This window comes from Bradyrhizobium monzae (genome assembly GCF_021458635.1).
Classification (GTDB): domain Bacteria; phylum Pseudomonadota; class Alphaproteobacteria; order Rhizobiales; family Xanthobacteraceae; genus Bradyrhizobium.
The window spans coordinates 1-56,363 of the sequence record NZ_JAIRDQ010000003.1 but is presented as its reverse complement, the minus strand read 5'-3'; the positions used below and the strand labels follow the sequence as shown (position 1 = coordinate 56,363).

At 64.1% G+C, this 56,363-nt stretch carries 54 protein-coding genes (1 of these 54 running past the window's edge); 30 read left to right on the top strand and 24 right to left on the bottom strand.

Going from position 1 to position 56,363, the window contains the following annotated elements; translation table 11 throughout:
* The 4 genes in view from K3F49_RS13800 to cnbZ are tightly spaced (at most 9 nt apart) and all read left to right on the top strand, a layout consistent with a single transcriptional unit that may run on beyond the window.
* Positions 1-2,211, top strand: the 3' portion of a protein-coding gene (locus K3F49_RS13800) for an ATP-binding protein (protein ID WP_234681496.1). The gene continues 381 nt to the left of window position 1, outside the view; the window shows 2,211 of its 2,592 coding nt (coding positions 382-2,592); the start codon falls outside the window, past its left edge; it ends in the stop codon at positions 2,209-2,211.
* Positions 2,208-2,597: a response regulator gene (locus K3F49_RS13795; RefSeq protein WP_234681495.1), complete on the top strand. Its 390-nt coding sequence runs from the start codon at positions 2,208-2,210 to the stop codon at positions 2,595-2,597. Before K3F49_RS13800 ends, K3F49_RS13795 begins: the two co-directional genes overlap by 4 nt.
* Positions 2,594-3,844 carry an adenylate/guanylate cyclase domain-containing protein gene (locus K3F49_RS13790; RefSeq protein WP_234681494.1) on the top strand — a complete coding sequence of 417 codons (1,251 nt, stop codon included), beginning with the start codon at positions 2,594-2,596 and terminating at the stop codon, positions 3,842-3,844. The genes K3F49_RS13795 and K3F49_RS13790 overlap by 4 nt, the downstream gene beginning before the upstream one ends.
* 9 nt (positions 3,845-3,853) lie before the next feature.
* Positions 3,854-4,600: a 2-amino-5-chloromuconate deaminase CnbZ gene (gene cnbZ, locus K3F49_RS13785; RefSeq protein ID WP_234681493.1), complete on the top strand. Its 747-nt coding sequence runs from the start codon at positions 3,854-3,856 to the stop codon at positions 4,598-4,600.
* 113 nt (positions 4,601-4,713) lie between these two features.
* On the opposite strand, the gene K3F49_RS13780 is transcribed toward cnbZ, so the two are convergent.
* The 12 genes from K3F49_RS13780 to K3F49_RS13725 all read right to left on the bottom strand — a co-directional run bounded on the left by K3F49_RS13780 (position 4,714) and on the right by K3F49_RS13725 (position 18,428).
* Positions 4,714-5,598, bottom strand: a complete 885-nt coding sequence (locus tag K3F49_RS13780) for an ABC transporter permease (RefSeq protein WP_234681492.1) — start codon at positions 5,596-5,598, stop codon at positions 4,714-4,716.
* 3 nt (positions 5,599-5,601) lie between these two features.
* Positions 5,602-6,543, bottom strand: a complete 942-nt coding sequence (locus K3F49_RS13775; protein ID WP_234681491.1) for an ABC transporter permease — start codon at positions 6,541-6,543, stop codon at positions 5,602-5,604.
* Between the two features lie 10 nt (positions 6,544-6,553).
* The gene (locus tag K3F49_RS13770) at positions 6,554-8,062 is read right to left on the bottom strand and encodes an ABC transporter substrate-binding protein (protein WP_234681490.1); all 1,509 of its coding nucleotides are present in this window, start codon (positions 8,060-8,062) and stop codon (positions 6,554-6,556) included.
* Between the two features lie 22 nt (positions 8,063-8,084).
* Entirely contained in the window at positions 8,085-9,191 is a 1,107-nt protein-coding gene (locus K3F49_RS13765) for an ABC transporter ATP-binding protein (RefSeq protein WP_234681489.1), read from the bottom strand.
* On the bottom strand, positions 9,191-10,180 hold the full coding sequence (locus tag K3F49_RS13760; RefSeq protein ID WP_234681488.1) for an ABC transporter ATP-binding protein: 990 nt from the start codon (positions 10,178-10,180) through the stop codon (positions 9,191-9,193). The genes K3F49_RS13765 and K3F49_RS13760 overlap by 1 nt, the downstream gene beginning before the upstream one ends.
* Positions 10,177-10,887 carry a DUF1028 domain-containing protein gene (locus K3F49_RS13755; RefSeq protein ID WP_234681487.1) on the bottom strand — a complete coding sequence of 237 codons (711 nt, stop codon included), beginning with the start codon at positions 10,885-10,887 and terminating at the stop codon, positions 10,177-10,179. Before K3F49_RS13755 ends, K3F49_RS13760 begins: the two co-directional genes overlap by 4 nt.
* Before the next feature lie 9 nt (positions 10,888-10,896).
* The gene (locus K3F49_RS13750) at positions 10,897-12,702 is read right to left on the bottom strand and encodes a gamma-glutamyltransferase family protein (protein WP_234681486.1); all 1,806 of its coding nucleotides are present in this window, start codon (positions 12,700-12,702) and stop codon (positions 10,897-10,899) included.
* An 81-nt stretch (positions 12,703-12,783) separates the two neighbouring features.
* Entirely contained in the window at positions 12,784-13,773 is a 990-nt protein-coding gene (locus K3F49_RS13745; protein ID WP_234681485.1) for an ABC transporter ATP-binding protein, read from the bottom strand.
* Positions 13,770-14,756 (bottom strand): ABC transporter ATP-binding protein, encoded by a 987-nt coding sequence (locus K3F49_RS13740; protein WP_234681484.1) that lies wholly within the window; start codon positions 14,754-14,756, stop codon positions 13,770-13,772. The genes K3F49_RS13745 and K3F49_RS13740 overlap by 4 nt, the downstream gene beginning before the upstream one ends.
* Positions 14,757-14,769: 13 nt before the next feature.
* Positions 14,770-15,732 (bottom strand): ABC transporter permease, encoded by a 963-nt coding sequence (locus K3F49_RS13735; protein ID WP_234681483.1) that lies wholly within the window; start codon positions 15,730-15,732, stop codon positions 14,770-14,772.
* Between the two features lies 1 nt (position 15,733).
* A complete protein-coding gene (locus K3F49_RS13730) occupies positions 15,734-16,714 on the bottom strand; it encodes an ABC transporter permease (RefSeq protein WP_234681482.1) in 981 nt (326 codons plus the stop codon).
* 115 nt (positions 16,715-16,829) lie between these two features.
* Positions 16,830-18,428, bottom strand: a complete 1,599-nt coding sequence (locus K3F49_RS13725) for an ABC transporter substrate-binding protein (RefSeq protein ID WP_234681481.1) — start codon at positions 18,426-18,428, stop codon at positions 16,830-16,832.
* A 375-nt stretch (positions 18,429-18,803) separates the two neighbouring features.
* On the opposite strand from K3F49_RS13725, the gene K3F49_RS13720 reads away from it, so the two are divergent.
* Genes K3F49_RS13720 through K3F49_RS13695 form a run of 6 tightly spaced genes read left to right on the top strand, consistent with a single transcriptional unit; the run spans position 18,804 to position 26,451 of the window.
* Positions 18,804-19,061: a DUF6489 family protein gene (locus tag K3F49_RS13720; protein WP_234681480.1), complete on the top strand. Its 258-nt coding sequence runs from the start codon at positions 18,804-18,806 to the stop codon at positions 19,059-19,061.
* Positions 19,062-19,862: an esterase/lipase family protein gene (locus K3F49_RS13715; protein WP_234681479.1), complete on the top strand. Its 801-nt coding sequence runs from the start codon at positions 19,062-19,064 to the stop codon at positions 19,860-19,862.
* 47 nt (positions 19,863-19,909) lie between these two features.
* On the top strand, positions 19,910-21,460 hold the full coding sequence (locus K3F49_RS13710) for a WS/DGAT/MGAT family O-acyltransferase (protein WP_234681478.1): 1,551 nt from the start codon (positions 19,910-19,912) through the stop codon (positions 21,458-21,460).
* A gap of 22 nt (positions 21,461-21,482) precedes the next feature.
* Positions 21,483-22,478 (top strand): alpha/beta fold hydrolase, encoded by a 996-nt coding sequence (locus tag K3F49_RS13705; RefSeq protein ID WP_234681477.1) that lies wholly within the window; start codon positions 21,483-21,485, stop codon positions 22,476-22,478.
* A gap of 31 nt (positions 22,479-22,509) precedes the next feature.
* Positions 22,510-25,746, top strand: coding sequence for a bifunctional cytochrome P450/NADPH--P450 reductase (locus K3F49_RS13700; protein WP_234681476.1), 3,237 nt, complete (start codon positions 22,510-22,512; stop codon positions 25,744-25,746).
* Between the two features lie 30 nt (positions 25,747-25,776).
* Entirely contained in the window at positions 25,777-26,451 is a 675-nt protein-coding gene (locus tag K3F49_RS13695; protein ID WP_234681475.1) for a spermidine synthase, read from the top strand.
* Here the strand turns inward: K3F49_RS13695 and K3F49_RS13690 are convergent.
* The gene (locus K3F49_RS13690) at positions 26,448-26,912 is read right to left on the bottom strand and encodes a nuclear transport factor 2 family protein (protein ID WP_234681474.1); all 465 of its coding nucleotides are present in this window, start codon (positions 26,910-26,912) and stop codon (positions 26,448-26,450) included. The genes K3F49_RS13695 and K3F49_RS13690 overlap by 4 nt on opposite strands.
* A gap of 128 nt (positions 26,913-27,040) precedes the next feature.
* A complete protein-coding gene (locus K3F49_RS13685; RefSeq protein WP_234681473.1) occupies positions 27,041-27,955 on the bottom strand; it encodes an alpha/beta fold hydrolase in 915 nt (304 codons plus the stop codon).
* 163 nt (positions 27,956-28,118) lie between these two features.
* Here K3F49_RS13685 and K3F49_RS13680 point away from each other — a divergent pair, with 163 nt between their 5' ends.
* The 16 genes from K3F49_RS13680 (at position 28,119) to K3F49_RS13605 (ending at position 41,933) form a co-directional block, all read left to right on the top strand.
* Positions 28,119-28,499 carry a hypothetical protein gene (locus K3F49_RS13680; protein ID WP_234681472.1) on the top strand — a complete coding sequence of 127 codons (381 nt, stop codon included), beginning with the start codon at positions 28,119-28,121 and terminating at the stop codon, positions 28,497-28,499.
* A complete protein-coding gene (locus K3F49_RS13675; RefSeq protein ID WP_234681471.1) occupies positions 28,496-29,578 on the top strand; it encodes an alpha/beta fold hydrolase in 1,083 nt (360 codons plus the stop codon). The genes K3F49_RS13680 and K3F49_RS13675 overlap by 4 nt, the downstream gene beginning before the upstream one ends.
* Positions 29,575-30,195 (top strand): GNAT family N-acetyltransferase, encoded by a 621-nt coding sequence (locus tag K3F49_RS13670; protein WP_234681470.1) that lies wholly within the window; start codon positions 29,575-29,577, stop codon positions 30,193-30,195. Before K3F49_RS13675 ends, K3F49_RS13670 begins: the two co-directional genes overlap by 4 nt.
* Positions 30,196-30,359: 164 nt before the next feature.
* On the top strand, positions 30,360-30,815 hold the full coding sequence (locus tag K3F49_RS13665) for a phasin (protein ID WP_234681469.1): 456 nt from the start codon (positions 30,360-30,362) through the stop codon (positions 30,813-30,815).
* Positions 30,816-30,976: 161 nt separating this feature from the next.
* Positions 30,977-32,263: a DUF445 domain-containing protein gene (locus tag K3F49_RS13660; RefSeq protein ID WP_234681468.1), complete on the top strand. Its 1,287-nt coding sequence runs from the start codon at positions 30,977-30,979 to the stop codon at positions 32,261-32,263.
* A 202-nt stretch (positions 32,264-32,465) separates the two neighbouring features.
* Entirely contained in the window at positions 32,466-33,236 is a 771-nt protein-coding gene (locus K3F49_RS13655) for an esterase/lipase family protein (protein ID WP_234681467.1), read from the top strand.
* Between the two features lie 93 nt (positions 33,237-33,329).
* Positions 33,330-34,196, top strand: coding sequence for a phenylacetic acid degradation operon negative regulatory protein PaaX (gene paaX, locus K3F49_RS13650; protein ID WP_234681979.1), 867 nt, complete (start codon positions 33,330-33,332; stop codon positions 34,194-34,196).
* 76 nt (positions 34,197-34,272) lie between these two features.
* The gene (gene paaA, locus K3F49_RS13645; protein WP_234681466.1) at positions 34,273-35,265 is read left to right on the top strand and encodes a 1,2-phenylacetyl-CoA epoxidase subunit PaaA; all 993 of its coding nucleotides are present in this window, start codon (positions 34,273-34,275) and stop codon (positions 35,263-35,265) included.
* An 11-nt stretch (positions 35,266-35,276) separates the two neighbouring features.
* Positions 35,277-35,564, top strand: a complete 288-nt coding sequence (gene paaB, locus K3F49_RS13640; protein WP_008136594.1) for a 1,2-phenylacetyl-CoA epoxidase subunit PaaB — start codon at positions 35,277-35,279, stop codon at positions 35,562-35,564.
* Complete coding sequence (gene paaC, locus K3F49_RS13635; protein WP_234681465.1) at positions 35,564-36,340, top strand: 1,2-phenylacetyl-CoA epoxidase subunit PaaC; 777 nt, start codon at positions 35,564-35,566, stop codon at positions 36,338-36,340. The genes paaB and paaC overlap by 1 nt, the downstream gene beginning before the upstream one ends.
* Complete coding sequence (paaD, locus tag K3F49_RS13630) at positions 36,334-36,837, top strand: 1,2-phenylacetyl-CoA epoxidase subunit PaaD (RefSeq protein WP_234681464.1); 504 nt, start codon at positions 36,334-36,336, stop codon at positions 36,835-36,837. The genes paaC and paaD overlap by 7 nt, the downstream gene beginning before the upstream one ends.
* A gap of 2 nt (positions 36,838-36,839) precedes the next feature.
* Positions 36,840-37,922, top strand: a complete 1,083-nt coding sequence (gene paaE / locus K3F49_RS13625) for a 1,2-phenylacetyl-CoA epoxidase subunit PaaE (protein WP_234681463.1) — start codon at positions 36,840-36,842, stop codon at positions 37,920-37,922.
* Positions 37,923-37,977: 55 nt separating this feature from the next.
* Positions 37,978-38,427, top strand: a complete 450-nt coding sequence (paaI, locus tag K3F49_RS13620) for a hydroxyphenylacetyl-CoA thioesterase PaaI (RefSeq protein ID WP_234681462.1) — start codon at positions 37,978-37,980, stop codon at positions 38,425-38,427.
* Positions 38,428-38,470: 43 nt separating this feature from the next.
* Entirely contained in the window at positions 38,471-39,802 is a 1,332-nt protein-coding gene (gene paaK / locus K3F49_RS13615; protein ID WP_234681461.1) for a phenylacetate--CoA ligase PaaK, read from the top strand.
* A gap of 65 nt (positions 39,803-39,867) precedes the next feature.
* A complete protein-coding gene (locus K3F49_RS13610; protein WP_234681460.1) occupies positions 39,868-40,872 on the top strand; it encodes a quinone oxidoreductase family protein in 1,005 nt (334 codons plus the stop codon).
* A 2-nt stretch (positions 40,873-40,874) separates the two neighbouring features.
* Positions 40,875-41,933, top strand: a complete 1,059-nt coding sequence (locus K3F49_RS13605) for a YeeE/YedE family protein (RefSeq protein WP_234681459.1) — start codon at positions 40,875-40,877, stop codon at positions 41,931-41,933.
* Here K3F49_RS13605 and K3F49_RS13600 read toward each other — a convergent pair.
* Positions 41,912-42,829: a DMT family transporter gene (locus K3F49_RS13600; RefSeq protein WP_234681458.1), complete on the bottom strand. Its 918-nt coding sequence runs from the start codon at positions 42,827-42,829 to the stop codon at positions 41,912-41,914. The two genes, K3F49_RS13605 and K3F49_RS13600, sit on opposite strands and share 22 nt — an antisense overlap.
* 100 nt (positions 42,830-42,929) lie before the next feature.
* Here K3F49_RS13600 and pdxR point away from each other — a divergent pair, with 100 nt between their 5' ends.
* Complete coding sequence (pdxR, locus tag K3F49_RS13595; protein ID WP_234681978.1) at positions 42,930-44,357, top strand: MocR-like pyridoxine biosynthesis transcription factor PdxR; 1,428 nt, start codon at positions 42,930-42,932, stop codon at positions 44,355-44,357.
* 61 nt (positions 44,358-44,418) lie between these two features.
* Here the strand turns inward: pdxR and K3F49_RS13590 are convergent, their stop codons facing one another.
* The 5 genes from K3F49_RS13590 to K3F49_RS13570 all read right to left on the bottom strand — a co-directional run bounded on the left by K3F49_RS13590 (position 44,419) and on the right by K3F49_RS13570 (position 49,193).
* Positions 44,419-45,642, bottom strand: coding sequence for a bifunctional alpha/beta hydrolase/OsmC family protein (locus tag K3F49_RS13590; protein ID WP_234681457.1), 1,224 nt, complete (start codon positions 45,640-45,642; stop codon positions 44,419-44,421).
* Between the two features lie 25 nt (positions 45,643-45,667).
* Entirely contained in the window at positions 45,668-46,327 is a 660-nt protein-coding gene (locus K3F49_RS13585) for a sulfite oxidase-like oxidoreductase (protein WP_234681456.1), read from the bottom strand.
* An 18-nt stretch (positions 46,328-46,345) separates the two neighbouring features.
* Positions 46,346-47,668, bottom strand: coding sequence for an MFS transporter (locus K3F49_RS13580; protein ID WP_234681455.1), 1,323 nt, complete (start codon positions 47,666-47,668; stop codon positions 46,346-46,348).
* Between the two features lie 33 nt (positions 47,669-47,701).
* A complete protein-coding gene (locus tag K3F49_RS13575) occupies positions 47,702-48,922 on the bottom strand; it encodes a cytochrome P450 (RefSeq protein WP_234681454.1) in 1,221 nt (406 codons plus the stop codon).
* A gap of 61 nt (positions 48,923-48,983) precedes the next feature.
* Positions 48,984-49,193 (bottom strand): ferredoxin, encoded by a 210-nt coding sequence (locus K3F49_RS13570; protein ID WP_234681453.1) that lies wholly within the window; start codon positions 49,191-49,193, stop codon positions 48,984-48,986.
* A gap of 155 nt (positions 49,194-49,348) precedes the next feature.
* Between K3F49_RS13570 and K3F49_RS13565 the strand changes: the two genes are divergently transcribed.
* Positions 49,349-49,996, top strand: a complete 648-nt coding sequence (locus K3F49_RS13565) for a TetR/AcrR family transcriptional regulator (RefSeq protein WP_234681452.1) — start codon at positions 49,349-49,351, stop codon at positions 49,994-49,996.
* On the opposite strand, the gene K3F49_RS13560 is transcribed toward K3F49_RS13565, so the two are convergent.
* The 4 genes from K3F49_RS13560 to K3F49_RS13545 all read right to left on the bottom strand — a co-directional run bounded on the left by K3F49_RS13560 (position 49,993) and on the right by K3F49_RS13545 (position 53,974).
* Complete coding sequence (locus K3F49_RS13560; protein WP_234681451.1) at positions 49,993-50,643, bottom strand: aspartate/glutamate racemase family protein; 651 nt, start codon at positions 50,641-50,643, stop codon at positions 49,993-49,995. The two genes, K3F49_RS13565 and K3F49_RS13560, sit on opposite strands and share 4 nt — an antisense overlap.
* Before the next feature lie 79 nt (positions 50,644-50,722).
* Positions 50,723-51,736: an amino acid ABC transporter substrate-binding protein gene (locus K3F49_RS13555; RefSeq protein WP_234681450.1), complete on the bottom strand. Its 1,014-nt coding sequence runs from the start codon at positions 51,734-51,736 to the stop codon at positions 50,723-50,725.
* A gap of 12 nt (positions 51,737-51,748) precedes the next feature.
* Positions 51,749-53,098: an aspartate aminotransferase family protein gene (locus K3F49_RS13550; RefSeq protein ID WP_234681449.1), complete on the bottom strand. Its 1,350-nt coding sequence runs from the start codon at positions 53,096-53,098 to the stop codon at positions 51,749-51,751.
* Positions 53,099-53,101: 3 nt separating this feature from the next.
* Complete coding sequence (locus K3F49_RS13545) at positions 53,102-53,974, bottom strand: MurR/RpiR family transcriptional regulator (protein ID WP_234681448.1); 873 nt, start codon at positions 53,972-53,974, stop codon at positions 53,102-53,104.
* A gap of 86 nt (positions 53,975-54,060) precedes the next feature.
* Between K3F49_RS13545 and K3F49_RS13540 the strand changes: the two genes are divergently transcribed.
* Positions 54,061-55,248 carry an amino acid ABC transporter permease gene (locus K3F49_RS13540; RefSeq protein WP_234681447.1) on the top strand — a complete coding sequence of 396 codons (1,188 nt, stop codon included), beginning with the start codon at positions 54,061-54,063 and terminating at the stop codon, positions 55,246-55,248.
* 2 nt (positions 55,249-55,250) lie between these two features.
* On the top strand, positions 55,251-56,357 hold the full coding sequence (locus K3F49_RS13535) for an amino acid ABC transporter permease (protein WP_234681446.1): 1,107 nt from the start codon (positions 55,251-55,253) through the stop codon (positions 56,355-56,357).
* Positions 56,358-56,363 lie beyond the last annotated feature (6 nt).

The following is a 56,363-nucleotide window of genomic DNA, read 5'->3' as shown; positions in this document are numbered from 1 at the left end:
ACCGAACTCGCCCAGGTGGATTCGACCGGCAAGGAGCGCCTGCGCGTCTCTCGACTGGCGATGGACGCGATCGACAGCGGCATCGACCTGTCGAGCGACCCGAAGTTCACCGAAGCCGTCGCGCACAAGGTCTATTACGGGCTGGTGTATTTCCGCCGGGAGTCGGAGCCCTATATGACGCTGGCGCAGGCCGGTGCCCGCAAGGATGCGGGCGTCAGCATTGCCGAGGTCAATCTCAAGCTGATCTGGGATGTCGTGTCCCAGATCAAGGTCGGCGAGCACGGACACGCCTATGTGGTCGGCCCGGAGGGGCGGCTGATCGCGCATCCCGATATCAGCCTGGTTTTGCGCAACACCGATCTGTCGGGACTGGCGCAGGTGCGCGCTGCGCTCGCCGGTGGCGTCATGCCGGACGCCTTGCAGGAAGCGACCAACATCCAGGGGCAGAAGGTTTTGACGGCGTCAGCGCCGATCGCCCCGCTCGGCTGGACCATGTTCGTCGAGCTGCCGGTCGAGGAGGCCTATGCGGCGCTCTATGCCTCGTTGCAGAGGCTTGCGATTGTGCTGCTCGCGGCATCGATCTTTGCGGTGCTCGCCGGGATTTTCCTTGCGCGCCGCATGGTCGGCCCGATCCAGGCATTGCGCAGCGGCGCCGAGCGGATCGGCGGCGGCGATTTCTCTCAGCGCATCTCGATCAAGACCGGCGACGAGCTCGAAGGCCTTGCCGATCAGTTCAACGATATGGGCGCGCGATTGCAGGAATCCTATGCCGATTTGGAAAGGAAGGTCGAGGTACGAACGGCTGAACTGAGCGAATCGTTGGAGCAGCAGACCGCGACTTCGGAGGTGCTGCAGGTCATCAGTTCGTCTCCGGGCGAGCTCACGCCGGTGTTCCACAAATTGCTTGAGAATGCCACGCGCGTCTGCGGCGCGAGTTTCGGGATCATGAACCTGTGGGACGGTGAGGGCTTCACCATCGCGGCGGACTACAACGTGCCGCCGGCCTTCGCCGCTTCGCGGCGGGATGTGGCGATCCGTCCTCATCCAGAGAGTGCGCTCGCCGCCGTTGTGAAGACACATCAGGTCGTTCACGTTCACGATGTGCAAAACACGCCTGCCTATATTTCTGGAGGATCAAGCATTCGCGGAATCTCCGATGTCGCCGGCGCCCGCACGATCGTCGTCGTGCCGATGCTGAAGGAGAACGAGTTGATCGGCACGATCGCAGTCTATCGCAAGGAAGTCCGTCCGTTCACCGACAAGCAGATTTCTGTCGTCGAGAATTTCACGAAGCAAGCCGTCATCGCCATCGAGAATGCGCGGCTACTGAATGAGTTGCGCAAGCGCACCATGGAGCTCTCGCAGTCCCTTGATGAGTTGCGCGCGGCTCAGGGTCGCCTGATCCAGACCGAGAAGCTTGCGTCGCTTGGCCAGCTCACGGCTGGCATAGCCCACGAGATCAAGAACCCGCTCAATTTCGTCAATAATTTCTCGTCGATCTCGACCGAGCTGATCGATGAGCTCAATGAGATCCTGCAAACAGCATTGCTCGATGGCAAGACGAAGGATGAGGTGGACGAGCTGACCGGCATGCTGCGGGGGAATCTCGAAAAAGTGGTGCAGCACGGCAAGCGCGCCGATTCCATCGTCAGGAATATGCTGCTGCACTCGCGCGAGGGTTCCGGCGAGCATCGCCCCGCCGACATCAATGCGATCGTGGAGGAGAGCCTCAATCTGGCCTATCACGGCGCACGCGCCGAGCGGCCGTCGTTCAACGTGACACTCGATCGCGACCTCGATCCGACCGCGGGGATGGCCGACGTCTATCCGCAGGAAATCACCCGCGTCTTCCTCAATTTGATCTCGAACGGCTTCTATGCTGCGACCAAACGCAAGGAAGGCGCCGCTGATGGCTTCGAGCCGACCCTGAGCGCGGCGACGAAGAATCTCGGCGGCAAGGTCGAGATCCGCATTCGCGACAACGGCACTGGTATTCCGCAGGACGTGAAGGAGAAGATGTTCAATCCCTTCTTCACCACCAAGCCGGCCGGCGAGGGCACCGGGCTTGGTCTTTCCATGAGCCATGACATCGTCGTGAAACAGCACGGCGGCACGATCGACGTGAACACCGAGCCCGGTGTATTCACCGAATTCATCATCACCCTGCCGCGCGTCATGCCGGCAGGCGATACTTCCGGAGGCAAGACGTGAACGTTTACATCCTGGTCGTCGATGACGAGCCCGATGTCGAGGCGCTGTTCCGGCAGCAATTCCGGCGCGACCTGCGCGCCGGCCGCTTCCAGATGGAGTTCGCACCCTCGGCGCCCGATGCGCTGAAGCTCGCGGCCGAGGTTCGCGACCCCTCGTTGATCCTGATCCTGTCCGATATCAACATGCCCGGCATGAGCGGGCTCGACATGCTGCCCATGGTGCGCGCCGAGCATCCGCATGTTCCGGTCATCATGATCACGGCGTACGGCGATGCCGAGACTCGTCGCAAGGCGATTGAGCGGGGCGCCATCGGGCTCCTCACTAAACCGATCGATTTTGCCCTGCTGCGCCAGCAGATCGACACGAGGCTTGAGCAGGCGGCATGACTCCGACCATTCTCTTCGTCGACGACGAGCCCGACCTCGAGGCGCTGATCCTGCAGAAATTCCGCAGGAAGATTCGCGACGGGCTGGTCGCCATCATGTTCGCGCGTGACGGCTTGGAGGCGCTGGAATCGCTCGAGCAGAACCCGCAAGTCGACATGGTGGTTTCCGACATCAACATGCCCAGGATGGACGGGCTGTCGCTGCTGCAGAAGCTGCAGGAAGCCGAGGAGAAGAAATCGACCATCATCGTCTCGGCCTATGGCGATATGAGCAACATCCGCACCGCCATGAACCGCGGCGCGTTCGACTTCCTGACCAAGCCGATCGACTTCGCCGACCTCGAAACCACGATCGACAAGACCCTTCGCCACATCGAGATGTTGCGCGAGGTGAGGCGCCGTCAGGCGGAGGCCGAGCGGGCTCATGCGGCCTTGTCACGCCACTTCTCGCCGGAGCTTGCCAAGCGTCTGGCAGCGGGCGGCGAGGGCGAGGGGATCGAGGTGCAGTGGCGCGATATCGCGACCATTTTCACCGATATCACCGGCTTCACCTCGCTGGTCGAGACCGCGCCGCCCGAGACGCTGGGCGCGCTCCTCAACGAATATGTCGGCGGGATGACCGAAGTCGTCTTTGCGCATGACGGGACCGTCGCAAAAATCATCGGCGACGCGATCCAGGTGCTGTTCAATGCGCCCGGCGATCAGCCTGACTATGCGACGCGTGCGGTCGCCTGTGCCCACGATCTCGATGCCTGGGCGCAGGATTTTTGCGTGCGACAGGGCGTAAAGGGTGTGAACTTCGGCACCACTCGCATCGGCATTCACGCAGGCTCCGCGCTGGTCGGCAATTTCGGCGGCAATCGCTTCTTCGATTACACCGCGTATGGAGACACGATCAATATCGCTGCGCGGCTGGAAGCGGCGAACAAGCAGCTTGGCACCCGCATCTGTGTCAGCTCCAGTGTCGCCGAGGCAGCCGAGAATTTTCAGGGGCGTCCCGTCGGCGATCTGATGTTGCGCGGACGCAGCGAGCCGCTGCGCGCGTTCGAGCCACTGCCGCGTGAGAGGTTCGAGGCGCCCGCGACGGCGCGCTATTCCGAGGCCTTTGCCAAGATGGAAGCCGGTGACGCCGCCGCCATGCCGGCCTTTGCCGCGCTGGTCGGCGCGCACGCGAATGATCCTCTCGCCGGATTTCACCTGAGGCGTCTGCTCAACGGCGGCAAGGGCATCCGCATCCAACTGGATTAGGAGTTCGTCATGATTCGAGAATTCTCCGCCGGCAACTACCGGTTCATTCCCTCCGTGTTCCAGTATTCGGCCGGAGCGGCCGCCGATGAAGGGCATGAGGTCGAGCGCGTCCGGTTCGATCGCCTGGTGCCTCTGGCCGAGGGGTTTGCGCTTGCGGCAAAGTTCATCCAGGAGGCAGGGCGTCCGTTGACGGCCTTCTGTGCCTGCGAGTTGCGCTCCCCGGCCGCCTTCAGCGAGGAGGGGTTTCGCGCGTTCAACCTGCATTACGTCAAGACGTTGACCGAGTGGGGCATCTTCGACGGCACCACCAATCCGGTGGCGCGCAGCAATGTCTGCCCGGAGATCGATCCGCCGTCGGAGCCGTCGTTCTACGCGTTCTCCTTTACGCGCCCGACCAACTCCAAAGCGCCGTCCTTCGTCATTGCCGGCGGCGCCGAGGCACGCGAGGGCACCGGTACTTATGTCGAACGCACGGTGCGCTATCGTGATCTCAGCCTGGAGGGTTTGCGCGAGAAGGTGCGATTCACCACGACGTCCCAGATGGAGAACCGGATGGCGGCGTTCGGATTCGGCTGGAAGGACACCACCGGCGTACAGGCCTATTCCGTGCACGACTTCCATCACGCGCTGGTCGACGAACTCGTCCGCCGCGGCGCGCTGCGCTCGGGCCTCACCTGGCATTTCGCGCGGCCGCCGGTGGTCGACCTCGAATACGAGATGGATTGCCGCCGCGTGCTGCGCGAGAGCATCATTTGAGGTCCTCATCCTGAGGAGCGGCCGTCAGGCCGCGTCTCGAAGGATGGCCGCGGGAGCGGAGCATATGGTTTGAGGCGCGCGCGAAAGAGTGCGCTCCTCACCATGAGGGACACCTAGCGTTGGCGCGGGTCGAGGGCGTCCCGCAGGCCGTCGCCGAGCAGGTTCAACGATAGCACCACGAGGAAGATTGCAAGCCCCGGCCAGATCGCCATCCAGGGTGCCTGGGTCAGGAAGCGTTGCGCCGCATTGAGCATACTGCCCCAGGATGGCGCCGGCGGCTGCTGGCCGAGGCCGAGAAACGATAGCGCCGCCTCGGCGATAATTGCCGCAGCGATCGAGAGCGTGGCCTGAACCAGTAGTGCGGGGAGGATGTTCGGCAGGATGTGCGAGACGGCAATGCGCCAGGGCGGATTGCCGAGTGCGCGCGCCGCTTCGACATAGTCTTCGGCCTTGACACTCAGCACCTGGCCGCGGGTCAGGCGGATGAAAATGGGCGTTGCCGAGATGCCGATTGCGATCATGGCGTTGCCGAGGCTCGGACCGAGGAAGGCCGCCAGCGCGATCGCCAGGATCAGGAACGGGCAGGCCAGCATCGCATCGGTGATCCGGCTGATCAGCGCGTCGACGAACCCGCCGCGATAGCCGGCGACGAGGCCGAGCGGCACGCCGATCCCGAGCGCGATCGCGACCGAGATCAGGCCGGCCAGCAGCGAGGCCCGTGCGCCGTAGACGACCCGGCTCAGGATATCCCGGCCAAGCTCGTCAGTGCCGAACCAGTGCGCCATTGTGGGTGGCTTGCGCACCAGGCTCCAGCCCGTCGCGATGGGATCGTAGGGCACGATCAGAGGCGCCAGCAACGCGAGCAGGATGAAGATGATGAGGATGACGAGGCCCGCAACCGCGGCCTTTCGCTTGAACAGGCGGCGCCGCGCGCGGCGCGCCGGGCTGTCCAGCTCGTCGGCTTGCACAAGGGGACCGGACAGGGCGGCGTCGGTCATGGCCTAGCCCCTCAGCCGCGGATTGACGAGGATGTAGGCGACGTCGGCAACAAGGTTGAGCGTGATGTAGACCGTAGCGGTCACCAGCACCACGCCCTGCACGACGGCATAATCGCGGTTGAACACGGCATCCACAATCAGCTTGCCGAAGCCGGGAATGGAAAAGATCTGTTCGGTCAGCACGGCCCCGGACAGCAGCGTGCCGAGCTCGAGCGCGCCGAGCGTGATGATCGGCGTCAGTGCGTTGCGCATGGCATGTTTCAGGATCACTGAACGCTCGGAAAGGCCCTTGGCGCGCGCGGTGCGAACGTAGTCGCTCTCCAGCACTTGGAGCATGGCGCTGCGGGTATGCCGCATCAGGACCGCGGCAATCGCGTTGCCGAGCACGAATGCGGGCATGATGGTGGCAGCCAGGCTCGCACGCCAGTTCTCGGTGAGCGGCACATAGCCCGAGGCCGGCAGCCAGCCGAGCTCGATCGAGAACAGGAAGATCAGCATGATGCCGAGCCAGAAGTTCGGCGTCGAGATGCCCCACAGCGCGAAGAAGTTGGCGCCGTAGTCCCAGGCCGTTCCCTTCTTCACGGCGGCGACGATCCCGGCGGGAATGCCGATCAGGAAGGCGATGATGATCGCCATCGAACCGAGCTGCAGCGTCACCGGCAGCTTTTGCGCAATCAGCTCGCGCACCGGCATCTTGTTGCGCAGGGACTCCCCGAAATCGCCCGATAGCACGCCCTTCACCCAGTAGGCGTACTGCACGGGGACCGGCTGATCGAGCCGGTATTGGTGGCGGATCTGCTCGATCACGGCCGGATCGCGCTCTTCGCCCGCCATCACCAGTGCGGGATCGCCCGGCAGCAACTGCTGCAGCGAGAAGATCAGCACCGACACGAAGAACAGTGTCGGTACGATCTGCACAAGCCGGCGGGCGAGAAAGTTCAGCATCGCTGCCGCGTCACTTCAGCTTGAGGCCGACGACGCGCACGAGGCCGTCGGGCATCTGCTTGTAGCCCTCGAGCTTGGTCGTGTGCGCGATGATGATACGGCGGTGATAGAGATAAAGCAGCGGCTCCTCATCCTGGACCAGTTTTGCCAGAACTTCGTAGCTGGCCTTACGCTTGGCGAGTTCGGTCACGAGCCGTGCGTCTTCCAGCGCCTTGTCGGCCTGCGGATTGTTCCAATCGCCGTAATTTTGAGGCGCGCCGCTGTGCAGGAAGACGAAGGTGTTGCCATCAGGATCGACACGGCCGCTCCAGGCGAGCATGAAGGCTTGGTAGTCGCCGGATTCGGCCTGCTTGAGCCCGGTTGCGAATTCGGTGACACGAATCTTCATGTCGAAACCGGCTTCCGCGGCCATCGACTGGATCACCTGCGCCGGTGTCTCCGTCTCCGCGCCCTTCGGCACCAGGAAGTCGACGCTGACTGGTGGCGTCACTCCGGCTTCCTTCAGCAGCGCCTTGGCCTTCTCCACATTGCTGGGGCGAACCGGCAAGCTCTTTTGGTAGTAGGGATGATCAGGATTGACCCATTGATTGCCGACCTGGAACTCGCCGTTGAACACGACCTGGTTGATCGCGTCGCGGTCGATGGCAAGGTCGAGCGCCTGCCGCACCTTGGCGGATTGGCTCAGCGGTCCCTTGGCCTTGTCCTTGCCGATGTTGAGCGTGATGCCCTGATAGCCGAGCTCGATGGCGGTTGCGACCTTCAGCCGTGAATCGGCGCGCACCTCCTTGAGATCGGTGGCGAGCACGCGCTCGATCAGATCGAGGCCGCCGGATTTCAGGTTCGCCAGCCGCACGGTGGCGTCGACGATGGGCTGGAACACGATGCGATCGATGAAGACGTTGTCCTTGTTCCAGTAGTCCGCGAACTTCTCGAACACGATGCGGTCCTGCTGCACGCGCTCGACGAATTTGTAGGGGCCGGCGCAGACCGGGTGCAGACCGAACTTGTCGCCGGCAGCCTTCGCCGCTTTCGGCGACATCATCATGCCGGCGCGATCTGTGAGCTGGGCGAGCAGCGGCGAGAACGGTGATTTCAGCACCAGCTTGACGGTGAGAGGATCGACGACATCGATATGGTCGACCGAGGCTAGCTCCGGCTTGCGGAACGAGCCGGGCAGCGTCAGATGGCGCTCCAGCGAGAATTTGGCGGCCTCCGCGTCGAACGGCTCGCCATCGTGGAATTTCACGCCGGGCCGCAGCTTGATGACGAGCGCCTTGCCGTCGTCGGCGGTCTCGCTCGACAGCGCGAGCTGCGGCACGATGTTGAGCTTCTCGTCGATGTCGAACAGCTTGTCACAGAAGGCGGCGAAGACGATGCGGCCGACATAGGTGCGCGCCATCGAGGGATCGAGGATATCGGGGTCCTCGGCAAGGCCGATGCGCAGCGTGGTCTGCGCCTGGGCGGCCCCAAGCAACAGCAGGAACGCGGCCGCGGTCGCGGCGAGGCGAAACATCTTCATCGGACAGTCCCCATTGCTCCGGCTACGTATTTGTAGGCCTTGCACTCTGTATACCAACCCCGGCCGGGCTCGCGCCTTCCGTCTTTCGGCTGAAGGCTGCGACTAATTTTGCCAGTTCCGGCGTGAATCCGCCCGCAGTGGGCAGGATGCCGTCGGCCGGAGGCAACTCGCTGATGCGATGGCAGGCGGTGGCGTGGCCTGCCTCGTCTGCCACCAACGCGGGCGCCTCGGTGCGACAGCGATCGATCACGAAGGGGCAGCGGGTATGAAAGCGACAGCCGGCCGGCGGATTGAGTGCGCTCGGGATCTCGCCCTGCAGCACGACCTTCGCCCGCCGGGCGTGAGGCTGCGGCAGCGGGATCGCGGACAAGAGGGCGCGGCTGTACGGATGGCGTGGCTCGGCGAACAGCGCATCCGCATCTGCTTCTTCGACGATGCCGCCGAGATTCATCACCGCGACGCGGTCAGCGATGTGCTTGACCACCGCGAGATCATGCGAAACGAAGATATAGGCCAGACCAAGCCGGTCCTGCAGCTCGCGCAGCAGGTTCAATATCTGCGAGCGGATCGAGACGTCGAGCGCCGAGACCGGCTCGTCGCAAATGATGAGCTTCGGCTCGACCGCAAGCGCGCGGGCAATGGCGATGCGCTGGCGCTGGCCGCCGGAGAACTCGTGCGGATAGCGCCGCGCCAGCCGCGGCTCGAGCCCGACCAGCCGCAAGATTTCCGCGACGCGCTCGCGCCGTTGCGCCGGCGGCGCGAGATCGTGCAGCGCCAGCGGCTCGGTCAGGATCTGGCCGACCGTCATGCGTGGATTGAGCGAGGCGTAGGGGTCCTGAAAAATGATCTGCGCCTCGCGGCGGAATTTGCGGAGCGCATCCGCATCGAGCGAAAGCAGATCGCGGCCGTCGAAGCGCACCGCGCCCGCATCGGGCTCGATTAACCTCAGGACCAGGCGGCTGACAGTGGACTTGCCGCAACCGGATTCGCCGACCAACGCGAGCGTCTTGCCGGCCTCGAGCGAGAAGGACACCCCATCGACGGCTTTGACATGCGCGCGCGCCCGGCCGAACAGCGAGCGTTCGGCGACGAAATGCTTGACCAGGCCTTTGACCTCAAGCAGCGCCATCACGACACCAGACGTTCGAGCGGCGCGCGGATGCAGCGCGAGAGGTGGCCGGGACTGACCTCCACCAGCGGCGGCGGCGCCCTGGTGCAGGCCTCTAGCACGAACGGGCAGCGCGCTGCGAAGCGGCAGCCGGCGGGTGGCTGCGCCATGTTCGGCACCATGCCCTCGATCGTCGCCAACTGGTCCGCGCGATGGTCCAGACGCGGGATAGAGCCGAGCAGTCCGACCGTGTAGGGGTGCTGCGGCGCGGAGAACAATTCGTCAACCGGGGCGCGTTCGACGATCTCGCCGGCATACATCACCGCGACCTCGTCGCAGACTTCGGCGACGACGCCGAGATCGTGGGTGATCAAGATGATCGCGGCGCCGCTGGCGGCCTTTAGCTCGCGCATCAGCTCCAGGATCTGGGCCTGCAGGGTGACGTCGAGTGCAGTGGTCGGCTCGTCGGCGATCAAGAGCTGTGGATCGCAGGCGAGCGCCATCGCGATCATGACGCGCTGGCGCATGCCGCCGGAGAGCTTATGCGGATATTCGTCGATCCGACGCTCCGGCGAAGGGATGTGGACGCGGCGTAACAGCTCGATCGCACGATCCCGCGCGCCGCGGCGCGAACCGCCGCGATGGCGCAAAATGGTCTCGATGATCTGGTCGCCGATGGTGAAGCTCGGGTTGAGCGAGGTCATCGGCTCCTGGAAAATCATCGCGAGCCGGTTGCCGCGCAGGTCGCGCAGCGTCTGGTCCGAGGTCTTCAGCAGGTCAAAGCCGTCGAAGCGGATTGCGCCTGATATCTCCGTCGTCTGCTTCGGCAGCAGGCCCATGATCGCCAGCGAGGTCACGCTCTTGCCACAGCCGGATTCGCCGACGAGGCCGAGCGTCGCGCCATTGGCGACGCTGAGATCGACGCTGTCGACCGCGTGGGTGACGCGGCCGTCGTCGCCGTGAAAGCGAATGCGCAGATCCCTGATCTCGATGAGAGGGCTTGCGATCATGCTTGTCTTGCTCGCGCCGCGGCGATGCTGGCGTCGATGACGCTGCGATCGGTGTTGCCGGCCGGGTTTTGCCGGGTCGGCATGGACGGGCGGAAGTGGACCCAGAGTTCGTGGCTGACCCGTTCGAGCCGCTCGAGCTCGCCGAGCGGATCGGGATGATCGTCGGCGCGAATGTCCAGCGCCGGCCATTCCTCCTCGCCGTGGATCAGCAGTGCGGCGGACTGCTTGCCGCGCTTGTCGCCGCCGGCGGCTTCGCCTGCGCGCATCGCCGCAAGCAGCCGGCGCGGGAAGGGCAGGCTGTCATTGGCGATGTAGGTCTTGGCCGTCTCCGCGAGGACGTCGGCACCGGCGAGCATGTTGCCTGCAATCGAAAAGCCGCTACCGGCGATGTGTCCGCACCAGTCGACGCAATCGCGTCCCGTATGTGCGGCAATCGCGCCGCTCGCATCCATGATGTGGATCTGACGGCTCTCGCGGCCGTCGTCGGTCGCGAGCAGGGCAGCGAGCACGTCATGGGCGTTCAGGCCTTCACGCAGCAGCTTGATGCCGTCGATCCCGTAATAGGGATTGACGAAGGCTTGCGTTGCGATGGCGCCGAGGCCCGCCGCGATGTAGGGCACACGTGCGCCGACGGCAAAGAAGCGCGTCGCAACGCCGATGCCGAACTGGCCGGTGGCAGGATCTCGCGCGATGATCGACCAGGTCATGTGCTGCCTTCAGCGTCCCGCGGCGTAGCCCTGCATGCCGCGCGGATTGGCGGCAGCGCGCCGGCGTACACCGACGCGCGAGGCCGCGGTGAGACGGCCCTCGGACCAGTCGGGGCCGACCTCCACGATATGCCCGCGCTCGCGCAGGTTCTCGATCGTTGCCTTTGGCACGCGGTTCTCGACCACGAGCACGCCGGGACGCGCGGTGCGCGGCCAGAACGAGATCGGGAAATGCTCGGAGTGCCAGGCCGGCGCATCGATGGCCTCCTGGAGATTGAGGTTGCAATGGACGTGGCGCAGGAAGAACTGCGTGATCCATTGGTCCTGCTGGTCGCCCCCGGGCGAGCCCCAGGCGAGGTAAGGCTCGCCGTCGCGCAGCGCCATGGTCGGCGACAGCGTGGTGCGCGGCCGTTTGCCCGGGGCCAGCGAGCTCGGTTGGTTCTCCTCCAAATCGAACATTTGTGCGCGGCTGCCGAGGCAGAAGCCCAGCTCGGGAATGACAGGGGACGATTGCAGCCAGCCTCCGGACGGTGTCGAGGACACCATGTTGCCAGCTTTGTCGATGATGTCGAAATGCACGGTGTCGCCGCGCACCTCGCCGAAGCGCCCTACAGTTGGTTCACCGGCGCCGAGAGCGCCAACGGCCTCGCGTTGGCCTTCAGCGCGGCGCAGCTTGACCACGCCGCCAAAGCCCTCGATCGCGCCGGGCCGGAGATCGAGCGAAGCCTTGTCGGTGACGAGCTTGCGGCGTTCGTCGTTGTAGGCGTCCGACAGCAGCGTTCCGATCGGGATCTCGCTGAACTTGGGATCGCCGTAGAACTTTTCGCGGTCCGCGAAGGCGAGTTTCGCGCATTCGATCTGGAGATGGATGAACTCCGGCCCTGTCGGATCGAGACCGTCGAGCGCAAAGCCTTTCAACAGCGCGAGCTGTTGCAGCGTTACCGGACCCTGGCTCCAGACGCCGGCCTTGCAGACGGTGTAGCGGCCATAATCGTAGGTGAGGGGCGCCTCGATCGTCGGCTGCCAGCGGGCCATGTCGTCGGCGGAGAGCACGCCGCGATGCGGCAAGCCGCTGACGTCCATCACCTCCTGTGTCCGGCAGAACTTGTCGATGGCTTCCGCAACGAAGCCCTGGGACCAGGCCTTTCGTGCACGCTCGATTTCGGCGTCGCGGCCTCCGCCCCCGCTTTCGGCCTCGCTAAGGATGCGCGCGTAGGTGGCCGCCAGCGTCTTGTTGGTGAAGAGCGTACCGGGTTTCGGTACCTCGCCGTTCGGCAGGTAGACAGCGGCCGAGGTCGGCCAATGCTTGCGGAATAATTGCTCGACGGTCTGGATCGTGGCGCAGGCGCGCTCGACCAGCGGATAGCCGTCACGGGCATAGGAGATCGCAGGCTCCAGCATGTCGCGGACACGCATCGTGCCGTAGTCGCGAAGCAACATCATCCAGGATTCGAAGGTGCCGGGGACACAGGCCGCAAGCAGGCCGGTGCCGGGCACCATGTCGAGGCCCTCGCTCTTGTAATGCGCGATCGTGGCGCGCGCCGGCGCCGGGCCCTGGCCGCAGATCACCTCGGTGCGGCCGCGCTTCACGTCATGGATGATAACAGGCACGTCGCCGCCGGGGCCGTTCAGATGCGGCTCGACGACCTGAAGCGTGAAGGCGGAGGCGACGCCGGCGTCGAAGGCATTGCCGCCTTTTTCCAGAATAGCCATGCCGACGGCGGTTGCGATCCAGTGCGTGGTGGCGACGACACCGAACGTGCCCTCGATTTCGGGGCGCGTCGTGAAGGGATCGGGATTGACGTTGCTGGCCATGGGCTACCTCATTTGCGGCGCGCGCAATTGATCACAGGCAATGCCGCGCGGCCAATGCGCGGGCCGCATGGCACGCGCGCGTCACGCCGGGACCGGCGCGGTGTTAACCGCATGGCAGGCGACGCCGTCGATCAGGCTCGGTGCTTCCTTGCGGCAGAGGTCGAACGCCAGCGGGCAGCGCGGATTAAAGGCACAGCCGGGCGGCGGATTGATCGGGTTCGGGATCTCGCCTTTCACCGGAATGCGCTGACGACCGGACATCGCGAGATCAGGCACGGCGCCCAGCAGCATCTTGGTGTAAGGCATGCGGGGCCGGGCGAACAGCTCGCGCCCCTCCGCGATCTCGACGATCCGGCCGAGATACATGACGCCGACCCGGCTCGCCATGTGACGGACCACGGCGAGGTTATGGCTGATGAACAAATAGGTCAGGCCGAACTTGTCCTGCAGGTCGCGCATCAGGTTGAGGATCTGCGCCTGCACGGAGACGTCGAGCGCCGAGGTCGGCTCGTCGCAGACGATGAATTCGGCGTCGGAGGCGAGCGCACGTGCGATTGCAATACGCTGGCGCTGGCCGCCGGAGAACTCATGCGGGAATTTCAGGCGGTCGTCGGGATGCAGGCCGACGAGGCTGAGCAGCTCGCCCACGCGCGCCTGGATGTCGCGTTCGCCCTGCATCAGGTCAAAGGCACGGATCGGCTCGGAGATGATGGCATCGACACGGAAGTGCGGGTTCAGGCTCGCATACGGATCCTGAAAGATCATCTGGATGCGGCGGCGCAGCTTTCGGCGCGCCTGGCCTTGCCGCGGATCGGTCATCGAGACGCCGTCGATCAGGACGTCGCCGGTGCTTGGCGGCAACAGGCCGACCACCATCCGCGCCACGGTGGTCTTGCCCGAGCCGGACTCGCCGACCAGCGCAAAGGTCTCGCCCTTCCTGATGTCGAAGGTGACGTGATCGACGGCCTTGAGATATTCGAGATGTCCGCCTTCCAGCAGGCGGTTGAGCCAGGGCTTCGAGACGTCGAAGACGCGGCGGAGATTTGTGGCCTGGACGAACGGGGCGCTCATGCCGCGGTCTCCGCCGGCACGCTGTCATAGAGATGGCAGGCGACCGACTGCGTGCCACGCGACAGCGGCTCCGGCTTCTCCACCCGGCAGCGGTCGAACGCAGGCGCACAGCGCGGGTTGAACGAGCAGCCGCGCGGGATCGCCGACAGGCGCGGCATCGAGCCTGGAATTTGCACCAGACGCTTGTCGTCGCCGGCAAGCGTCGGGATCGCGCCCATCAGACCCTTGGCATAGGGATGCAACGGGTTCCTCACGACGTCCTGCACCGGGCCGATCTCGGCGACGCGGCCGGCATACATCACCGCGACGCGGTCCGAGGTCTCGGCGATCACGCCCATGTCGTGCGTCACCAGCATCACGGCGGTGCCGTGGTCGCGGCCGAGCCGCTTGATCAGCGAGATGATCTGCGCCTGCACGGAGACGTCGAGCGCGGTGGTCGGCTCGTCGGCGATGATCAGCTCCGGCTCGGCGCAGATCGCCAGCGCAATCACCACGCGCTGGCGCATGCCGCCGGAGAATTCATGAGGATAGCCGTCGATGCGCTTTTCCGGCGCGGGAATGCCGACCTCGGCGAGGAGGTCGATGGCACGGCGGCGGGCGGCTCGTTCGGAGAGATTGAGGTGGGTCCGTATTGTTTCCACGATCTGGTCGCCGACCTTGTACAACGGATTGAGCGAGGTGAGCGGATCCTGGAAGATCATGCCGATGCGTTTTCCCCTGATACGGCGCATGTCCTCCGGCGGCAGATTGTCGATACGCAGGCCAGCGAGATGGATCTCGCCGCCGGCGATGCGGCCGGGCGGATCGATCAGGCCGATCACCGAGAGTCCGGTGACGGATTTTCCGGCGCCGGATTCGCCGACCACGCCGAGCACTTCGCCCTTGGCGATGTCGAAGGAGACGCCGTCGATCGCGCGCAACGTGCCGCGGCGGGAGGCGAACTCGACCTGAAGGTTGCGGACGGAGAGAACGGGTTCGGTCATGAACGCTGCATACTCATCGGAGTTTCGGGTTGAGCGCGTCGCGCAGCCAATCGCCAAGCAGGTTGATCGACAGGATCAGCGCGGCAAGTGCGATTCCGGGAAATGCGACGATCCACCATTCGCCGGCGAACAGATAGCCGTTGCCGATGCGGATCAGCGTGCCGAGCGACGGCATGGTCTCGGGCATGCCCGAGCCGAGAAACGACAGCGTTGCCTCGGTGATGATGGCAAGCGCGAGGTTGATGGTGGCGATCACGAGGATCGGCCCCGTGGTGTTCGGCAGCACGTGGCGCAGCATGATCACGGGGGCGGGCAGGCCGATCAATTGTGCGGCCGCGACATAATCCTTGTTCTTCTCGACCAGCACCGAGCCACGCACCGTGCGCGCGTACTGCACCCAAAAGCTCAGCCCGATCGCGAAGACCAGGACCGCCAACATGCTCATCTCGTCGAGCTTGTTGCCAAAGACCGATTTGGCGATGCCGTTGATCAAGAGCGCGATCAGGATGGCCGGAAAAGAAAGCTGCACGTCGGCAATGCGCATGATCAGCCCGTCGACGGCGCCGCCGAAATAGCCGGCGGTCAAACCGAGGATGATGCCGAGCGCGCCGGACAAGAGCACGCCGAGCACGCCGACGAGCAGCGAGATGCGCAGGCCGTAGAGGATCGCTGACAGCACGTCGCGGCCCTGCTCGTCGGTGCCGAGCAGGAACGGGCTCTGGCCGTCGGCGGTCCAGAGCGGCGAGATGCGCGAATTCATCAGCTGGAGCTGCGCCGGGTCGAACGGATTTTGTACCGATAGCACCGAGGCGAAGATCGCGATCAGGAAGAACAGCAGCGTCACCGCAGCCGCGATCATGGTGATCCTGGAGCGGCGGAACGAATAGAACAGGTCGCTATCGAGCGCGCGCCTGAACCAGCCGGGTGCGGCGGCGGCGCGCTTCTCGGTGCTGTGCGGAACGACGGCCTCGCTCATGTCAGTGCGCCCGGCTGACCGTCGAGCGCAGCCGCGGATCGACGATGGTGTAGAGGATATCAACCACGAGATTGATAGTGACGAAGATCAGGGACACCATCATCAGATAGGCCGCCATGATCGGGATATCGACGTTCTGAACGGCCTGCACGAACAAGAGGCCCATGCCCGGCCACTGGAATACGGTCTCGGTGATGATTGCGAAAGCAATGACCGAGCCAAATTGCAGGCCCGCCACGGTGATCACGGGAACCAGCGTGTTGCGCAGTGCGTGGCCGAAATGAATCGCCCGCGTGCTGAGCCCGCGGGCGCGGGCGAATCGGATGTAGTCGGTCCGCAGGACTTCGAGCATCTCCGCACGGACCAGCCGCATGATCAGCGTCATCTGGAACAGGCCGAGGGTGATCGAGGGCATGATCAGCGCTTTCAAGCCTGACAGCGTCAGGAGCCCCGTCGTCCACCAGCCGATATGCACGACATCGCCCCGCCCGAACGAGGGCAGCCAGCCCAGCGTCACCGAGAACAGGTAGATCATGAGGATGCCGATCAGGAAGGTCGGCAGCGAGATGCCGATCAGCGAGACGGCCTGGAATATGTGCGAGAGCCAGCTATCACGGCGCAGCGCCGAATAGACCCCCATCAGGATGCCGCTGATCATTGCGAAGATGGTGGCGCAGATCGCGAGCTCCAACGTTGCGGGCATGCGCTCCATCAGCAGATTGCTGACCGGTAGCCGGAACTGGTAGGACACGCCGAACTTGAACTGCGCAGCGTTGCCGACATAGCGGCCGAATTGCACGATCACGGGATCGTCGAGGCCAAGCGATTTGCGGATCGCGGCGCGTTCGGCGCCCGACGTATCCATTCCGACCATCTGGTTCACGGGATCGCCGGCGAAGCGGAACATCGAGAACGAGATGATTCCGACGGCGATCATGACACCGATGGCCTGGATGGCTCGGCGCAGTGTGAAAGCGAGCATCTGTTCCTTTCACATCTCTTCAGCAGCACGCATCATTGCGTTCGCCCGAAACGGCAAGTCCCGGAAGCCAAGTCTTGGAGGTATTGGCTTCCGGGACTTCACAACTTGTCGACACCTACTCGTCCTGCTTGGTCGCCCAGTAGAGCATGACCATGTTGTCCGCACGCTGGGTCAGCTTCACCTTCTTCGACACGCCCCAGGCGAGCGCCTGCTGGTGCAGCGGGACATAGGCCCAGTCCTTCATCGAGACCTCGAAAGCCTGCCCGATCAGCTGATCGCGCTTGGTCGTATCGGATTCCACCAGAACCTTGTCGGCGAGCTCGTCGAACTGCTTGTTGCAATAACCGGCGAGATTGGCTTCGCCGCGGTTGGGATCCTTGGGATCATCCCGGCAGCCCATGATGTCGTGCAGCACGTTCTGGGAGTCGAGCGTATCCGGGGTCCAGCCCAGCATGAACAGCGAGGTTTTGTAGCCGCCGGGCTTCAGCACCTTGGCGAAATACTGGGCCTTCGGCTGCGCCAGCAGGTCTACCTTGATGTTGATGCGCGCGAGCATGCCGACGATCGCCTGGCAGATCGCGGCGTCGTTGACGTAGCGATCGTTCGGGCAGTCCATCGTCACCTCGAAACCGTCGGCATAGCCGGCGTCGGCGAGGAGCTTCTTAGAGGCGTCGGGATCAAACTTCGGCCGGGTGAAATCTTTCGAGAAAAAGATCTCCGGCGCGACCATCAACGCGGACGGCGTGGACAGTCCACGCATGACGCGATTCTTGATCAGGTCGACGTCGATCGCCCGGTAGACGGCTTCGCGGACGCGAACGTCCTTGAAAGGGTTCTTGCCCTTGATGTTGGAATACAGGAGCTCGTCGCGCGCCTGATCCATGCCAACGAAGATGGTGCGGAGCTCAGGTCCCGTCAGCACAGTGGCGTTGGGGCTCGCTTTGACGCGCTCGATATCCTGGACCGGAACCGGTTCGATCACGTCGACCTCGCCCGACAACAGCGCCGCGACACGCGTGGCCGGGTTTGCAATCGGCGTGAAGATGATCTCCTTCAGATTATGTTCCGGCTTGCGCCACCAGCCCGGGTTGACCTTGAAGACAGTCTTCACGCCCGGCTGATGGCTCTCGATGATGAAGGGGCCGGTGCCGTTTTCATGCAGCGAGGCATAGCTCGGGGTCGTCGCGGCTGCGGGCGTCGGTGCCACCGCATCGTTCGCCTCTGCCCATTTTTTGTCCATGATGTACCAAGTCGCCCACAGCGCCGTCAGGATGGGATTGGGCGAGGTCAGGACGAAATCGACGGTGTAATCGTCGATCTTGACGGCCTTGGCATCGGCGGGAACGCGGCTCTGGAAATTCGAGCCTTTCGCTCGCACACGCTCGGCCGAGAACACAACGTCGTCAGCGGTGAAGGGGTCGCCGTTGTGGAATTTCACGCCCTTGCGCAGGTGAAAGCGCCAGCGGGTCGGCTCCGGCGTCTCCCAGCTTTCCGCGAGCGCCGGGATGATCTTCAGGTCCTTGCCGCGGGCGACAAGGCCCTCATAGACGTGGCCGAGATGCGCACTCGTGGTCGACTCGTTCAGCGTGTAGGGATCGAGCGACTTCAGCTCACCCTGGTTGGCGTAGCGCAGCGTCTGGCTCGACGCCGGCGAGACCGCCAACGCAAGCGCACCGGCGAGCGTCGCCGCAAACAGACTTCGTCCGACTGACATTCTTGACCCTCTCCACTCGCCCGCACCGTGATTTTTGATTGTTCGGCGGGGTTGATCGATCCATGTTGCCCAGAGTTCTCGACCCGTGCAAGCGCCATTCCAGCAAGGAACGCGCCAAGTTGCACCGCTATGCAGCAATGCTGACCAACAATTTAGGGGCGGGAGGCGCGAGGGCGACATTGGACTTTCGGCCAGCCTGATCCCGAGAATGCGGGCGGAAACGGCCCGCCGGCGCCCATTCGCGCCGACAATTTGATTGACCACATCCGCCGATTGCGGAAGCCGGTGTCCGGCCCCGCGTCTCAGGTCGCTTGCGTCGCACACCATGTCGCGGCGATACTGTGTGACGCCGCTCGAATCTCATCCGGAGGGGACATGAAAGTTAATATTGAAATCGACTGCACCCCCCTCGAGGCCCGCCAGTTCTTCGGGTTGCCTGACGTGTCGCCGATGCAGATGGCGGTGATGGACAAGCTGCAGCAGCAGGTGCTGAGCAACATCGACAAGGTCTCGCCGGAATCGCTGATCCAGAGCTGGTTCACCTTCGATCCCAAGATCGCGGAACGGTTTCAGGACATGTTCGTGACCATGGCCGGCCTGGGCAGCCCGCGCAGCGGCGACAAGAAGAAATAAATGCCGACCGTGCGCGACGGGGCGCAAGGCTCGGGCCGGCTTCGCCCGCCGGGCTTTGGCCTGCTGCTCGCGGAGGTGCGCAGCCTGTTCGAATTCAATGCCAGCGTCCTGCTGTCGCCGCTGCTGATGCGCGCGCCCAGGGGCGACGGTCATCCGGTGCTGACGCTTCCAGGCTTTCTCGCCAGTGATCTCTCGATGGCGCCGATGCGGCGCTATCTCGGCGAACTCGGCTATGAGGCGCATGCCTGGCGCATGGGCCGCAATCTCGGCGGACTGGCGCGGATGCGGGAAGCCCTGCACACTCGCCTCAGCGAAATCCACGCTCCAAGCGGACGCAAGGTCAGTCTGGTCGGATGGAGCCTCGGCGGCGTCTATGCCAGGGATCTCGCGCTCCAGGCGCCCGACATGATCCGCTCGGTCATCACGCTCGGCAGCCCGTTTGCCAATGATGTGCGGGCCACCAACGCGACGGCTCTGTATGAGGCGTTGTCCGGCGAGCGGGTCGAGGATTTCGCGGAAGCGCGTGCAGCGATCGCCGGCGATCTTCCGGTGCCGGCGACGTCGATCTATTCGCGCACAGACGGCGTCGTGAATTGGCGGACTTGCCTGCTCCATCCCTCGGACCGGGCTGAGAATATCGAGGTGCATTTCGCGAGCCATATCGGGCTCGGGGTAAACCCGGCTGCGTTGTGGGCCGTGGCGGATCGCCTGGCCCAACCGGAGGGGGAGTTCTGGCCATTTGACCACGCTGGTCCGTTTGCCATTGCATATGCCCCGCCGGAGCGGGCAGTATCGACCTGACGAGAAGCGCCGGCAAAGGCGCCCGTCGAATATGGGCGGAGGGAACTATGGCTGACGGTAAGAAACTGTCGTCGCTGGATGCGTCGTTTCTTTATCTGGAAACGCCGGAAATGCCGATGCATGTCGGCAGCATGGCAATCTTTCGCTTGCCTGACGATTACAAGGGCGACTTCTTCGAAGACTTCAAGGCGATGATCGTCTCGCGGTTGCACATCGCGCCGATCCTCAAGGCGCGCCTGGAGAAGGCGCCGCTCGACATCGATCATCCGACCTGGGTCGAGGACGACCAATTCGACATCGACCGTCACATCTTCCGTGCCAGCCTGCCGGCACCGCACGATCGCGCCACGCTCGAGCGCATCGTCGGATGGATGCATGCCAAGCTCCTGAACCGTGCTCGCCCGCTCTGGGAGTTCTATGTGTTCGAGGGCATGAAGGACAACGAGGTCGGGCTCTATTCCAAGATGCACCACGCCGCCATCGATGGCGGTGCCGGTGCGGCCCTGACCAGCATGATCTACGACATCTCGCCGATCCCGCGAAAGGTCGAGCCGCCGACGGGCGGATCGAGGCCGGGACAGGCGCCGCGCGATATCGCGGCGAACCTGCTCGATTCCTATCAGCAGCTCTTCACTCAGCCGCTCGATGCCTCGGCGGCCGCGAAGAACCTGCAACTGCCGCGCACCGGCAAGAGCGACATCGGTTCGATCCTGTTCGACAACGCGATGTACCAGATCGAGAGCGCGGTGCGCTTCGCCGGCAATATCCCGACCATGGTCAAGAGCGTCTCCGACGTGCTCGGCAAGATTTCCGATCCGAAGTCGCGCGAGAGCCTCGCCAGCATGGTGTCGCCCCCGACCATGCTCAACAAGTCGATTTCGTCGGAGCGCAGCTTTGCCGGCGTATCGATCTCGTTGTCGCGATCCAAGGCGCTGGCCAAGCAGGCCGGCGGCAAGCTCAACGACGTGGTGCTGGCGCTCGCCTCCGGCGTGGTTCGCCGCTATCTCCAGCAACACGGCACATTGCCGGCGAAATCGCTGACCGCCGCCGTGCCGATCTCGCTCCGTGAGGAGGGCAACACTGAGGCCAACAACCAGGTGTTCGGCATGATCTGCTCGATCGCGACCAACATCGATGATCCCAAGGCGCGGCTCGAGGCCATCATCGCGCAGTCGACCAAGTCCAAGGAGATGTCCCATCCGTTGCGGGCCTTGATGCCGCAGGTCTCCAACATCTCGATGCTGGGCGCACCGATCATCGTCCAGATCATGGCACTGCTCTACAGCCGCTCGGACCTGTCGGACGTGCTGCCGCCGGCGGCGAACATTACCGTGTCCAACGTGCCGGGGCCGCGGCAGACGCTCTATGCCGCAGGTGCCGAGCTGCTGCACATCTTCCCGGTATCGATCTCGACGCATGGGCAGGCGCTCAACATCACCGTGCAGAGCTACCGCGACCAACTCGATTTCGGTTTCATCGTCGGCGCCAACATCATTCCGCACGTGCAGGTGATGTGCGACATGCTGCCGGAGGAGTTTGCCGCGCTCGAAGCGGCCTATACGCCACCCGCGGCCGACATCAAGGGCGCGGCCGAATAGGAAGTCTGTCAGGATTTTTGCAATGATCGAAATGCCGCCGCTCAAGTTCGCGCAGACGAACGGAATCCGCATGGGTTATTACGAGGCGGGCCCCGTCGCCGATAAGCCGCCAGTGGTGCTGTGCCATGGCTGGCCCGAACTAGCCTTCTCCTGGCGCCACCAGATCGAGGCGCTGAGCGAGGCCGGCATCCGCGTGATTGCGCCGGATCAGCGCGGCTATGGCGCGACCGATCGGCCCGAGCCGGTCGAGGCCTACGACATGGAGCATTTGACCGGCGATCTCGTCGGGCTGCTCGATCATCTCGACATCGAGAAGGCGATCTTCGTCGGCCACGACTGGGGTGGCTTCGTCGTCTGGCAAATGCCGTTGCGGCACCCCGCGCGCGTCGCCGGCGTTGTCGGTGTCAACACACCGCATTGGGACCGCGCGCCGATGGATCCGATCGCGCTGTTCCGCAAGCGCTTCGGGGACGATATGTACATCGTCCAGTTCCAGGACCCCGCGCACGAGCCCGACAGGATTTTCGGCAGCCGCGTCGAGCAGACGTTCGACGCCTTCATGCGGAAACCGTTGGCTCGGCCGGCGGCGAAACCGCAAGAGCCGCCGATTGCGGGCGTCGGCGCATCGTCGAAGACAAACCTGGCCTTCCCGCAGATGATTGCGGCCTATGACGCCAAGGTCGATCCGCGCACACCTATCCTGTCGGCCGACGAGAAGAAGGTGTTCGTCGACACGTTCACGAAGACCGGCTTCACCGGCGGCATCAACTGGTATCGCAATTTCACCCGCAATTGGGAGCGGTCGGAGGGGCTCGATCACCACATCAGCGTGCCGTCGCTGATGATCATGGCCGAGAACGACGCGGTGCTGCCGCCGTCGGCAGCCGACGGCATGGAGAACCTGGTGGCAGATCTCGAGAAGCATCTGGTGAAGGACAGCGGCCATTGGACGCAGCAGGAGAAGCCGGAAGAGGTCAGCGCCAAGCTGATCGAATGGCGTAGAAGGCGGTTTGGCTAGCTCGTCATTGCGAGCGGGGGGAAGCGTAGCAATGTCATCGAAGAACCGTCTGGATCCGATTCCGCAACCGCCGACCAAGCCGGTCGTCGGCAACATGCTGTCGCTGGATTCGGCAGCCCCCGTGCAGAACCTGACGCGGCTCGCCAAGGAACTCGGCCCGATCTTCTGGCTCGACATGATGGGGTCGCCGATCGTCGTCGTCTCCGGCCACGATCTCGTTGACGAACTTTCCGACGAGAAGCGCTTCGACAAGGCGGTGCGCGGAGCGTTGCGGCGCGTGCGCGCGGTCGGCGGCGACGGTCTGTTCACCGCGGATACCAAGGAGCCGAACTGGAGCAAGGCGCACAACATTCTGCTGCAGCCGTTCGGCAACCGCGCCATGCAGTCCTACCACCCGAGCATGGTGGATATCGCCGAGCAGCTCGTCCACAAATGGGAGCGTCTGAACGCCGACGACGAAATCGACGTCGTCCACGACATGACCGCGTTGACGCTCGACACGATTGGCCTGTGTGGTTTCGAGTACCGGTTCAACTCGTTCTACCGGCGCGATTACCATCCCTTCGTCGAGTCGCTGGTGCGCTCACTCGAAACCATCATGATGACGCGCGGCCTGCCGTTCGAGCAGCTCTGGATGCAGAAGCGGCGGAAGACGCTGGGCGAGGACGTCGACTTCATGAACAAGATGGTCGATGAAATCATCGCCGAGCGCCGCAAGAGCGCTGACGCCCTCGACGACAAGAAGGATATGCTGGCCGCGATGATGACCGGTGTCGATCGCTCGACCGGCGAGCAGCTCGACGACGTCAACATCCGCTACCAGATCAATACGTTCCTGATCGCAGGCCACGAGACCACCAGCGGCTTGTTATCCTACACGCTCTATGCGTTGCTGAAGCATCCGGACATCCTCAAGAAGGCCTATGACGAGGTCGACCACGTCTTCGGCTCCGACGTCAATGCCAAGCCCACCTACCAGCAGGTGACGCAGCTCACCTACATCACGCAGATCCTGAAAGAGGCGCTGCGGCTGTGGCCGCCGGCGCCTGCCTATGGCATCTCGCCTCTGAACGACGAGACCATCGGCGGCGGCAAGTACAAGCTCAGGAAGGGCACATTCACCACGATTCTGGTGACCGCGCTGCATCGCGACCCCAGTGTGTGGGGTCCGAACCCCGACAATTTCGACCCTGAGAATTTCAGCCGCGAGGCGGAAGCAAAACGTCCGGTCAATGCCTGGAAGCCCTTCGGCAACGGCCAGCGCGCGTGTATCGGCCGCGGCTTCGCCATGCACGAGGCCGCGCTTGCGCTCGGCATGGTCCTCCAGCGCTTCAGGCTGATCGACCATCAGCGTTACCAGATGCACTTGAAGGAAACGCTGACGATGAAGCCGGAGGGCTTCAAGATCAGGGTGCGGCCGCGTGCGGATCGCGAGCGCGGTGCTTATGGCGGTCCCGTCGCCGCGGCGGCTTCGGCACCGAAGGCACCGCGTCAGCCCACGGCGCGGCTCGGCCACAACACGCCGATGCTGGTGCTCTACGGCTCCAACCTCGGCACCGCCGAGGAGCTTGCAACGCGCATGGCCGATCTCGCGGAGATCAACGGCTTTGCCGTGCATCTCGGGCCGCTCGACGACTACGTGGGCAAGCTGCCGCAAGAGGGCGGCGTGCTGATCATATGCGCCTCCTACAACGGCGCGCCGCCCGACAACGCGACACAGTTCGTCAAATGGCTCGGCGACGATATGCCCAAGGACGCCTTTGCCAATGTGCGGTACGCCGTGTTCGGCTGCGGCAACAGCGACTGGGCCGCGACCTATCAATCGGTGCCCCGCTTCATCGACGAGCAATTGTCGAAGCACGGCGCACGCGCGGTGTATGCGCGCGGCGAGGGCGATGCACGCAGCGATCTCGACGGCCAGTTCCAGAAGTGGTTTCCGGCCGCCGCCCAGGTTGCGACCAAGGAATTCGGCATCGACTGGAATTTCACCCGCACCGCGGAGGACGATCCGCTCTACGCGATCGAGCCGGTGGCGGTAACCGCCGTCAACACCATCGTCGCCCAGGGCGGCGCTGTGGCGATGAAGGTGCTGGTCAATGACGAGCTCCAGAACAAGTCCGGCGCCAATCCGTCCGAGCGCTCGACGCGTCATATCGAGGTCCAGCTTCCGTCCAACGTCACCTTCCGCGTCGGCGACCATTTGAGCGTCGTTCCGCGCAACGATCCGACGCTGGTGGATTCGGTGGCCCGCCGGTTTGGGTTCCTGCCGGCCGACCAGATCAGGCTTCAGGTCACTGAGGGCCGTCGCGCGCAGTTGCCGGTCGGTGATGCCGTATCGGTCGGCCGCCTGCTCAGCGAGTTCGTCGAGTTGCAGCAGGTCGCGACGCGGAAGCAGATCCAGATCATGGCCGAGCACACCCGCTGCCCGGTGACCAAGCCGAAGCTGCTTTCCTTCGTCGGCGAGGAACCCGAACCGCTCGGACGCTACCGCCGCGAGATTTTGGCCAGGCGCAAATCGGTGTTCGACCTGCTGCTCGAACATCCGGCCTGCGAATTGCCGTTCCACGTCTATCTGGAGATGCTCTCGCTGCTGGCGCCGCGCTACTACTCGATCTCGTCCTCGCCGTCGGTCGATCCAACGCGCTGTAGCGTCACGGTCGGCGTGGTCGAAGGGCCGGCCGCCTCTGGGCGCGGGACCTACAAGGGCATTTGCTCGAACTATCTCGCCAACCGCCGCGCAGGCGACACGGTCTACGCCACCGTGCGCGAGACCAAGGCCGGCTTCCGGCTGCCGGATGATCCATCCGTGCCGATCATCATGATCGGTCCGGGTACCGGACTGGCGCCGTTCCGCGGCTTCCTTCAAGAGCGCGCCGCGCGCAAGGCCAAGGGCGCCGCGCTCGGCCCGGCGATGCTGTTCTTCGGCTGCCGCCATCCCGAGCAGGATTTTCTCTACGCTAACGAACTGAAGGCGCTGTCGGGCCGTGGCATCACCGAACTGTTCACCGCGTTCTCGCGTGCGGAGGGACCGAAGACCTATGTGCAGCACGTACTCGCCGCACATAAGGACAAGGTCTGGCCGCTGATCGAGCAGGGTGCAATCATCTATGTCTGCGGCGACGGCAGCAAGATGGAGCCCGACGTGAAGGCGGCGCTGGTCGCGCTCCATCGCGAGAACAGCAGCAGCGATGCGGCTGCCAGTGCGCGCTGGATTGAGGAGATGGGCGCGAAGAACCGCTATGTGCTGGACGTCTGGGCTGGAGGGTGACCGCCAGCCCAATCGTGCTAAACGTCAGGCATGATTCCCTGGGAAAAGATCGATACGGCCAAAATCCCCGGGTCCGACGAGGAGCTCCGCCTGATGCGACGCGGCAAGGAGTTCTCCATCAAGCTCGGCACCAACGAGCTGATGAACAACCGCCTGTCGGGCTCGGAAGCCGCTCTCGCAACGCTTGCGGCGAAGCAGATCGAGATGGTTGCCAGGCCCGTCATTCTCATTGGCGGTCTCGGCATGGGCTTTACGCTGCGTGCGGCGCTCACCGTGCTCGGAGGTAAGGCAAAGATCGTGGTCTCCGAGCTTGTGCCGGCCGTCGTCGCCTGGGCGCGAGGCCCGATGTCACAGGTCTTTGGCGACAGTCTCGATGATGCCAGGGTGAGCATCCGGGAGATCGACGTCGGCGAAATCATCCGGGCGAAGAGCTCGGCTTTCGACGCCATTCTTCTCGATGTCGACAACGGGCCGGAAGGGCTGACCCGAAAGGGCAACGACGCGCTTTACAGCGCTGGCGGGCTGAAGTCGGCGAAGGCGGCGTTGCGGCCGGGCGGCGTGCTCGCCGTCTGGTCGTCGGGACCCAACCCCGCTTTCAGCAAGCGTCTCGGCAGCGCCGGCTTCGACGTCAACGAGGTCAATGTGCGCGCCACCGGCAGAGGCGGGGGCGCGCGCCACGTGATCTGGATCGCGAAGAACAGTTAAAACATCGTGTTGTTGTTCGCCGGATTCTCCGGGATCGGCTGAACGACGTCCCAGTGCTCGACGATCTTGCCGTTTTCGAGCTTGAAGATGTCGACGATCGCGTTGCCTTTGGTACCGGGTTCGCGAACGGCGTGAACGTGGAGAATGACGTAGTCGCCATCGACGAAAGAACGCTTGATCTCGCTGTGCGAGTTCGGGAACTTTTCTCGCAGGAAGCCGATGAACTTCCGAAAGCCCTCCGGACCATCGGCAGCGTTCGGATTGTGTTGGGTGTAGCGGTCGCCGACATAGGCGAGGGCCGCATCGACGTCCTTCTGGTTGAGACCTTTCTCGTAGAAGGCCAGCACCGCTTTACGATTGGCTTCCTCTTGTGCGCTGCCGGCCATCGCGGCGCCGCAGGCGAAGGACAGCATGAGAATTGAAGCGGCGACCATTGCGGCCGACCGGACGATGAGATGCATGTGAACTCCGAGAGGCCGCAGCCCCTGTCTTGCGATTGGGGGAGGCCTGTATAGCTTTCGTACCGGCACTCGTTAAGAGAGTAACCGGCAGCTCACATGGTCACCGCAAGGAGACCGAGGGCGTCGGTCTACGCCGCTTTCGCCGCCGCGCCGTGCGCGTGCTTGTCGATGGCATCGACGATCTCGGGCCAGAACCGTGACGGCAGGGCATGGCCCATGCCCTCGATCATCAGCAGCTTTGCACCCGGAATTGACGCCGCCGTGTCCCTGCCGCCCTCGGGATGGACCAGCGGATCGACCGTGCCGTGAATCACGAGTGTCGGCGTCTTGACGCCATGCAGCCGCTCCTTGCGGCTGCCGGAGGCGAGCACGGCGCGAAGCTGCCGGCCGACGCCGGCGGGATTGAGACCGCGCGCGAACGTGCGTTCGGCACGACCGGGATCAAGCGCCTCTTCCTCGGGGAACGAGCCGGCGCGCAGCACGGTCCAGTTCTGGCAGAATCGCGCGATGTACTCTTCCTTGCTGCGCGGCGGCGGCGCCATCAGTACCGCCGTTGCCTCGCGGCTCGGCGGCGGCAGGCGCGGATTGCCTGTTGTCGACATGATCGAGGTCAGCGAGCGCACGCGCTGGGGAAACGACAGGGTTACTTCCTGCGCAATCATGCCGCCCATTGACGCCCCGACCAGATGCGCCGACTTGATGCCGAGCGCGTCCATCAGGCCGACCGTGTCCCTGGCCATGTCGATCAGCTTGTAGGTTGCAGCCACCGGAATCCTGAGGAAGCGGAGCTTCAGCAGCTCGAGCGGTGTCAGCCGCTTGCCGCCGGCGAGATGGCTCGACTTGCCGATGTCGCGATTGTCGAACCGGATCACGCGAAAGCCGCGCGCGGCGAGCTGCTCGCAGAATCCATCGTCCCAATGGATCATCTGCGCGCCGAGCCCCATGATCAGCAGCAGCGGCTCAGCATTGTCGTTGCCGAAAATCTCGTAGCAGATGTCGATGCCGTTGGCGCGGAGGGTCTGGGGCGGCTGATGGGCGTGCACAGGCGTGTTCCCTTGGCTTTTGATGAATGCTGTATCGCATGGTTTCCTGCGGCAAAGAAGCCGGGTGCGCGGCATCCGCCGCATGCAGGTTGACCGGCCCCCCGCAACGGTGTGGTATGGCGGGAAAAGAGGGGCTCAAGCCCTCCACATTGGGAGGACGCTGATGACCGACAAGATCACCGATCCAGTCGCCTTGTGGCAGAAGATGGTCGGCGACATGGAGAAGGGGTTCAACTCCTTCGCCACCAAGGCGATGGAGACGCCAGAATTCTCGCAGGCCATGAATCGCGCGGGCGGTGCTGCTGCGGGTGCTCAGAAGCAGTTCGGCGATCTCATGGAGAAGTACCTGCTCTCCATGAACCTGCCGAGCCGCGAGCAGATGACCGGCATCGCCGAACGGCTGCAGGCCATCGAAGGCCAGATCGGCGAGATCAGGTCGATGCTGAGCCAGATGTCGGCTAATTCAGGTGGATCGCCGATCGATGCCGCGCCGCGGCCGCCGCGTACAAAGCGTCCGCCCTCCGAAGGCGGAGAGCAAAAATGAACGCGCCGACGGGACTTGATCTCGCAGCGATCCCGGAGCGCATCCAGTCCGAAGTGCAGCGCGCGATCCAGCGCAGCATCAAGGGCGTCGAATATTTCTCGACCTCGGGTCCCACGCTCGGATCGACGCCCAAAGACGTGCTGCATTCGCGCGGCACGATGAGCCTCTACCACTATCGGCCGATGTCGGACGAGATCTACCGCGTGCCGGTGCTGGTCGTGATGGCGACCACCAATCGCGGCTACATCCTCGATCTCGTGCCCGGCCAGAGCTTCATCGAGTTCCTGCTCAAGCGTGGCTACGACGTCTACATGCTCGACTGGAGCGCGCCGCGGCCGGAGGAGAAGAGCCTGCGAATGGAGGACTACGTCCTCGACTTCATCCCGGATTGCGTCCGCCGTGTGCAAGCCGATTCCGGCGAGCAGGACATCTCCGTCATCGGCTATTGTTTTGGCGGCGTACTGTCACTGCTCTATGGCTCGATCTTCCCGGACGGGCCGATGAAGAATCTGATCTGCTTCACCACGCCGATCGACTTCCGCGAGATGAAGCTGTTCTCGAATTTCTCCGACCGCCGCTATTTCGACGTCGATCGTCTCGTCGACAGTGTCGGCAACGTGCCGCCGGAGATGATCCTGTCGTCGTTCGAGATGCTGCGCCCGGCTTCGCGCACCGTGAGCCAGATCCAGCTCTGGGAAAACATCTGGAACGACGAATTCGTGAAGTCGTACCGGATGTTCGACCGCTGGGCGACCGACACGCTGCCGCTGGCGGGCGAATATTTCCGCACCATCACCAAGGACCTGATGTGGGACAACAAGCTGTTCAACGATACCATGTCGGTGGGTGGCCGCGCGGCGAAGCTCGAGAACATCAAGGTGCCGATGCTGCACGCGGTCGCCGAGCACGATCACATCGTGCCGTATGAGGCCGCAAAGCATCTGATCGCCAAGATCGGATCTGACGACAAGGAAGAGGTGATGCTGAAAGGCGGTCATGTCTCTCTCGTCGCCGGCGCGAACGCGGTGAAGCGGCTGTGGCCGAAACTGGATTCCTGGCTGGGGACAAGATCGACATGAGTGAGCAGCGTTCCTATCCGCGTTACGTCAAGACGGATGCCGGCGATATCGAGATTCGCCTGATGTCGCCTGCAGACGAAGCCGCTGTGCTCGTCTTCGGCAAGGACTTGCCGACCCATGATTTGCTGTTCCTGCCGCGCAACATCAGCGAGCCGAAGGTGCTGTCCGCCTGGGTCAAGGAGATCGAGCGGGGTGCCATTCAGAGCCTGCTCGCGGTGAAGGAGGGCAGGGTCGTCGGTTGCGGCACGCTGGTGCGCGATCCGCATTCCTGGTCGCCCCATGTCGGCGAGATCCGCATGGTGGTGTCGCAGGACGTGCGCGGCAAGGGGGTGGGGAAGGCACTGTCGCAGGAAACCTTCGCGCTCGCGCTCGGAGCTGGGCTGGAAAAGCTCTCGGTCCAGATGACCGTCGACCAGCAGGCGGCGATCGCGCTGTTCGAGAGCCTCGGCTTCAAGGCCGAGGCGCTGCTGCGCGACCATGTCCGGGATGTCGGCGGCAAGACCCACGACATCGTCGTGCTTGGCCACAACATCGCGCAGGTCCAGGCCCAGATGGAAGCCTACGGGCTGTCGGGGGCCGTCCAGCATCAGTCCCCGTCGGGGAACCCGGCTGGCTAGGGAGGCACCAGAATGCCTTCCCCTGAGGCTGTTCACGGTTTCGTGATATTGCAGTGCAATACGAATGTTGCATCGCACAATTAACTATGCCATATAAGCCGTGCCCCGGGCCACAACCGGACGGGGTGAGCCCATAGCTCAGCCCAATGAGGATGGAGACCCCAATGACCACCGAAACCAACACCGCTTTCGAAGGCTTCAAGGACGCGTTCAAGAACATCCAGAACCTGGAAGTTCCCGAGGCGGCCCGCGAGTTCGTCAAGAAGACCGCCAACACCGCCAAGGACCGTGCTGCCGAGGCCTTCGCTGGCTCAGAGCGCGTGACCGCCGCCGTCGAGAACGCGGTGACCGAATCCGTCGCTGAGGCCGGCAAGATCAGCCGCAACATCCAGCAGGCGATCTATGAGGATGCCGAGGCGTTCTTCTCGGGCATCGACAAGCTCGCGTCCGCCAAGTCGTTCAGCGAAGCCGTCGAGATCCAGTCGAGCCTGCTCCGCGCCCGCGGCGAAGCGTTCGTCTCGCGCGCCAAGGCGACGACCGACTATCTCGGCAAGCTTGCAGCCAACGGTGCGAAGTCCGCTCAGGACAACTTTGCCAAGGTCTACCACAAGACCGCCTGATCTGGCGCCCTGAGCACAAACTGAAATTTGAGGCCCGCTTCGGCGGGCCTTTTGTTTTTGCGTTGCCGTCATTGGCTGCCGTCATTGCGGGCGAAGCGATCCAGTGGAAAGACTCTGGATTGCTTCGCTTCGCTCGCAATGACGAGTAGGGTGACGCAGTGATGACTCCACCCGCTACCTTTTCCTTCGATACTCCCGGCGATGCCGAACGCGCGAGCGAGCTGCGCCGCGTCAAGGCGTTGGCTGCGCTGGTGTTGGCCTCGACGCTTCTGCTGTTCGTCGTCGCGAAATGGCTGTTGCCCGTTCACCCCGTGTTCGGCTTCATCGCCGCCTTCGCGGAGGCCGCAACGATTGGCGGGCTCGCCGACTGGTATGCCGTCGTCGCACTCTTCAAGCGACCGCTCGGCCTGCCGATCCCGCACACCGCGATTATCCAGAGCAACCAGGCCCGCATCGCCGACAAGCTCGGCGAGTTCATCCAGGTCCATTTTCTCGAGGCTGGCCCGGTCGAAGCCAAACTGAACGAAATCGACTTTGGCTCCTTCGTCGCCGACTGGCTGCGTGACCGCAAGCGCAGCGACGACCTTGCGCGTTTCGCCTTGCGCCTGCTGCCGGAGGCGGTATCCGCGACCGAGAGCTCCGGCCTGATGACCTTCATCGTCCGCCGCATGTCCTCGCAGATTCAGGCGATCGACCTCGCGCCGCTTGCCGCCGGCACGCTGCGCGGCTTCGTGGCGGAGGGGCGGCACCAGATCCTGTTCGACGATCTCCTGCGCGTGATGCACGAGACGCTGAACCAGAAAGAGACGATGGCGATGATCCGCGAGAAGGTGCGCGCGGAGTTGCCCACCCTGCTCAAGCTGTACCGCGCCGACAAGTTTCTCGTGACCAAGATCGTGTCGTCGGCGACCGCCTTCTTCAATGAAGTGCGCAGCGATCCCAGGCATCCGTTCCGCGGCGAGTTCGACCACATGGTGCTGAGCTTCGTCGACCGGCTCGGCACCGACCAGGCCTATATCGACCGCATCGACGGATTGAAGCGCGATCTGCTGGCGCGTCCCGAGCTTGCCGATCTCGCTCGCACCGTCTGGTCCAACACGCGCTCCTTCATCGAGCGCAGTGCATCCGGCGAGACGCAGGTGCTCCAGCATCATCTCGCCGGGATGTTCGTTTCGGCGGGCGATGCGCTCGCCGGCGATGCCGAGCTGCGTGGCGAGATCAACAGGGGTCTGGTGACGGTGCTGCGGAGCTTCGTTGCCGATCAGAAGAGCGGCGTCTCGACCTTCATCTCCGACCAGGTCAAGGCGTGGGACATGGCGCAGCTGATTTCGCTGATCGAAATCAACATCGGGCGCGATCTGCAATACATCCGCTTCAATGGCTCGCTGATCGGCGGGCTCGCTGGTCTTGCGCTCTACTCCGTCGAATTCCTGCTCCGATTGCTGTGACTTTTGCGTCACGCCCGTTAGCATTAACGCGCGGGCCTATTGTGGCGCAGTGCTGCACCGGCTTGAATGTCGGGAACCGGCAGCCTAGCTGATTCATGTTGCGCTGCGGAACGTTCAAGAAGCCGGCGTATTGGAATTCATGCCCATTGCCGGCGTCGCAGCCGGCGGGCTCTTCAGGAATTCTTGCCCAAGGGATCCATTGATGACCGCTGCTACCCAGACGCTGCGTCCGCCGTCCCGTACTCTGATGTTCTTGGAAGGCCGCGCGATCCACGAGTTCGGCGCATTCCTCGGCGCGCTGCCGCTGCTGAGCTTCGCGCCGCGCGGCGACGGGCATCCGGTACTGGTGTTGCCGGGCCTTGTCGCCTCCGACGAGTCCACGCGCGCGCTGCGCACCTTTCTGAGCAGCAAGGGTTACGCTGTGAGCGGCTGGCGCCAGGGCCGCAATTACGGCTTGCGCGAAGGCGTGCAGCACGCGATGGTCGATCTGGTCGAGGAGCTCAGCGACAAACACGGCCGCAAGATCAGCCTGGTCGGCTGGAGCCTTGGCGGCCTCTATGCGCGCCAGCTTGCCAAGATGATGCCCGCGCGCGTGCGTCAGGTGATCACGCTCGGCAGCCCCTTTGCCGGCGATCCACGCTCGACCAATGCCTGGCGCGTCTATGAATGGGCGAGCGGGCGGAGATCCGACGAGGTCGATCCGGAGTTCGGCGGCGAGCTCGCCGTGCCGCCGCCGGTGCCGACCACCGCTATCTTCAGCCGCACCGACGGCGTCTGCGCCTGGCAGGGCTGCATGGAGAAGACGGGCGCGCAGACCGAGAGCATCGAGGTCGAGAGCAGCCATTGCGGCATGGGTCATCATCCCGCCGTCGTCTATGCGGTGGCCGATCGCCTCGCGCAGAAGGAAGGCCAGTGGCGGCCGTTCGATCGCAGCGGCTGGCGCAGTCTCGCCTATCCCGATCCGCATAGGTAGCGCGCTTCCTCGCCTCCCCCGTAAGCACGGGAAGAGCAAGAGCGTCGCTCCCGTCCATTGTCGTACCCGCACCAAACGCGCTATGCCTCGCGCATGGCGCATCCGCTCTCCCGCATCATCGACCAACTCAAGCGTGAGCCGTCACGCACGGGCTCCATCGTCATCACCATGTTCGGCGATGCCATCGTGCCGCGCGGCGGCTCGGTGTGGCTCGGCACGCTGCTGGCGTTCTTCGAAAGCCTGGACATCGATGCCGGCGTTGTCCGCACCGCGATGTCGCGCCTCGCCGCCGATGGCTGGCTGACGCGCGAAAAGGTCGGCCGCAACAGCTTTTATCGTCTTGCCGAGAAGGGCCGAGAAACGTTCGAGGCCGCGACGCGCCACATCTACGATCCGCCACCGTCGGACTGGACCGGCCGCTTCGAGCTGCTGCTGATCGGCAACGGCGAGGATCGCGACGCCTCGCGCGAAGCCTTGCGCAATGCCGGTTTCGGCAGCCCGCTGCCGGGTGTTTGGGTCGCACCATCAGGCGTGCCCGTGCCGGAAGAAGCTGCAGGTGCCATCCGCCTTGAAGTTTCGGCGGAGGACGACAGCGGGCGTCGCCTGCTCAGTGCGAGCTGGCCGCTGGAGCGCACTGCGGACGCCTATCTGAAGTTCATGAAAACGTTCGAACCGCTGCGCGCTGCACTCGCGCGTGGCACGGATCTGTCCGAGGCCGACGCCTTCACCGCCCGTATCCTGCTGATCCACTACTACCGTCGCGTCGTGCTGCGCGATCCGCTGCTGCCCGAAAGCCTGCTGCCGGCGGATTGGCCGGGCAGGGCGGCGCGAGACGTTTGCGGCGAGATCTACCGCGCGCTGCTTGCCCCCTCAGAACAATGGCTTGATGGCCATGGAACCAATGAGAAGGGGCCGCTGCCGCCGGCGCGAAAGCTCCTCGAACGGAGGTTTGACGTCTGATCAATATGTTACAGAAATATCTTGCGTAGCGTAATTTATGTTATATATTGCCTCCCAATAAAACGGGAGGATGCGCATGTACACCCAGGCGCTGAATACGGCGGAGGCCGACGATCGCGGTCTCGAGGACGCAGGCAGAGCTGCGCAGTTCCAGGCCCGCATCGACGCTGAAGAGCGGATCGAGCCGAACGACTGGATGCCGGCGGCTTATCGCAAGACGCTCACCCGCCAGATTTCGCAGCACGCTCATTCCGAAATCGTCGGCATGCTGCCCGAAGGCAACTGGATCACGCGCGCGCCGAGCTTGCGTCGCAAGGCCGCGCTGCTTGCCAAGGTGCAGGACGAGTGCGGCCATGGGCTCTATCTCTATGCCGCGGCCGAGACGCTCGGCACCTCGCGCGAAGAGCTGGTCGACGCCATGCTCGCCGGCAAAGCCAAATATTCCTCGATCTTCAACTATCCGACGCTGACCTGGGCCGACATCGGCACCATCGGCTGGCTGGTCGACGGCGCCGCGATCATGAACCAGATTCCCCTGTGTCGCTGCTCCTACGGCCCCTATGCGCGCGCGATGATCCGCGTGTGCAAAGAAGAGTCGTTCCACCAGCGCCAAGGCTACGAGATCATGCTGACACTATGTCGTGGCTCGGACGAGCAGAAGGCGATGGCGCAGGATGCGCTGGACCGCTGGTGGTGGCCGGTGCTGATGATGTTCGGCCCGCCCGATGCCACCAGCCAGCACAGCGACACCTCGACGAAGTGGAAGATCAAGCGCTTCTCCAATGACGAGCTGCGCCAGAAATTCGTCGATGCCACCGTGCCGCAGGCGCAATATCTCGGCCTCGCCATCCCCGATCCTGGGATGACCCGGGATAAGGAAGGCCATTGGCGCTACAGCGATATCGATTGGACCGAGTTCAAGCAGGTGCTCGCCGGCAACGGCCCCTGCAACCGCGACCGCATGGCCGCGCGTCGCAAGTCGCACGATGAGGGCGCCTGGGTGCGTGAAGCCGCTGCCGCCTATGCCGCGAAGCGCGCGCAGCGTCAGACCGCCCAAGCTGCGGAATAGGGGGATCAAAGATGGCCACGCCGAACACGCCGCTCTGGGAAGTTTTCATTCGCAGCCGCAACGGGCTCGCGCACAAGCATGTCGGCTCACTGCATGCGAGCGACGCCACCATGGCGCTGCAAGCCGCGCGCGACATCTACACCCGCCGCGGAGAGGGCCTGTCGATCTGGGTGGTGCCGTCGACCGCGATCACCGCAAGCGATCCCGCCGAGAAGGGCATGATGTTCGAGCCAGCGGAATCGAAGATCTACCGGCACCCGACGTTTTATGAGGTGCCGGAAGAAGTGGGGCACATGTGATGCCCGCCGCCAACATCCAGGTCTCCGAAACGCCCCTCGTGCTCTATGCCCTGCGTCGCGCCGACGATGCACTGGTCCTCGGACACCGGCTGTCGGAATGGTGCGGGCACGCGCCGATGATGGAAGAGGACATGGCGCTCTCCAACATCGCGCTCGATCTCATCGGACAGGCGCGCGAGCTTTACACCTACGCCGCCAAGGCCGAAGGCAAGGGCAACGACGAGGACAAGCTCGCTTACCTGCGCGACGTCAGGCAGTATCGCAACCTGCTGCTGGTCGAGCAACCCAATGGTGACTTCGCCCAGACTCTGGTGCGGCAATTCTTCTATTCGGCTTTCGCTGATCTCTACTGGCGCGCAATGATGACCTCGCGCGACGCGACGCTCGCGGCGATCGCCGCGAAGTCGGAGAAGGAGAGCGCTTATCATCTGCGCCATGCCTCGGAATGGATCATCCGGCTTGGCGACGGCACGGACGAGAGCCGTCAACGGGCGCAGGCCGCGATCGATCACCTCTGGGCCTTCACGGGCGAGATGTTTGCCGCCGATGAAGGCGAACGTGCACTGATCCATGCCGGTATCGCGGTCGATCCCGGCACCTTGCGCGGCCGCTGGATGACGACGCTGTCCGAAGTCGTTGGTGAAGCAACGCTTCACTTGCCGCAGGGTGATTGGATGCAGCAGGGTGGCCGTTCGGGCCGTCACAGCGAGCATCTTGGTCATCTCTTGTCCGAGCTGCAGTCGATGCAGCGCACTTTCCCGGGGCAAACATGGTGACGGTGCTGGAGCACGATAGCGAGTTGCGTCAGCGCGCCTGGGACGCTGCTGCAGGCGTCGTCGACCCGGAAATCCCGGTGTTGACGATCGCCGATCTCGGTGTGCTCCGCGATGTCGTTCTCGACGGCGACCACGTCGAGGTCGCGATCACGCCGACCTATTCCGGCTGCCCGGCCATGAACATGATCGCGGTCGAAATCGAGGTCGCACTGGAGCGCGCAGGCTTCCGCGAGCCAAAAGTGCGTACCGTGCTGTCGCCGGCCTGGACCACCGACTGGATGAGCGACGAGGGGCGCCGGAAGCTGCACGCCTATGGCATCGCACCGCCGCAGGCCTCAAGCTCGCGCCGCGCGCTGTTCGGCGAGCAGGCTGTCACGTGCCCCCAATGCAATTCGAGGGAGACTGAGCTGCTGTCCGAATTCGGCTCGACCTCCTGCAAGGCGCTTTGGCGTTGCAAATCCTGCCGCGAACCGTTCGATTATTTCAAGTGTCATTGACCATGTCAGCATCCGCACCGCGCTTCCATCGCCTGGCCGTCAACGATCTCCGCCGCGAGGCGTCGGACGCCGTTTCGATGACGTTCGCCATCCCGCGCGAACTTGCTGATGATTATGCTTTCAGCCCCGGTCAGTACCTCACGCTCCGGACCACGCTCGATGGTGAGGAGGTGCGCCGCTCCTATTCGATCTGCTCAGGCCCCGACGACGGCGAAATCCGCATCGCCGTGAAGAAGGTCGATGGCGGCGCGTTCTCGAGCTGGGCGGCCGACGAATTGAAGCGCGGCGACGAGCTCGATGTGATGACGCCGACCGGGCGCTTTGGCGTGGTCCCGCCGGCTGAAGCCGGGCATATCCATGTTGGTTTTGCAGCTGGCTCCGGCATTACGCCGATCCTGTCGATCGTCAAGGGTATCCTGGCGCGCGAGCCGGACAGCCGCTTCTTCCTGTTCTACGGCAATCGCGCGACTGGCAACATCATGTTCCTCGAGGCGCTCGAGGAGCTGAAGGACCGTTTCATCGACCGCCTCTCGATCTTCCACGTCATCTCGGGCGAGGAGCAGGACATCCCGATCCTGCATGGCCGGCTCGACGGGGACAAGGTGAGAGTCTTGCTGCGTTCGCTGGTGCCGGCTGCGAGCGTCGATCATGTTTTCATCTGCGGTCCATCAGGCATGAGCGAGGAGATCGAGGCGACTTGTCGCGATATCGGCATCGCTGACGATCGCATCCATGTCGAGCGCTTCGTCTCCGAGTTCGGCGGCAAGCCGCGACCGAAGAAGGCCGTTGCCATCGACGCGCCGCCGAAGGCGATTGCCTCCCTGATCATCGACGGCAAGCGCCGCGACGTGCCGGTTGCCGAGGACGAGGCGATCCTCGATGCAGCGCTACGTGCCGGCGTCGATCTTCCCTTCGCCTGCAAGGGCGGCATGTGCTCGACCTGCCGCGCAAAACTGGTCGAGGGAGAGGCGCCGATGGACCTCAATTATTCGCTGGAGCCATGGGAGCTGAAGGCGGGCTTCGTCCTGACCTGTCAGGCCAAGCCATCGTCGGAGCGGGTCGTGGTCGATTACGATCACGTTTGACAGTATTGGCCAACCAGCAGAACATCATGAGCAAGCATTTCGCCGGGAGAAGCGCGTGAACGTCAAAGCTGCCCTGTCGTCTGAGGATGTTGCCCGCGCCTGCGCTGATGCGATGTGGTCGGAAGACGATGCGTCGAAGGGTCTCGGCATGGAGATTGTCGAGATCGGTCCGGGTTTCGCGACGCTCGCCATGACAGTGCGGCCCGACATGGTCAACGGCCAGCGGATCGCCCATGGTGGTTTCATCTTCACGCTCGCCGATTCCGCCTTCGCTTTTGCCTGCAACTCGCACAATGACCGTGTCGTGGCTGCGCAAGGCCAGATCACCTTCATCAAGCCGGGCAAGCTCGGCGATCGCCTTGTTGCGAAGGCGAGGGAAGTCACGCGAGGCGGCCGCTCCGGTATCTACGACGTGCGCGTCACCACGGGTGACACTGTCATCGCTGAATTCCGCGGACATTCGCGTGTCATTGCCGGCACATGGTTGCCGGCGCAGGACCAATAAGAGACCAATAAAGAGAAGAACAAATCAATGTGGGGAAACGAGAATGGCTTCGACGAAGCGGAAGGAAGGCGGCCACGTCTATAGGGCCGAACTGGATGCGCAGGAGCGCGCGTCACGCGATGAGATCATGGCGCTGCAGAAGCAGCGGCTGGCCTGGTCGCTGAAGCACGCCTATGACAACGTCGCGCATTATCGCAAGGCTTTTGACAAGGCCGGCGTGCATCCGTCCGATTTTCGCGAGCTGTCTGATCTCGCAAAGTTTCCATTCACGGTGAAGACGGATCTCCGCGACAACTACCCTTTCAACATGTTCGCCGTGCCTCGCGAGAAACTGGTGCGCGTGCATGCGTCATCCGGCACGACGGGCAAACCGATCGTGGTCGGCTATACCCAGCGAGACATCGAGACCTGGTCGGAGGTGATGGCGCGCTCGATCCGCGCGGCCGGCGGCCGGACCGGCATGATCATCCACAATGCCTATGGCTATGGCCTGTTCACGGGCGGGTTGGGTGTGCATTACGGCGCCGAAAAGCTCGGCTGCACGGTGGTGCCGATCTCCGGCGGCATGACCGAGCGGCAGGTGCAGCTCATCAACGATTTCCGCCCTGACATCATCACGGTGACGCCGAGCTACATGTTGGCGATCCTCGACGAGTTCAAGCGCCAGAAGCTCGATCCGCGCCAGTGCTCGCTCAAGGTCGGCATCTTCGGCGCGGAGCCCTGGACCAATGCGATGCGCGGCGAGATCGAGGACGCCTTCGATATGGATGCGACCGACATCTACGGCCTCTCCGAGGTGATCGGCCCCGGCGTCGCGCAGGAGTGCATCGAGACCAAGGACGGCCTGCACATCTGGGAGGACCATTTTTACCCGGAAGTGATCGACCCCGAGACGGGCGCGGTGTTGCCGGACGGCGAGAAAGGCGAGCTTGTGTTCACCTCGCTCACCAAGGAGGGCTTTCCGGTGATCCGCTATCGCACCCGCGACCTGACGCGGCTGTTGCCGGGCACCGCGCGGCCGGGCATGCGGCGGATGGAGAAGGTGACGGGCCGCTCGGATGACATGATCATCCTACGCGGCGTCAATCTGTTCCCGACCCAGATCGAGGAGGTGCTGCTCGCCACCGACTGGTGTGGTGGCCACTTCATCCTCGAATTGACCCGCGAAGGCCGCATGGACGAGCTGACCATCATCGCCGAGGCCCGACCCGAAAGCTGGGACGGACGGGGCCTCGTCGACCATGCCGACCGGATCGCGACCCACATCAAGAACACGATTGGCATCAGCTCCAGGGTGCACGTGGTTGCGCCGGCCACGCTGGAGCGTTCGCTCGGCAAGGCCAAGCGGCTCTACGACAAGCGGCCCAAGGACTGACTTGACGGATTGACTTGATCGTCCCCAAAGGCGACAAGGCCCGCGAGAAATCGTGGGTCTTTCTTATGTCGCCAGCCGAACCCAAAACCGTCGAGGCGCGTTGCGTCCGCCTCAATGCCAAGGCCGAAAACGCCGCTGCGGTTGCGCCCAGCGTCGAGCGTCATACGCTCACGCGCGGCCCGAACGATCTCCTAATCGAGGTGAAGGCCGCCGCCGTCAATCCGTCCGACGTCAAGGCTGCGACGGGGCTGATGCCCTATGCCGTGTTTCCGCGTACGCCAGGGCGTGACTACGCCGGCGTTGTGATCGACGGGCCGACTGGCACGATCGGACACGAGGTGTTCGGCTCCTCCGGTGATCTTGGCATCCGCCGCGACGGCACGCACGCGAGCCATCTCGTGGTCGAAGCCGACGCGGTGGTGGAGAAGCCGAAGAGCGTATCCTGGGAGGAGGCCGCCGGCATCGGCGTGCCCTTCGTTACGGCGATGGAAGGCTTTCGCCGCGCGGGCGTGCCGAAGAGTGGCGAGATGGTTCTCGTGTTCGGCGTCAACGGCAAGGTCGGTCAAGCCGCGGTGCAGATCGCGACCTGGCAGGGCGCGCGCGTCGCCGGCGTGGTGCGCAAGGCGGAAGCCTATGAGGGCCACAGCAATGTGCCGATCGAGGTCATCGACGCTTCCGCCACGGATGTCGCCACGCGCGTGCGCGAATTGACCGGCGGCAGGGGCGCCGACATCGTCTTCAACACGGTCGGTGATCCCTACTTCCAGGCCGCGCACAAGTCGCTCGCACTGCGTGGTCGCCAGATACTGATCGCCGCGATCGACCGCATCGTGCAGTTCAACATCCTCGAATTCTACCGGGGGCAGCACACCTATGTCGGCATCGACACGCTCGGGCTGTCGTCGGCCGCAACCGGCGCCGTGCTGCGCGATCTCGGGCCCGGCTTTACGAGCGGCCAGCTGAAGCCGTTCCCGATCAAAGCGAATGCGATCTACCCGCTCGAGCGCGCGAAAGAAGCTTACGTTGCGGTCGCCGGCTCCTCGCGGGATCGCGTGATCCTGAAGCCGTAATCATGGAATCGCCCGCCCAACTCGTCATCCTCGCCGGCCTCGTCATTGGCCTGATCTATGGCGCCGTCGGCCTGCTCAGTGGCTTCTGCTTCACGAGCAGCATGCGCGGATGGCTGGCGGGTGGGGACGGGCGGCTGGTGCGCAGCTACGCGCTGGCGATCGCCGTCGCGATCGCCGCAAGCCAGTTCCTCGCCGGCAAGGGCATGATCGATCTCGGCAAGTCGATCTACCTGCAACCAACCTTTTCGGTGCCGGTGCTGTTCCTCGGCGGTCTGCTGTTCGGCTACGGCATGGTGCTGTCGAACGGCTGCGGCTCGCGCGCGTTGGTGCTGCTCGGCCGCGGCAATCTCCGCTCTTTCGTCGTCGTGATCGTGCTCGCCATTGCCGCGCAGATGACACTCAAAGGCCTGATCGCACCGGCGCGCATTGCGCTGGTTCAGGCCTCTCAAACCACCTTCACCGCCAATTCGATGCCCACGCTGTTAACGGCGCTTGGGCTCGGTGAAACCGTTTCGCGCGCGCTGGCCGCAGCCGCGATCGTCATCGCGCTGATCCTGTTTGCTTTCGCCCATCCGGCGTTTCGCCGCTCGCCGGGCCAGATCGCGGCGGGCGTCATCGTCGGCCTGCTCGTCGCCGGTGGCTGGTACGTCACCGGCTATCTCGGTGCCGATGACTTCAATCCTGTCCCGGTGACATCGCTCACCTTCATCGCGCCGATCGCCGATAGCCTGCAATACGCGATGCTCTCGACCGGCCTGACGCTGAACTTCGGCATCGCGACCGTTGTCGGCGTCCTTGCCGGCAGTCTGGTGACTGCGCTCGCCACAGGCCGCTTCCACCTCGAAGCCTATTCGTCGCCACGCCACATGCTGCGTTCGGCCGGTGGCGCCGCGCTGATGGGGATCGGCGGCGTGATGGCGTTTGGCTGTTCGATCGGGCAGGGGCTCACCGGCATCTCGACGCTCGCGCTGGGCTCGTTCATTGCGGTCGCCGGCATCCTGCTCGGCACGACGGCAGGCCTGCGCGGAGGCTTGCGTGTTCAGCCGCTCGCAGTGGCCTGACGGCGCAGCAGCCGGTCGCCCAGCGTCGCAAGGCCAATGCCGGCGACGATCAGTCCGGCCGCAACGGCCAGGCTGATGTCGATGGGCTCACCCAGCAGGATCGCCGCACTGGCGATGCCGACGAGCGGTGTCCCGGTGGTGCCGAGCGCCGTGGTGAGGGCCGAGATGCTCTTGTTGACCATCGACATCGCCCAATAGGCAAGCGCTGTCCCGATCAGGCCGGAATACAGGAACAGCAGCACGAGCCTCCACGACCATTCCGCGTGCGGCAGGCCATCCGTGATCAGCGCCGACCCTGTGAGCACGATGGTTGCCACGAGCACCTGCCAGATCAACAGCTGGAGCGGGGACGCGATCCAGCGATGCGCGCGGATATAGATGATGTTCGCGGCCCAGGAGATCGCGGCGAGGATCACCATGCCGGCGCCGAGCACGACGTTCGCATTGGTCCAATCGATCGACGTCGGGTTCAGGATCACGGCCAACCCGACCAGTCCGAGCAGGGCGCCGGCGAGCTTTGGCGCGGTCAGTGTGTCCTTCCCCAGCAAGGGGGCGGCAATCGCGACCCAGAGCGGCGTGGTGTAGCCGAGCACGATGGCCTTGCTCGCGGGCAGGAAGCGCACACCGGCCGCAACCAGGACCGAGAACACCGTCATGTGCAGCAGCGCCACGCTCAAGACCACTGGAATATCGCGGCGCTCCGGAATCACTAGATTGTTGCTCAGTCCGAGGATCACGAACAAGCCGGCGAGCGCGATCCAGCTCCGGATCGCCGACGTCCAGAGGGGCGGGAGGAATTGCACGAGCTGCTTCGTGATCGACCAGTTCACGCCCCAGGCCAGCACCACGATGAGAAACAGGCCGATCGCCGTGCGGGGGGAGAGGGAAGAGTTCATCGCAGAATCCTTGAAGCCGTGCGGCCCGCGAGATAGCATCTCATCTGGTACCTGAAAAAGGGCCAGATTGGAGAGGAACAAGGTGCCAGTTTCGGAAAGCATGATCTCCGCCCTGATCGACCTGAACCGGGCCGACGATGGGGGGCTGGTGGCGCAACTGACAGGCCAGCTCCGAAGCCTGATTGCGGCCGGCCGCCTCGCCAAAGGCCGCGCCCTGCCATCGAGCCGCCGGCTCGCGAGCGATCTCGGCGTCTCGCGCAACACCGTCACCTACGCGTTCGAGCAACTTGCCGCCGAGGGGTATCTCGAGGCGTCGCACGGACGTCGTCCTGTGGTGACGGACGGTGCGGAGCGCCTCGAAGGAGCGGGCGCCGTCGCTTCGCGCATTCGCCCCGCCAAGCCGCAGCTCTCGCCTTGGGCTTCGCAACTCATGCACACGGACTGGCCGATGTCCTATCAGGCGCCTCTAAAGCCGTTGCGGCCGGGGCATGGCGATGTCAGGGAGTTTCCGAACGAGATCTGGGCGCGTTGCCTGCGCCGCAGCGCCGTGCGCGCGGCCAAGCGCGAGCTTGGTTCGGTCAACCGCACACCCCTGCGCGAGGCGCTGGCGCATTATCTCGCGACCAGCAGAGGCGTTCGCGCTACGGCGGACCAGATCATGATCCTGCCAAGCGCACAGGCTGCGCTGACCTTGATAGCGGCTGCGCTCGTTAGCCCGGGCGACGACGTCTGGGTTGAGGATCCCGGCTATCCCGGCGCCGCGGCCGCCTTCCGTGCCTCTGGCGCGCGCGTGGCTGGCATCAGGCTGGATGAGCAGGGCATGCAGGCGATGCCGGGAATGGCCGTGCCCAAACTCGTTTTCATGACGCCATCGCACCAGCACCCGACCGGACGGCTGATGTCGCTGGCCCGCCGTACCGAGTTTCTCAGGTCAAGCAAGCCCGGCAAGACCTGGATCGTCGAGGACGATTACGACGGTGAACTCCATTATGACAGCCGGCCGGTGCCCGCCTTGCAGGGGCTCGATGCCCATGGCCGGGTGTTTTATGTCGGCACGTTCTCGAAGGCGATGACGTCGGATATCCGACTTGGCTATCTCGTGGTGCCGCCGGCGCTGGTCAGCACATTCGAGATCGCGCAGCGGCATATCGGCTTGATCGCTTCCAGCCACATCCAGGAAGCGCTGGCCGAGTTCATCGCCGACGGGCATTTTCTGGCGCATCTGCGCCGGATGCGCCGGCTCTATCACGCGCGGCGCGATCACCTCGTCGAGGGACTGGAGCGTCATCTCGGCGAGGTGCTCTCGGTCGAGGTGCCGTCGGGCGGCATCCAGCTTGTCGCCCGCCTCAAGCGCGGTCGCGCCGATCGGGCGGCGGTGAAGCGGCTGGTCGACGCTGGTGTTGAAACGCGCGCTCTATCCAGCCTGGCGCTGGGCACACCACGCGATCATGGCGTCTTGCTCGGCTTTGCGGCCTGGCGCGAGAGCGAGATCAGCGCAGCGGTGCGAACGATGGCGTCGTGCTTCTAGAGCATGATCCGGAAACGTGTGAAGCGGTTTTCCGAAAAGATCATGCTCAAACAATAGCGCGTTAATCCACCGCCTTCGTCACGATGCGGATCTCCGAGGTCAGCGTCCGGTGCACCGGGCACTTGTCAGCGATCTCCATCAGCTTCTTGCGCTGCTCGGCATCCAGTGCGCCGTCGATCGCGATGTCGCGCTCGATCTGGTCGAGCATGCCGTCGCGCGTCTCGCAGTCCGCGCAGTCCTTGGCGTAGATCTTGGAATGCTTCAGCGTGACAGTGACGCGGTCGAGCGGCAGCGACTTGCGGTCGGCATAGAGGCGCATGGTCATGGAGGTACAGGCGCCGAGACCGGCGAGAAGGAAATCATAGGGCCCCGGACCGGCATCCTCGCCGCCGGCCGCCACCGGCTCGTCCGCCACCAGATGATGCGGTCCGACGGTGATGATCTGGTTGAACTTGCTCTTGCGGGTCTCCTGAACCACGACCCTGCGGGGCTCTTCCGCGACACCTATGGTATTCGCGGGCTTTGCCGCATCGATGTAGCGGCTCGCCCAGGCCGCGATCACATCGGCTGCGTAGAGTGCATCGGCCGGCTTGGTCAGCAGATGATCGGCGTGGTCGAGCGAGACAAAGCTCTTGGGATGCTTTGCGGAAACGAAGATCTTGGTCGCATTGTCGATGCCGACGGTGTCGTCGACCGGCGACTGCATCACCAGCAGCGCCTTATGCAGACCGGTGACGTCCTTCATCAGCTCGTGTTCGGCAATGTCGTCGAGGAATTCGCGCTTGATCCGGAACGGGCGGCCCGCGAGCGAGACTTCGACTTCGCCTTGTGCGCGGATGTTGTCGAGATGCTCTCTAAAGAGACCGGTGACATGCGCAGGATCGGACGGCGCCGCGATGGTCGCGACCGCCTTGGCTTCCGGAATCATTCCGGCGGCCGCCAGGGTCGCCGCGCCGCCGAGACTGTGCCCGATCAGGATCGACGGCGCCTTGCGGGTCGCACGCAGATGGTCGGCCGCATGCACGAGATCGGCGACGTTGGAGGAGAACGTCGAATTGGCGAAATCGCCTTCGCTGGAGCCAAGCCCGGTGAAGTCGAAGCGCAGAACCGCGATGCCCCTGGCGGCAAGTGCAACAGAGATGCGCTTGGCGGCCAGCGTGTCCTTGCCACAGGTGAAGCAGTGGGCGAACAGTGCGTAAGCTACGGGCTCGCCGTCAGGCAGCTCCAGCGCGGCTGCGAGCTGATGGCCGCCTTCGCCGGTGAATTGAAAGCGTTCCGTCGGCATGGGCTTTCCCCGTTCTTGTGTGACCCTAGTCGGCCGAATAGCGCTGCTCGGCCCAGGGATCTCCGCGGTTATGATAACCGCGGACCTCCCAGAAGCCCGGCGCATCCTCGGTAACGAATTCGATGGCCTGGAGCCATTTTGCGCTCTTCCAGAAATAGAGCTGCGGCACCACGAGCCGCACCGGGCCGCCATGCTCGTCCGACAGTGGCTGGCCCGACCAGCTATGGGCGAGCAGCGCGTCTTCGGCGGCAAAGTCTTCGAGCGCGAGATTGGTGGTGTACCCGTCATGGGAATGCAGCACCACGAAGCGTGCATCGTCGCGCGGTTGGCAGGTTGCGAGCAGCTCGCGTGTCGCGAGCCCTTCCCACTCATTGTCATAACGCGACCAGGTGGTCACACAATGAATGTCGGACGTGAACTGGTCCTGCTTCTGCGCGGCGAACTCGGCAAAAGTCCAGAACACGGGATTCTCGATCGCGCCATAGACGTCAAGCCGCCAGCGCTCGCGCGAAACCGGCGGCATGACCCCGAGATCGAGCACAGGCCAATCTTTCGTCAGATGCTGGCCGGGTGGCAGCCGCTGGTTCTCTGGCCGTGTGACTTTGCCCGTGAGAAAGCGGCCCTCGCGGGCCCATTTCTCCTTGGTGCGCGTCAGCTTGCTGTCGGATGGCGTCTCGTCGGCCATGATCTACTCGAAAATGAGTTACTCGTGGCGGTGCATCGCGGAGGCATGCTTGGTGTCGCGCATGGTGGAATAGATGATCAGCGACAGGAAGATCACGCCGGCGAGATAATAGTAGAACCACGCCTCGTGCCCGATGCTCTTGAAATAGAGTGCGATCGCCGGTGCCGTGCCGCCGAAGATCGAGACCGTGATCGCATAGGGCAGGCCGACGCCGAGAGCGCGAACATTGGTCGGAAACAGCTCTGCCTTCACCACCGCATTGATCGAGGTGTAGCCGGCGACGAACAGCCAGGCGGCGCAGATCAGGATGAAGGCCATGAAAGGCGATTTGGTCTCCTTCAGCGTCATCAGCAGCGGCACCGTCGCGAGCGTGCCGGCGACGCCGAAAAAGATCAACAGCGGCTTGCGGCCGATCTTGTCGGAGATCGCGCCATAGATTGGCTGCAGGATGGTCGCGAAGATCAGCGTGCCGAAGATCACGAAAGTGGTCTGATCTTCTGTCAGGCCCACCGAGAGCTTGACGAAGGTCTGCATATAGGTGGTGAAGGTGTAGAACGCTGCGGTGCCGCCGGCGGTGAGGCCGACCACGAGCAAAAGCTCCCGCGGATATTTCAGCAAATTGGTGATCGAGCCGGTCGGCTTCACCACCTTCTTGGCTTCCTCGAAGGCTTCAGTCTCCTGCAGATTGCGCCGCATCACCGCGGCAAAGATCGCGAGCGCCGCGCCGATCGCGAACGGGATACGCCAGCCCCAGGCCTTGAGCTCGTCGGGCGTGAGGAAGACCTTTTGCAGGAGCAGCAGCACGATGATCGCGGTGAGCTGGCCGCCGATCAGCGTGACGTACTGGAAGCTCGAATAGAAACCGCGATGCTTGGGGTCGGCGACCTCGCTCAAATAGGTTGCACTGGCGCCGTATTCGCCGCCAAGGCTCAGACCCTCGATCACGCGGGCCAGCGCCAGGATTACCGGGGCGGCGAAGCCGATCGTCGCATAGGTCGGCGTCAGCGCGATGATCAGCGAACCGAAGCACATGAAGACGACCGACAGGGTCAGCGAGATGCGCCGGCCGAAATGGTCGGCGATGTAGCCGAACAGCCAGCCGCCGAGGGGGCGCATCAGGAACGTTGCCGCAAATACCACGGCAACGTTCAATTGCTGGACGACGGGATCGCCGCCCGGGAAGAAGGCCGGAGCGAAATAGAGCGCGAACGCCGTATAGGCATAGAAGTCGTACCACTCGACGAGGTTGCCGATCGAGCCGATAAAGATGGCCTTGATCCGCCGCTCTGCGTCGGCGAGGTCGATGTGGTCGGAGGCCGGCTTGATTGCTTGTTCTGTCACGTCCGGCCTCCCAAAAATCCTCTGTCTGGGAGTTTACATCGCCTTTCCGAGCAAAAATGGCAACTGGCGGGGGCCTCTGACCGTGCCCTGCGACCAGGTCACGGTGCCTGCCGGGTCGAGCCGGAAGTCCGGAATTCGGTTGAGCCATTCCTCCAGCGCGACCTGCATCTCCATCCGCGCCAGGTTGGAACCGACGCAACGGTGGATGCCGAGGCCGAAGGCGGCATGGCGATTCTCTCGCCGGTCGATCACGACCTTGTCAGCGTTCGGAAACATTTTTGGGTCGCGATTGGCGGCCGGGAAGGACAGCAGCACCATGTTGCCCGCCTTGACCGGGCAACCCGAGATCGTGGTCTCCTCGACCACCTCGCGCGCCATGGTCACCGGCGAATAGGCGCGCAGCAGTTCCTCCACAGCAATCGGGATCAAGCCCGGCTCGGCGATCAGCCGTTCGCGATCGGCCGGCGTCCGGGCGAGATGCCAGAGCGAGGAACCGATCGCGCTCCAGGTGGTATCGATGCCGGCGATCAGAAGCAGACGCAGCGAACCCAGCACGTGCGACTCTTCCAGCGGCTGGCCTTCCTTGTCCTTGGCATTCATCAGGTAGGAAATCAGATCGTCGGTCGGCTTCGACCTCCGCTCCTCGATATGCGCCCTGAAATAGGCGCTCATCTCCTGCACGGCCTGGAGCAGCTTGTTCTCGTCCTTGATGCCGAGCTCCAGGATCATGTGGATCCAGTTGATGAAGAGATCGCTGTCGCTCTCGGGAATGCCGAGCATGTGCGCGATGGCCTGAACCGGGATGTATTTGCTGTATTGCGCCGCGGCATCGACCTTGCCGTCGGCAATGAACCCGTCGATCAGCTCGTTGCAGATTGCGCGCATCCGCGGCTCGAGCTTCTTCATCGCATCCGGCGTGAAGGGCGGCAGCAGCAACTGCTTGGCCGGCTTGTGCACGGGCGGATCGGAGGTGATCGGCGGGGCCGCGTTTCGGGCGACCTCGGGCCGCACGTCGCGGACGATGATGCGGCGCGACGAAAAATGCTCGGTGTCGTTGGCGATTTCACGCACCGCCTCATACGTCGTCGGCATGTAGCAGCCGAGGAAGCGCTCGGTATGCACGACCGGGCTCGCGGCGCGCAGCTCCTCCCAGATCGGGAAGGGATCGTCCGTCCATTGCGGATCGGTATGGTCGAAGTCATTGATCCAGTCGGTCACGGGCGGATGGGCTGTGGGCTGGCTCACGTCGGACATGACAAAAAATCCCTTGGGGCTCGTGTTCGCTGAAGGCACGGGGAACGCGGGCAGGTCCGCGCTACTCTTCGATCACATCGATCGCGATTTCCGGGCAGTTGGATTTGGCAAGCCAGGCCTTGTCTTCGAGACCCGGTGGAACCGTGCCGTCTCCGGCCTCGTGGGCGTTGCCGTATTCATCGAGCTCGAACAGCTCCGGCGCCAGCGCCTTGCAGCGCGCGTGGCCCTGGCATTTGTCGGGATCGACGTGAACTCTGAGTCGTCCTGCCATTGCGGCTCCCTCGGTCGTATGCGCGTGCCCCGAAGGGCGGCGCGTTCCTCTTGTCAATGTTGTCTGCGGCATTTGCCGCTTATTCTAAGTTATATGCTATTACATTCGCGACGGGCTTCCCCTGTCAAGCGCAAACTTATAGGCTTCGCCGCAACATGCGTTCACAACTCGCTCGCAAGCCCGAAAACACCTACCACCATGGCGATCTCCGCGACGCCTTGATCAAGGCTGCGTTGCGTGAGGCGGAGCAGGGCGGGGCGGAAGCGATCAGCATCAAGGCGCTCGCAAAGCAGCTCGGTGTTTCGCAGCCGGCGCCGTACCGTCATTTCGCTGACCGCGAGGCATTGCTTGCCGCGGTGACGGCGGAGGCGTTCCGGCAGCTCAGCACGCTTCTTCGGGACGCGATGGCGAAGCCATCGAAGCAATCAAAATTGTCGCGGCTGGCGCAGGCGACGCTCGATTTCGGCCTGCGCCGCAATGGCATCTACCGGTTGATGTTTGCCTCGCGCACGGTGTCCTGCGCAGCCAAGGGCAGCGAGCTGCACGAGGCGACCCGCGAGACGTTTGCACTCGTGATCGAAGCACTGGAAGCGCCTGCGGTCGGCTTTTTGCGCGAGCGGCAGGCCCTCAAGATCTGGGCGGCACTGCACGGCGTGGTGATGCTGGCCGAGCAAGGCCTTTTCACCGGTGAGGCTGCGCACGCTACACGCGAGGAACTGGTCGAGGATTTTGTGAACGAGACGAAGGCCGCGCTCGCCGTTGCGATCACGGATGCGCAGCGTCGCAAGAAGGCGGGCGCTTAAGCCTTCGCTTTCAACAGATTCATCAGCTTCTCGACGGCGCTATCCGGCGTCGTCACGACCGGCCGGCCAGTGGCTTCCGCAACCAGCGGCGCAGTTGTCGCGATGCTGAACTGCGCCAGCGCGATGACGTCGCAGTCGCGCAAATCCTTTGATGCCTCGACGATCAGCCGGTCGTGCGTGGCGCGGTCACCGCGGTCGAGTGCGGCCAGCGCGCCGTCGGCAAGTTTTGGCACGATCTGCACGGAGGCCGGAAACTCCGGTGGCATCGAGACCAGCGTCGGCGGGAAGGTCGAGAGCAGGCCGATCTTCTTGCCCATCGTCACGGCCCGTTCGATCATGGCTTCGTTCGGCTTCAGCACCGGCATCGGCGTATGCGCCTGCGCGACGGCTTCGATGCACGGGCCGAACGCCGAGCAGGTGAACAGGATCGCGTTCGCCCCGGTCGCTGCCGCATAATCGCCGAGCGCGAGAAAGCGCTCGGTCATGGCATCGCCAAGCTTGCCGTCGCGCGCCAGATCCGCCGACAGGCTGTCGTCGAGCAGGTTCATCAGCCGCACCTGCGGCCACGCCTGCGCGAACGCCGCCTCGATCGGGGCGATGGAGTGCTTGAGGGCGTGGATCAGGGCGATGCGAGGGGGCGTCGTCATTGGACGTGACTACCTTGTGGTCTCGTGCCCCGGACGCAGCGCAATGCGCAGTATTGCGCGTCCAGGGCACGGGAGACGTTTACTTGAACGGCACCGCGTACATCAAGCCGCCCTTGCTCCAGAGGCCGTTGAGACCGCGCTCGAGCTTGAGCGGGCTCGCCTTGCCGACATTGCGCTCGTAGATCTCGCCGTAATTGCCGGTCGCCTTGATCGCGGTGACCAACCATTTGTTGTCGAGGCCGAGGCGCGAGCCGAGATCGCCGGAGGCGCCCAGCAGGCGCTGGATCGCGGGTGTCTGCGATTTCGCCATCTCATCGACATTGGCCTGGGTGACGCCGAGCTCCTCGGCTTCGATCAGGCCGTAATGCAGCCAGGTGATGATGTCGCTCCAGACCTCGTCGCCGTTGCGGGTGAAGGGGCCGAGCGGCTCCTTGCTGATGGTCGTCGGCAGCACGACGTAGTCGGCCGGGTTCGGTGCCGCGGTGGTGACCGCACCGGCGAGCGCGGAGGCGTCCTGGGTCATGGCATCGCAGCGGCCGCCGAAGAAGGTCTGGTACATGGTGTCGACACGGTCGAACACCAGCGGCTTCCAGTCGATGCCGTTGGCGCGGCCGTAATCGCCAAGCGTGACTTCGTGCGTGGTGCCCTGCGCGACGCAAACGGTGGCGCCCTTGAGGTCCTTCAGCTCCTTCACGCCGAGGTCCTTCTTCACGACAAAACCCTGGCCGTCGTAGAAGTTGATCGGTCCCTGGCGCAGTCCCAGCGTGACGCCGCGTAGATAAGTCTGGGTGGAGTTGCGGTAGAGCACGTCGATCTCGCCCGACTGCAGCGCGGTGAAGCGGTTCTGCGCGGTCAGCGAAACGTAACGCACCTTGTTGGCATCACCGAGCACGCCGGCGGCGAGTGCGCGGCAATAGTCGACATCGAGGCCCTTGTAATTGCCTTGCGAGTCCGGTGCCGAGAAGCCGGCAAAGCCGGCGCTGACGCCGCACACCAGCGTGCCGCGGCTCTTGACCGTGTCGAGCGTCGCCGCCTGCGCGACAACCGCCGATGCCGCAAGCGCACCAACTGCGATAACCATTGTCCTCATCATGCTACTCTCCCCTCAGTGATTGACACTACGCAGAACGTTGTCGACGGCCGTGCCGAGCTTGTCGACGATCTGATCGATCTCGCCTGCCGAAGCGATATAGGGCGGCGCCAGCAGCACATGATCACCGCGGATACCATCCACGGTGCCGCCGCCGGGATAGCAGCCGAGTCCGTTGGCAAAGGCCTCCGCCTTGATCTTCTGGTTCAGCTTGAGTGCCGGGTCGAACGAGGTGCGGCTGGCACGATCGGCGACGAGCTCGATCGCCCAGAACAGCCCGCGGCCCCTGATATCTCCGACATGACGGTGATTGCCGAATCGCTCGGTAAGCCGTTGCTCGAGCTGCTTGCCGCGCTGCTTCGCTTGCGCCAGCAGATTGTCCTCCCGGATCACGTCCTGCACCGCGAGCGCGGCCGCGCAGGCAAGGGGGTGCGCGAGATAAGTGTGGCCGTGCTGGAATGCGCCCGAGCCGGAGCGGATGGTGTCGATGATCCTGCCGCTCGCAAGCATTGCGCCGATCGGCTGATAGCCGCCGCCGAGCCCCTTTGCGATCGCCTGGATATCAGGAGCGACGTCTTCCTGCTCCCAGGCGTGCGTGGTGCCGGTGCGGCCCATGCCGCACATGACCTCGTCGAGGATGAGCAGCGCGCCATGCCGGTCGCAGATCTCGCGGACTGCCTTGAAGTAGCCGTCCGGCGCGGTCACCGCGCCGGCGGTGGCGCCGACGACGGGCTCGGCCAGGAACGCCGCGACGGTGTTGGGTCCGAGCCGCTGGAATTCGGCTTCGACCTCGGCTGCGAGCCGCACCACGAACTGTGCGTCGGATTCGTCGTCGTGCTTCTCGTGATAGGCAAACGCTGGCGTCACATGGCTGAAGGCGGCCGAGAGCAGCGGCGCATAGGGCGCGCGGCGCCAGGCATTGCCGCCGGCGGCGAGCGCGCCGAGCGTGTTGCCGTGATAGCTCTGCCGCCGCGCGATGAAATGCTGCCGCTGCGGCTCGCCGCGCTCGATGAAATATTGCCGCGCGAGCTTGATGCTGGCCTCGATCGCCTCCGACCCGCCGCTGACGAAATAGGCGTAGGCGAGGCCGCCGGGCTCATGCCCGACCAGCGTTTCGGCGAGCGCCTCGGCCGGCTCGGAGGAGAAGAAGGCGGTGTGGGCATAGGCGAGCGTCGAGGCCTGCTTCGCCATTGCCGCGATCACGCGGGGATGCTGATGCCCGAGGCAGGACACCGCCGCACCGCCGGACGCGTCGATCACGCGGCGTCCGTCCTCGGCAAAGAGGTAGACGCCTTCGCCGCCGATCGCCTTGGGGGGCGTCTCACGCAACGAGCGATGCAGCACGCGGCTGGTGCGAGCGGCCATGGGTCAACCTTTCTCTGAGACGTAGGTGGAGGCTGTGGCGAGCCGTGCCTCGGTATCCTGAAGCCGTTTCTTGGCGGCCGCGCCGCCGAGTGAGAACGTCACTGCGGCGAGCGACTGCGCAATCGCGAGCGCGCCGGTGAGGCTCGGGAAGAATCCGGGCGAGGAGGCGGCTTCGAACAGCAACACGTGGTCGGCGCCCTCGGCCATCGGCGCGGCGACGCTGTCTGCGATCGCAATCAGCGTCGCGCCGGCGCGATAGGCAGCCTGTGCGACACGGACGCTGGCGTTGGTATAAGGCATGAAGCCAATGACGATCACGGCCTCGCCGGGGCGGAAGGCGCCGAGATCGAGATCGTCGGGACCGGACGCGCCGACGATCTGCACCTGTTCGGGGCGGAACAGCCTGAGCTCGTAGTTGAGCAATTCCGCGACGCTGCGGCAGCTGCGATAGCCGGTGATCCAGATCCGTTTTGCCTCGTGCAGCGTGCGGGCTGCATCCGCGATCGCATGGGCGGAGATGCGCGGCAGGCCCGCAGCCTCGGCCTCGAGCTTGTCGGTGATGAGCGTGACGTCCGCGTTCGGACCGTGGCGGCGGCTCCTGGCGCGAGCCGAAAAAGGCGAAGTCGGCGATGGCCGCCGTGCCTCGGTCAGCGCGGCGCGCAAATCGTCCCAGCCGGAATAGCCGATCGCCTTCGCAAGCCGTGTGAACGCCGCGGGATCGGCCCCGGCTTCGGCCGCGAGGTCGCGCATCGAACGGGTGGTGGCGTCGTAATCATTGGCCGCGACAAAACGCCCGACCTCCTGCAAGCGCAGGGGGAGTGATGGCAACGCAATGCGGAGTTCGCTCAGGGGCGAGGATTTCGCGGGCTCGGCCATGAAACATTTGTTGCACGGTTCTTGGATTGGTGCAACAGTTGACGTGCGCCGCCGGAAATCGCTGCTTTTGAGAGGATTTTTGTGCCGTGACGTCAGATGCTTCCAGGCCGCCGCCGCGCCGCAGCTTTTTCGGCGCGCTCGGGCCGAACGAATTGAAGGGCCTGTTCTGGCAGGTGCTGGTGGTCGGCGTCGCGGTCGCCGTCATCGCCTTCCTCTGGTCCAACACTGTCACCAACCTCTCGGCGCGTCGCATCACCACCGGCTTTGCGTTTCTCGGCCGCGAAGCGGGCATGCCGATCGCCGACAGCCTGCTCGCGTACAATCCGAGAGACAGCTACCTCTGGGCCTTTGTCGTCGGCATTGCCAACACGCTGCGCGTCGCCGTGATCGGCATCGTGCTCGCGACCATATTGGGCACGCTGATCGGGATCTCGCGTCTGTCGGCGAACTGGCTGCTGTCGCGGTTCGCCGCCGTCTATGTCGAGGTCCTGCGCGATATTCCGCTGCTGCTTCAGCTGCTGTTCTGGTACGTTCTGATGCAGGCGTTGCCGGCCGCGCGTGCGGCGTGGCGGCCGGTCGAGGGCGTCTTCCTCTCCAATCGCGGCCTGATCCTGCCGGCGATCCCGGTGGGCTCGCCGCAGCTCTGGGTACTCGGCACCGCCGCGCTGGGCTGCGCTGCTTTCTTGGTCATTCAGCGCCGGCTGGTCGCGCAGCAGATGCGTGACGGCAAGCCGCGGCCGGCCTGGCCCTTTGCGCTCGGCCTCATTGTCGTGCTGCCGGCAGCGGCGTCGCTGGCGCTTGGCGTGTCCTGGACGGTCGAATGGCCTGAGCTGCGCGGCTTCAACTTCGTCGGCGGGCTGACGCTCGCGCCGGAATATTTCGCGCTGCTGATCGCGCTCGTGACTTACACGTCGGCCTTCATCGCCGAGATCGTGCGCAGCGGCATCCAGTCGGTGCCGCGCGGGCAGTGGGATGCCGCCAGCGCGCTCGGCCTGCGCCGCAGTTTCATGCTGCGGCAGATCATTCTGCCGCAGGCGCTGCGCGTGATCGTGCCGCCGATGACAAGCCAGTATCTCAATTTGACCAAGAACTCGTCGCTCGCAGTCGCGATCGGCTATCAGGACGTGGTCTCGATCGCCAACACCACGTTGAACCAGACCGGGCAGGCAATCGAGGCGATCTCGCTGATCATGGCCGTCTTCCTCACCATCAGTCTCGGCATCAGCTTCTTCATGAACTGGTTCAATGCGCGCATCGCGCTGTCGGAGCGCTGACGATGACGGCGATCACCGACATGCCCGACCTGCCGCGTGCCGCCCGCCGCCCGCAAATCGGCAATCCGGTGCTGCGCTGGCTGCGCACCAATCTGTTCTCGTCGATCCCCAACGGCATTCTGACGGTCGTCCTGCTGGCGGTGCTGGGGAAGGGCGCGATCAGCTTCGCGCAATGGGGCATTGCGAACGCGGTCTGGCTCGCGCCGGCCAACGATTCCAGCGCCTGCAAGGCCGCGCGCGGCCTCGGCGCCTGTTGGGCCATCATCCCAGAAAAATACCGTTTCATCCTGTTCGGCACCTATCCCTTCGACGAGCAATGGCGGCCTGCGCTCTCCGTCGTGCTGTTCATCGCGCTGTTCTTTCTCTCCACGCGTCGCGCGCTATGGCGGCGCGAATTGGCCTTTCTCTGGATCGGCGCGCTGGCGCTGATCAGCGTGCTGATGTGGGGTGGCGTGTTCGGGCTGTCCTTCGTCTCGCAGGATCGCTGGGGCGGGTTGCCGGTGACATTGATCCTGGCGACGTTCGGATTGGCGTTCGGCTTCCCGCTCGGCATTTTGGTTGCGCTCGGCCGGCGCTCAAAGCTGCCGGCGATCCGCTCGCTGAGCGTGCTTTATGTCGAGCTGATCCGCGGCGTGCCGCTGGTCAGCCTACTGTTCATGGCGAGCGTGATGTTTCCGCTGTTCATGCCGGCTGGATTCAACATCGACAAGCTGTTGCGTGCGCAGATCGCGATCATTCTCTTTGCGGGCGCCTATCTTGCCGAAGTTATCCGCGGCGGCCTCCAGGCCGTGCCGCGCGGGCAATACGAAGCCGCTGACGCGCTGGGGCTGTCCTACTGGCGCAAGCACCGGCTGGTCGTCCTGCCGCAGGCGATCCGCCACGTCATCCCGCCGCTGGTCAACACCTTCATCGCCTTCTTCAAGGATACCAGCCTGGTGCTGATCATCGGCATCTTCGATCTGCTCACCACGGCCAAGACCGCGATCATCGATCCGGCCTGGCAGCAGTTTTCGGTGGAGGTCTATATCTTCGTCGCCGCGATCTATTTCGTCTTCTGCTTCGCGATGTCGCGCTATAGCCGGAGCCTGGAGGCGACGAGCGCGAGGTGAAGTGAT

What these genes read in the sequence shown, in the direction of transcription:
- K3F49_RS13780 (WP_234681492.1), bottom strand. Translation starts at nt 5,598, where the DNA reads ATGACCGACGCCGCCCTGTCCGGTCCCCTTGTGCAAGCCGACGAGCTG.
- K3F49_RS13755 (WP_234681487.1), bottom strand. Translation starts at nt 10,887, where the DNA reads ATGACCTGGTCGATCATCGCGCGAGATCCTGCCACCGGCCAGTTCGGC.
- K3F49_RS13575 (WP_234681454.1), bottom strand. Translation starts at nt 48,922, where the DNA reads ATGTCCGACGTGAGCCAGCCCACAGCCCATCCGCCCGTGACCGACTGG.
- pdxR (WP_234681978.1), top strand. Translation starts at nt 42,930, where the DNA reads ATGATCTCCGCCCTGATCGACCTGAACCGGGCCGACGATGGGGGGCTG.
- K3F49_RS13600 (WP_234681458.1), bottom strand. Translation starts at nt 42,829, where the DNA reads ATGAACTCTTCCCTCTCCCCCCGCACGGCGATCGGCCTGTTTCTCATC.
- paaC (WP_234681465.1), top strand. Translation starts at nt 35,564, where the DNA reads ATGCCCGCCGCCAACATCCAGGTCTCCGAAACGCCCCTCGTGCTCTAT.
- K3F49_RS13680 (WP_234681472.1), top strand. Translation starts at nt 28,119, where the DNA reads ATGACCGACAAGATCACCGATCCAGTCGCCTTGTGGCAGAAGATGGTC.
- paaX (WP_234681979.1), top strand. Translation starts at nt 33,330, where the DNA reads ATGGCGCATCCGCTCTCCCGCATCATCGACCAACTCAAGCGTGAGCCG.
- K3F49_RS13610 (WP_234681460.1), top strand. Translation starts at nt 39,868, where the DNA reads ATGTCGCCAGCCGAACCCAAAACCGTCGAGGCGCGTTGCGTCCGCCTC.
- K3F49_RS13675 (WP_234681471.1), top strand. Translation starts at nt 28,496, where the DNA reads ATGAACGCGCCGACGGGACTTGATCTCGCAGCGATCCCGGAGCGCATC.
- K3F49_RS13565 (WP_234681452.1), top strand. Translation starts at nt 49,349, where the DNA reads ATGCGTTCACAACTCGCTCGCAAGCCCGAAAACACCTACCACCATGGC.
- K3F49_RS13550 (WP_234681449.1), bottom strand. Translation starts at nt 53,098, where the DNA reads ATGGCCGCTCGCACCAGCCGCGTGCTGCATCGCTCGTTGCGTGAGACG.
- K3F49_RS13690 (WP_234681474.1), bottom strand. Translation starts at nt 26,912, where the DNA reads ATGCATCTCATCGTCCGGTCGGCCGCAATGGTCGCCGCTTCAATTCTC.
- K3F49_RS13560 (WP_234681451.1), bottom strand. Translation starts at nt 50,643, where the DNA reads ATGACGACGCCCCCTCGCATCGCCCTGATCCACGCCCTCAAGCACTCC.
- K3F49_RS13735 (WP_234681483.1), bottom strand. Translation starts at nt 15,732, where the DNA reads ATGAGCGAGGCCGTCGTTCCGCACAGCACCGAGAAGCGCGCCGCCGCC.
- paaB (WP_008136594.1), top strand. Translation starts at nt 35,277, where the DNA reads ATGGCCACGCCGAACACGCCGCTCTGGGAAGTTTTCATTCGCAGCCGC.
- K3F49_RS13710 (WP_234681478.1), top strand. Translation starts at nt 19,910, where the DNA reads ATGGCTGACGGTAAGAAACTGTCGTCGCTGGATGCGTCGTTTCTTTAT.
- K3F49_RS13715 (WP_234681479.1), top strand. Translation starts at nt 19,062, where the DNA reads ATGCCGACCGTGCGCGACGGGGCGCAAGGCTCGGGCCGGCTTCGCCCG.
- K3F49_RS13555 (WP_234681450.1), bottom strand. Translation starts at nt 51,736, where the DNA reads ATGATGAGGACAATGGTTATCGCAGTTGGTGCGCTTGCGGCATCGGCG.
- K3F49_RS13745 (WP_234681485.1), bottom strand. Translation starts at nt 13,773, where the DNA reads ATGAGCGCCCCGTTCGTCCAGGCCACAAATCTCCGCCGCGTCTTCGAC.
- K3F49_RS13750 (WP_234681486.1), bottom strand. Translation starts at nt 12,702, where the DNA reads ATGGCCAGCAACGTCAATCCCGATCCCTTCACGACGCGCCCCGAAATC.
- K3F49_RS13760 (WP_234681488.1), bottom strand. Translation starts at nt 10,180, where the DNA reads ATGATCGCAAGCCCTCTCATCGAGATCAGGGATCTGCGCATTCGCTTT.
- paaD (WP_234681464.1), top strand. Translation starts at nt 36,334, where the DNA reads ATGGTGACGGTGCTGGAGCACGATAGCGAGTTGCGTCAGCGCGCCTGG.
- K3F49_RS13665 (WP_234681469.1), top strand. Translation starts at nt 30,360, where the DNA reads ATGACCACCGAAACCAACACCGCTTTCGAAGGCTTCAAGGACGCGTTC.
- K3F49_RS13725 (WP_234681481.1), bottom strand. Translation starts at nt 18,428, where the DNA reads ATGTCAGTCGGACGAAGTCTGTTTGCGGCGACGCTCGCCGGTGCGCTT.
- K3F49_RS13740 (WP_234681484.1), bottom strand. Translation starts at nt 14,756, where the DNA reads ATGACCGAACCCGTTCTCTCCGTCCGCAACCTTCAGGTCGAGTTCGCC.
- K3F49_RS13670 (WP_234681470.1), top strand. Translation starts at nt 29,575, where the DNA reads ATGAGTGAGCAGCGTTCCTATCCGCGTTACGTCAAGACGGATGCCGGC.
- paaK (WP_234681461.1), top strand. Translation starts at nt 38,471, where the DNA reads ATGGCTTCGACGAAGCGGAAGGAAGGCGGCCACGTCTATAGGGCCGAA.
- K3F49_RS13545 (WP_234681448.1), bottom strand. Translation starts at nt 53,974, where the DNA reads ATGGCCGAGCCCGCGAAATCCTCGCCCCTGAGCGAACTCCGCATTGCG.
- K3F49_RS13695 (WP_234681475.1), top strand. Translation starts at nt 25,777, where the DNA reads ATGATTCCCTGGGAAAAGATCGATACGGCCAAAATCCCCGGGTCCGAC.
- K3F49_RS13585 (WP_234681456.1), bottom strand. Translation starts at nt 46,327, where the DNA reads ATGGCCGACGAGACGCCATCCGACAGCAAGCTGACGCGCACCAAGGAG.
- K3F49_RS13730 (WP_234681482.1), bottom strand. Translation starts at nt 16,714, where the DNA reads ATGCTCGCTTTCACACTGCGCCGAGCCATCCAGGCCATCGGTGTCATG.
- K3F49_RS13765 (WP_234681489.1), bottom strand. Translation starts at nt 9,191, where the DNA reads ATGGCGCTGCTTGAGGTCAAAGGCCTGGTCAAGCATTTCGTCGCCGAA.
- K3F49_RS13535 (WP_234681446.1), top strand. Translation starts at nt 55,251, where the DNA reads ATGACGGCGATCACCGACATGCCCGACCTGCCGCGTGCCGCCCGCCGC.
- K3F49_RS13720 (WP_234681480.1), top strand. Translation starts at nt 18,804, where the DNA reads ATGAAAGTTAATATTGAAATCGACTGCACCCCCCTCGAGGCCCGCCAG.
- K3F49_RS13700 (WP_234681476.1), top strand. Translation starts at nt 22,510, where the DNA reads ATGTCATCGAAGAACCGTCTGGATCCGATTCCGCAACCGCCGACCAAG.
- K3F49_RS13790 (WP_234681494.1), top strand. Translation starts at nt 2,594, where the DNA reads ATGACTCCGACCATTCTCTTCGTCGACGACGAGCCCGACCTCGAGGCG.
- K3F49_RS13660 (WP_234681468.1), top strand. Translation starts at nt 30,977, where the DNA reads ATGACTCCACCCGCTACCTTTTCCTTCGATACTCCCGGCGATGCCGAA.
- K3F49_RS13775 (WP_234681491.1), bottom strand. Translation starts at nt 6,543, where the DNA reads ATGCTGAACTTTCTCGCCCGCCGGCTTGTGCAGATCGTACCGACACTG.
- K3F49_RS13590 (WP_234681457.1), bottom strand. Translation starts at nt 45,642, where the DNA reads ATGCCGACGGAACGCTTTCAATTCACCGGCGAAGGCGGCCATCAGCTC.
- K3F49_RS13570 (WP_234681453.1), bottom strand. Translation starts at nt 49,193, where the DNA reads ATGGCAGGACGACTCAGAGTTCACGTCGATCCCGACAAATGCCAGGGC.
- K3F49_RS13655 (WP_234681467.1), top strand. Translation starts at nt 32,466, where the DNA reads ATGACCGCTGCTACCCAGACGCTGCGTCCGCCGTCCCGTACTCTGATG.
- K3F49_RS13605 (WP_234681459.1), top strand. Translation starts at nt 40,875, where the DNA reads ATGGAATCGCCCGCCCAACTCGTCATCCTCGCCGGCCTCGTCATTGGC.
- paaA (WP_234681466.1), top strand. Translation starts at nt 34,273, where the DNA reads ATGTACACCCAGGCGCTGAATACGGCGGAGGCCGACGATCGCGGTCTC.
- paaE (WP_234681463.1), top strand. Translation starts at nt 36,840, where the DNA reads ATGTCAGCATCCGCACCGCGCTTCCATCGCCTGGCCGTCAACGATCTC.
- K3F49_RS13770 (WP_234681490.1), bottom strand. Translation starts at nt 8,062, where the DNA reads ATGAAGATGTTTCGCCTCGCCGCGACCGCGGCCGCGTTCCTGCTGTTG.
- K3F49_RS13705 (WP_234681477.1), top strand. Translation starts at nt 21,483, where the DNA reads ATGATCGAAATGCCGCCGCTCAAGTTCGCGCAGACGAACGGAATCCGC.
- cnbZ (WP_234681493.1), top strand. Translation starts at nt 3,854, where the DNA reads ATGATTCGAGAATTCTCCGCCGGCAACTACCGGTTCATTCCCTCCGTG.